Genomic DNA, 57,671 nt, shown 5'->3' with positions numbered 1-57,671 from the left:
CTGGAACGGCGACAAGACCACGGTCAACGACCCGAAGAACGTGGCCGCCCTGGAGAAGTACGCCGCCCTGTACAAGAAGGCCACTCCCGCGGCCGACGTGAACAACGACTTCACCAAGATGGTCGCCCAGTGGGACACCGGCAAGATCGGCATGCTCAACCACAACCTGGGCTCCTACCAGGACCATGTGAAGGCGCTCGGCACCGGCAAGTTCCGCGGTATCCCGCAGCCGACCGGCCCCGGCGGCAAGCGGGTGCAGGTCTCCAACCCGGTCGACGGGCTCGGCGTGTTCAAGAGCTCCAAGAACAAGGAGGCCGCCTGGAAGTTCATCGAGTTCGCCCTCTCGCACGCGGAGAACTCGAAGTTCAACGAGTCGGCCGGGCAGGTGCCCGCCAACACGGAGGCGGCGCGGGACCCGTGGATCCAGAAGGCGGAGCCGACCAAGCTGGCCGCGGCGGCGCTGTCGGACGGGTCGACGACCATCGTCCAGCTGCCCTACTACCTGCCCGACTGGAACACCCTCTCCAAGGCCGACAACGAGCCGAACTTCCAGAAGGTGCTGCTCGGGAAGATGAGCGCGAAGGACTTCCTGGACCGGCTGGCCGACCAGCTGAACGAGGCGCAGGCCGACTGGAAGGCCAACCACTGAGCCGGGTGGCCCGGACCGTGGGGGACTGCCGGCCCGCTGAGGCCGGTCGCGCGGTCCCCCGCGCCCCTTCCCCACCTCGCCCCCTGCCGAAAGGTGCCCCGCGTGTCCCTCAGCCGTAGACAGGTCACCGTCGCCGCCCTCGCCGCCGTCCCCCTCACCCTGGGCGCCGCGCCCGCCCCGAAGGCAGGCCGCACGCTCTACATCGCCGGTGACTCCACCGCCGCCCAGAAGTACGCCGACGCCGCGCCCGAGACCGGGTGGGGCATGGCGCTGCCGTTCTTCCTGCACAAGGACCTCACGGTCGCCAACCACGCCATGAACGGGCGGAGTTCGAAGAGCTTCGTCGACGAGGGGCGCCTCGCGGCGATCCTCTCCGTCATCCGGCCGGGCGACCTCCTGCTCATCCAGTTCGCGCACAACGACGAGAAGGCCACCGACCCGGCCCGCTACACCGAGCCCTGGACGACGTACCAGGACCACCTGCGCCTGTACGTCGAAGGCGCCCGGGCGCGTGGGGCGCGGCCGGTGCTGGCGACGTCCGTGGAGCGGCGCCGGTTCGACGCCGCGGGCAACGCCCTGCCGACGCACGGCGACTACCCGGCGGCCATGCGCGCGCTCGCCCGCGAGGAGGGCGTCGCGCTGCTCGACATCCAGGCGCTGTCCCTGGCGCTGTGGCAGCGGCTGGGCGTCGAGGAGACGAAGACGTACTTCAACTGGACGGCGATCGAGCAGGACAACACGCACTTCAACCCGCCCGGCGCGATCGCCGTGGCCCGTCTCGTCGCCGGGGAGCTGCTGCGCACCCGCGTGCTGGCCCCGCGGGACGTGCGCCGGCTGGACGACGAGATCCCCACGTCGTGGATCACGTGGCCGGAGGCCACCGCGTAACACCCCTGACCGCAACAAGGAGAGAGCCGCATCATGAACACACAGGTATGGCATGGGCATGCCACAAGGAGAGCGGCCGTGCTGGCCGGCTGCACCGCGCTGGTGCTGTCCCTGACCGGTACGACCGCCCAGGCCGCCCCGTCCCACGGCCGCGACCTGGCCCGCCAGACGCTCGCCGCGAACGACGGCTGGGCCGCCTACGGCACCGGCACCACGGGCGGTGCCGCCGCCGACGCCGACCACGTCTACACGGTCACGACCTGGGCCGGCTTCAAGGCCGCCCTCGCCGCGGGCGGCAGCGCCCCGAAGATCATCAAGGTCAGGGGCACGATCGACGCCGACGGGCCGGACTGCGCCACCTTCGCCGCGCCGGGCTACGACTTCGACACCTACCTGAAGACCTACGACCCGGCGGTGTGGGGCCGTACCAGGACCCTCGACGCCGAGCCCGACTCCAGCCCCGAGGGGTTGCGCCGCGCCTCCGCCGCGCGGCAGGACGCATACATCAAGGCGGACATCCCTGCCAACACCACGATCATCGGCCTCGGCCGCGACGCCGGGTTCAAGGGCGCCAGCCTCCAGATCAAGGGCGTGGACAACGTCATCGTCCGCAACCTGGCCTTCGAGAGCCCCCTCGACTGCTTCCCGCAGTGGGACCCGACCGACACCGCCGACGGCAACTGGAACTCCGAGTACGACAGCGCGGTGGTCTACGGCTCCACGCACGTGTGGATGGACCACAACACCTTCACCGACGGCGAGCACCCCGACAGCACCCTGCCGACGTACTACGGCCGGATCTACCAGCAGCACGACGGCGAGCTGGACATCGTCAAGGGCGCCGACTACGTCACCGCGTCCTGGAACGTCTTCGCCGATCACGACAAGACGATCCTCATCGGCAACAGCGACAGCGCCGCGACGGCCGCCGTCGACCGGGGCCACCTGAAGGTGACGTTCCATCACAATCTGTTCAGGAACCTGATCGAACGCGCACCCCGTGTTCGTTTCGGCCAGGTCGACTCGTACAACAACCACTTCGTCGCGGGCGAGGACTACTCCTACAGCTACGGCATCGGCATGGAGTCGCAGCTCGTCGCCGAGCACAACGCCTTCACGCTCCCCGAGGGCGTCTCCGCCGCGAGGATCCTCAAGAAGTGGAAGGAGGCCCCGGTCACCGCCGCCGGCAACTACGTCAACGGCGTGCCGACCGACCTCCTCGCCGTCCACAACGCGGAGATCCCCGGCGAGACCCTCGCCTCCGGCGCGGGCTGGACGCCGACCCTGCGCACCAAGGTCGACCGGGCCGTTGCCGTCCCCGCCCTCGTCGACCACCGCGCGGGCGCCGGCCGCCTGCGCTGACCCGGATCCGCACGCCCGGGGCGCCGCCCGCGCGGCGCCCCGCCCCCTCTCCCCGCACGAGCCGCACCGCGAAGGAACCCCGCATGCCCTCGCCCCACCGCTCCCTGTCCCGCAGAGGCTTCCTGATCGCGACCGCCGGCGCCGCGGCCGCACCGCTCCTCGCCGGCGCACCCGCCCACGCCACCGACCGCCCGTCCGCCCCGTTCGGCCGCTTCGGCTCCCCGGCCGCCCGCCTGACCCCGCAGACCCTCTACGTCGACCCGCAGGGCCGCGGCGACCACACCACCGTCCGGGCCGCCGTCACCGCCGCCACCGGCACCGGCCGGACCCTCGTCCTCGCCCCCGGCACCTACCGGGAGACCGTCGCCGTCGACGCCACCCGCACCGGCATGACCTGGATCGGCGCCTCCGAGAACCCCCGCGACGTCGTCATCGTGTACGACAACGCGGCCGGCACCCCCAAGCCCGGCGGCGGCACCTACGGCACCACCGGCTCGGCCACCACCACCGTGCAGGCCGACGGCTTCACCGCCCGCTGGATCACCTTCGCCAACGACTGGCTGCGCGCCGACCACCCCGGCGTCACCGGCACCCAGGCCGTCGCCCTCAAGGCACAGGGCGACCGCGGCGCCTTCTTCCACTGCCGCTTCCTCGGCCACCAGGACACCCTGTACGCCGACTCCATGGCGCTCGGCACCTTCGCCCGCCAGTACTACGCCCACTGCTACGCCGAGGGCGACGTCGACTTCGTCTTCGGCCGGGCCACCGCCGTCTTCGAGCACTGCGACTTCCGCACCCTGGACCGTACCGACCTGGCCGCCGCCCCCTACGGCTTCGTCTTCGCGCCGTCCACGGCGGGCGCCAACCCGCACGGCTACCTGGTCCTGCACGGCCGCGTGTCCAGTGAGGCTCCGGACGCGGCCTACAAGCTGGCCCGCCCCTGGGTGCCCAGCTCCGACCCGACCGCCCGCCCGATGCTCACCGTCCGCGAGACATGGCTCGGCCCCGGCATCGACGCGGTCGCGCCCTACACGAACATGTCGGCGTCCTACCCCTGGCAGCACCAGAGGTTCGCGGAATACCGGAACACCGGCCCCGGATCCGCCGTGACCGTCCCGGAGAACCGCCCCCAACTCACCGCCGGGGAGGCGGAGTCGGCGACCCGCGCCGCGTACCTCGGTGACTGGCGGCCGTGGAAGGAGACCTGCTGACATGCGCCGGCGCACCCTGCTCGCCGCCGCGGTCGCCGGGGGACTGGCCGCCGCCGGAAGGACACCGTCGTACGCCGCCGGCCGCCGCGTCCTGCACGTCCGCCCCGGAGACAGCGTCCAGGCGGCGGTGGACGCGGTGTCCGGCCCCGGCTGGACGATCGTCGTGCACCCCGGGACGTACCGCGAGGTGGTGAACGTCCCGGCGGACAAGACCGGCCTGACGCTGCGCGGCGCCACCCGCGACCCCCGGGCCGCCGTCCTGGTGTACGACAACGCCAACGGCACCCCGAAGCCGGACGGCTCCGGCACCTACGGCACCGCGGGCTCGGCCACCTTCACCTCCGCGGCGCCCGGCCTCACCGTCCGCGACCTCACCCTGGCCAACGACTGGCTGCGCGCCGAGCACCCGGACATCACGGGCACGCAGGCGGTGGCGGCGTACCTCACGGGCGACCGCTCCCACTTCGAGAACGTCCGCCTCCTCGCCCACCAGGACACCCTGTTCGTGGACACGAGCGCCCTGGACGCCTTCGACCGGATGTACTTCCGCCACTGCCACATCGAGGGCGACGTCGACTTCGTCTTCGGCCGCGCCACGGCCGTCTTCGAGTCCTGCCACTTCCGCACCCTGCGCCGGGATGTGAGCTTCACCCCCAAGGGCATGGTGTTCGCGCCCTCCACCGCCCGCGCCAACCCGCACGGCATCCTCGCGGTGCGCTGCCGCATCACCTCGGCGGCGGAGGACGGCGCGTACAAACTGGCCCGCCCCTGGGTCCCGTCGTACGAGCCGACCGCCTGGCCCTCCCTGGTCGTCCGGGACACCTGGATCGGCCCCGGCATCGACGCGGCGGCGCCCTACACGAACATGCGGGACGCCTACCCCTGGCAGACGATGCGCTTCCACGAGTACGGCAACACGGGCCCGGGCGCGAAGGTGACGACCCCGGAGAACCGCCCCCAACTCACCGCGACCGAGGCGCCGGCGCACACGCGGGAGACATACCTGGGGGAGTGGAGACCGTACGCGCAGACGGGCCGGCGACGGCCGGCGTGAGGTGGACCGAGTCGGCTCAGCGCAGATGCCAGAGGGCGTACGTGGCGAGCAGCAGCACCGCGCCCGCGCCCGCCATCGCCACACCCAGTAGCCGCAGGTACCCCACCGACCCGGACAGCGTGGGCGCCCCGCCCCCGAGGCGCCCCATGGCCGCCCACGCCTCCTCCCGCCTGCGCCGGATCCGCTCGGACCTGCGCGTGGTGATGCCGCGCACGTCGAAGGCCCAGCTGAGGCCGCACCACAGGGCGGCCAGGCCGGCCACGCCGAAGACGACGAGGATCACCGGGGAGGGGCCGTGGGCTCCGGCGGCGAGGGACTGCATCGGGTACCGACTCCTTCTGTCTGCGGATCATGACCTTAGGGGAGCCGGGTCAACGGAAGGTCATGGCAGGCCCATTGGAGTGCAATGCCCCGAACGGGTGGTTCGTGTATCGATCGGGTAACGGGGCTCGCGCGGCGGGAGTGATGCGCGTAGACAAGGCGTGACCTGGTGGAACGACGTAGTACCACCTGTACAGAACCGGAGATTCCATGCGGAAGTCCCTCAAGGCGGCTGCCCTCGCCGCCGCGTGTGCCGTGGCCGGCGGAGCGCTCTACGGGGCCGGCGCGGCCACCGCCGGTCAGTCGACCGCCAACTCCACGCACGAGCCGTACAACATCGGCGTGCTCGTCAAGGACATCGACGCCTACTACGGCATCACCGCCGACAAGGACGGCGTCTACCAGGCGTCCCCCGACAGCCCGTACGCGCAGGACCTCGCGCGCATCGACGCCGACGCGAAGAAGTACATCGACAAGGCCGCGCGCAAGGCGCTCAAGCGCGGCGAGAAGCCCGCCGTCGTCTTCGACATCGACGACACGCTGCTGCTCAGCCTCGACTACGAGAAGCGCACCAACTACACCTACAACGACGCCACCTGGAAGGCCTACGTCAACAAGGCCGACCGCCCGGCCGTCTTCGGCAGCCCGGAGCTGGTGCGGTACGCCGAGTCCAAGGGCGTCGAGGTGTTCTACAACTCAGGTCTCGGCGAGGCGCAGCGCGCCGCGGCCGTCGAGAACCTGAAGAAGGTCGGCGCCGATGTGAACCTCGACGCCGGCCACATGTTCCTCAAGGACAAGGCGAACCCGCCGGCCTACCTGAGCGAGTGCGCCACGGCCGCCGCCTGGAACTGCACCACCGTGCAGTACAAGTCCGGCACGCGGCAGCACATCGAGGAGGACCTCGGGTACGAGATCATCGCCAACTTCGGCGACCAGTACTCGGACCTGGAGGGCGGCTTCGCCGACCGGACGTACAAGCTGCCGAACCCGACGTACTTCGTCAGCTGACGCGTACCGGTCTCACCGACTCCAGCGTCGGGACCACCGGTTCGATCGTGCCCTCCGGCGCGAACCGCAGCCGGTCGACCGTCGTCTCGCGGTGCGTGCCGTCGCCGCCCGGGCGGCCGGGGCCGTTCAGGGCGAACCGGTGGTAGACGATGTACCAGTCGTCGGTGCCGGGCACGCCGACCACCGAGTGGTGGCCCGTGCCGAGGATGCCGCACTCCGGGCGCTTGGAGAGGATCGTGCCCCGCTTGGTCCACGGACCGAGCGGGGTCGGTCCGGTCGCGTAGGCCACGTGGTAGTCCTCGCTGCGCGTGTCGTCCTCGGACCACATGAAGTAGTACGTGCCCCGGCGCTTCACCACGAACGATCCCTCGCGGAAGTCCGGCGGGGTGATGTCCCGCACCGCGGCCGGGTCGAACGACGTCATGTCCGGGTTCAGCGGGGCCACATAGCCGTGGCCGTTGCCCCAGTACAGGTACGCCCGGCCGTCGTCGTCCGTGAACACCGCCGGGTCGATCATCTGGCCCGGGTACGCCCCCTTCGCGACCAGCGGCCGTCCGAGCGCGTCCTTGAACGGGCCCGCCGGGGAGTCCGCCACCGCCACGCCGATGCTCTGCTCGGCGCAGAAGTAGAGGTAGTAGCGGCCGTCGCGCTCGGCGACCGCCGGGGCCCACGCGTAGGTGTCCGCCCAGGTCACGTCCGGGCCGAGGTCCAGGACCACGCCGTGGTCCCGCCAGTGGACGAGGTCCTTGGAGGAGTACGCCGTGAACCGCGTGGCGCTCCAGCCGCGGTGGCCGTCCGTCGTCGGGTAGAGCCAGTACTCGCCGTTCAGGTAGCGCACGTCCGGATCCGCGTTCAGGCCGGGCAGGATCGGGCTGCGGGTGCGGACCGCCTCCACCGTCCAGGTGCGGCGCGTGCCGTCGGCGGCCGTCACGGTGTACGTCCGCGGGGTGCGGAAGTCGCGTGGCGTGCCCGGGCGTGGGGTGACCGTCGCGCCCTCGCCCAGCCACAGCCGGGGCGCCAGGCGGCGCAGATCGGCGTCCGGTCGCATCGGCAGGACCACCTTCGACGACGCCTCCGTGACGACGGCGTACCCCTTCTGGCCCGGCGCCGTCACGTCCACCACCGAGGCGGGCGTCGCCGGGTAGGCGGCCAGCAGGCGGTCGTACTCCTCCTGCGTCACCGGCAGCACGGTGCCGTGCCGCGGGCTCGCCGGGAGCTGGTAGTTCACCGACGGCGTCCACTTGCCCGAGTCGAGGTCGGTCGTCTCGAAGGGGACGTAGCCCCTGCCGCCGTACTCGTCGATGAACAGGTACCACTTCTCCTCGGTGTTCGACCTGAACACCGTCGGGCCCTCGCCCCGGTCCAGCGCCCCGCTGCCGATGCAGTCCGCGACGAAGTCGTACGACGTCGACGTCAGCGACGTGGACTTCTCCGCGGTGATGAACTTCGAGCAGGGGCCGGCCGAGCCCGGGTCCCGCTCGTCCTTGGTGTAGCGGTAGTAGGTGCCGTCGTGGGCGACGACCGTGGAGTCGATGACCGAGTAGCCGGGGTCGTCCCACACCTTCGGCTCGCTGAACGTCCGGAAGTCCTTCGTCGTCGCGTACAGCATCCTGTTGTACGTCGAGCCGGTGTGCTCCGGGTCGTCGGCGGCGTACAGCTTCGACGCCCAGAAGACGACGTACGCGCCGAGGCCGGCGTCCCAGTAGGCCTCCGGCGCCCAGGCGTTGCCCGCGTTGTCCGGGGCCACCTGCACCAGGCGCTGGTCGGTCCAGTGGACCAGGTCGGTGGACTCCCACACCATGACCGACCTGCTGCCGTGCCGCTGCACATGGTCCCAGCTGCCGCTGGAGTCGCGGTACATGCGCAGGTCGGTGGCGATCAGGTAGAACCTGTCGCCCTCGGGGGAGCGGATCACGAACGGGTCGCGCAGGCCCTTCTCGCCGGTCGTGGAGGTCAGCACCGGCCTGCCGCCGTTCAGCTCCCGCCAGTGCAGCGGGTCGTTGCCGCGGCTGAGGGCGTAGCGGATCTGCTCGCCGTCGGCGGTGCCCTCGCCGGTGAAGTAGGCGAAGAGGTAGCCGGCGTACCGGGGGTGCTGCACGGGGGGTGCTCCTGACTGCGCGGTGCCGAGGGGTGTGGCGGCGAGGAGGCCGAGGACGGTCAGACAGGCGACGAGCAGAGCTCTCAGACGCATGGGCGGTCCTGTCGGAGTGTGGGGGATCCTGTGGGAAGTTGCGCGCCTTCGGAGTGTCATCAGGGGGGCAGAGCGCGTCAACCGGTGCGTGAGAGAGGAAAGTTTCGGTCCCCCGGCAGCCCTGCCCCCCCACGCGCCGACGCCCCGCCGGTCGTCACCGGCGGGGCGTCGGCTGTCACCGGCCGGGGGGCGGCCGGAGTCAGGGGCGGCTCACTCGTAGCCGATGTCGGCCGCCGTGAACAGGCAGGACGTGCCGTCGGGGCCCGAGCCCAGCTCCTTCGGCTCCTTGCCCGTGTTGTTGCCCTGGAAGCGGGTGCACGTCTTGATCTTCTTACCGCTGTCGCCGTGGACGCGGACGTTGCGCAGGGCGGCCGTGTCGCCGTAGTTGGAGTTGATGCCGACGATCGACTTGCCGGGCGCGGTGACGTCCACGTCGTTGATGATGATCGTGCGCTTGTACTGCGTGGAGCAGTTGCCGCAGGACCGCACCAGCTTGCCGAAGTTCTCCACCTGGAACTTGGTCACGACGAGCTTGCCCGCGCCGTTGAACTGGAGGACCTTGTCGTCGGCGTTCTTCGCGCCGCCGCCGTAGACCGTGTACACCGCCGAGGCGGACTTGCCCTTGAAGGTGGCGGCGTCCTCGCCGACGTCCAGCCACCACACGTTCTGCAGCGTGCAGGAGCCCTTGCAGTGGACGCCGTCCGCGGCCGGCGAGCCGATGATCACGTTCTTCAGCACCGCGCCGTCGGCCAGCTCGAAGATCGGGTCCTGGCCCTCCTCCTGACCGCTGCCGCCCAGGCCGCCGGAGCCGTAGAACTTCTTCAGCTTGCCGTCGTAGGTGCCGGTCACCTTGATCGGGGACGACACGGCCTGGCTGCCCTTGGCCGTCGGCCAGGACGAGGCGGCGCCCGCGGTGGACAGCATCGTCGTGGTGACGATGGCCGCCCCGGTGAGGCCGAGCGCCGAGGCGCCGGCGATCAGGGCCCGCCGCTTGGTGGCCCGGCGGCGGTGGCGGACGCGCTGTTCAGCTCGTGCTGTCATAACCGTTCCTTGCGTGGGGAGGATCCTTGCGTCTCCTGGTTGCCGCACGTGCGGAAAGGGTTGCCGGGGGTGCTAGGAATTCTCGTCGCCGTCCGTGTGGGGCGCGAACCCGCCGCCCACGGCGTACCGTTCGCCGCCGGCCGTGGCCGTGACCGTGAACCGGTCGGCGCCCGCGTCGCGTCCGCCGCGCTCGTGGTCGTACTGCCCGGCGAAGACCCACTCGCCCGCCGGGACGGTACGGCCCGGCCTGAGCGTCCAGGTGTAGACGAGGAAGCCGTCCCGTTCGCCGACGGCGAGGGTGAAGTCGCCCTCCGGGAGCGAGCGCCAGGCGCCGGCGGAGGACACCCCGCCGGTCTGCGCCACCCACAACTCCACGGTGAGTGCGGTGAGTTGTTCGGAGGTCTTGAAGGTGACGTTGCTCTGCGCCCAGAACTCGTTGCTGTGCGGGTCGACCGAGCCGTCCGACCACAGCGGACCGTCCTGTTCCTTCGTCGCCTCCGGCGCCCGGGCGGAGGCGGCGGGGCTGCCCGTCGGGGCCGAAGCGCTCGGAGTGCCGCCGACCGTCGGCGGGGCGCTCGGCGTGGGGTCCGCGGGCGGCGCCGGCGGGCGGCTCGTCGCGTCCGGCGACGGCGACGGCGAAGGCGTCGGCGTGGGGGAGACGGCGACCGTCTGCTGCGGGGGAGTGTCGTCCTTCACCGCGGAGGCGACGGCGTAACCGCCGGCCGCGAGCAGGCCCGAGACCGCGGCCGTGGCGCCGGCGATGCGCAGCCAGCCCCACGCCGGCGGGCGGACCGCCCGGTGGCCGGGCCGCTCCGGCGCGGACATGCCCCGCTCGACACGGGCCAGCATGCGCGCCCGGTCGGGTTCGTGTGCCGCGGCTGCCTCGTGCAGCCGGGCGCGCAGCTCGTCGTGCACGTCCCGCTGCATGGTCATCGGTCCTTTCCTCCGGCCTCACCGGTCCGCGCCGCCAGCGCCGCGCGCATCCGCTGCGGAGCCTCGCGCGTGCCGAGCAGCCGCTGCAGCTCGGCCATCCCCTTCGAGGTCTGGCTCTTCACCGTACCCACCGACACGCCGAGGGCGAGCGCGGTGTCCTTCTCGGACAGGTCGAACGCGTGCCGCAGCACCACACAGGCCCGTTTGCGGAACGGCAGCCGGCGCAGCGCGTCCCGGACGTCGACCACGCCGGCGACGTCCGGGTTCTCCGTGCCCTCCTCGCGCTGCGACCAGAACAGGGCGATCCGCCGGCGTTCGCGCACCGCGCTGCGGATCCGGGTGCGGGCCAGATTGGCGACCACCCCGCGCGCGTACGCCACCGGATGGTCGGCCGCGCGCACCCGGTCCCAGCGGTGCCACAGTGCCAGCAGCGCGTCCGCCGCCAGATCGTCGGCGGCGTCCGCCTCGCCGGTCAACAGGTGGGCCAGACGTGCGAGTTCGGCATGGTGACGCTCGAAGAAGGCATGGAACTCCACGGAGGCGGCGTCGTCGACGACTGTGCCCACGGGCGGTCTCTCCTCGCAGCGGTGCCCGGCGTCGAAGACATCGAACAAAGGTGCGCCGGGATGAGATCCGGAACTGTAGCAGCCGTACGTGCGGACACCCGAACACCGTGTGAGGGACCGGACGTTCAGGTGCCCGATCCGTAACACGGGGAACACCTGAAACGGGTTCGGTGGGGGAACAATCCAGCCAGCATCCCCACCCGATCAAGCCGGAACGCGCCGGGCGCCGAGGAGTTGTCCACCATGTTCGACAGGTACTTCAGGATCTCCGAACGGGGATCCACCCTGGGCCGGGAGATACGCGGCGGCCTCGCCACGTTCTTCACCATGGCCTACATCCTGGTCCTGAACCCCATCATCCTGGGCAGCGCCGAGGACAAGTTCGGCCACCGGCTCGACACCGTCCAACTCACCACCGCCACCGCCCTGGTGGCCGCCGTGATGACGGTCGTGATGGGCATCGGCGGCAACCTGCCGCTCGCCCTCGCCGCGGGCCTCGGCCTGAACGCCGTCGTCGCCTTCCAGATCGCCCCGCTGATGAGCTGGGACGACGCGATGGGCCTGATCGTCGTCGAGGGCCTGCTGATCTGCGTCCTCGTGGTGACCGGGCTGCGCGAGGCCGTCATGCGCGCCATCCCGCAGCCCCTGAAGCAGGCGATCAGCGTCGGCATCGGCCTGTTCATCGCCTTCATCGGCTTCGTCGACGCCGGGTTCGTCAGCCGCATCCCCGACGCGGCGAACACCACCGTCCCCGTCCAGCTGGGCGGTTCGGGCACGCTCACCGGCTGGCCCATCCTCGTCTTCTGCCTCGGCGTGCTGCTGACGGTCGGGCTGCTCGCCCGCAGGGTCAAGGGCGCCATCCTGATCAGCATCGTCACCATGACCCTCGTCGCGATCGTCATCAACTCGGTCGCCGACATCAAGAGCTGGGGCCTGACCGCCCCCGAGTGGCCCGACAAGGTCGTCGACACGCCCGACTTCGGACTCCTCGGCCACTTCAGCCTGTTCGGCGCGTTCGGGCAGACCGGCGCGATCACCGTCGTCCTGCTGGTGTTCACGCTGATCCTGTCCGACTTCTTCGACACCATGGGCACCGTCGTCGGCATCACCGCCGAGGCCGGACTCCTCGACGAGGAGGGCAGGGTGCCCCACCTGGGCCGGGTGCTGCTCATCGACGGTGCGGCGGCCGTCGCCGGCGGCGCCGCCTCCGCCTCCTCCGCGACCTCCTACATCGAGTCCGCGGCCGGCGTCGGCGAGGGCGCCCGCACCGGCTTCGCCAACCTGGTCACCGGCGGCCTGTTCGGCCTCGCCCTGTTCCTCACCCCGCTGCTGACCATCGTCCCGCTGCAGGCCGCCGCGCCCGCCCTGGTCGCCGTCGGCTTCCTGATGATGACCCAGGTCAAGCACATCGACTGGGACCGCTACGACATCGCCGTCCCGGCCTTCCTCACCATCGCCGTGATGCCCTTCACCTACTCCATCACCAACGGCATCGGCGCCGGCTTCCTCGCCTACGTCGTCATCAAGACGGTCCTCGGCCGGGCGCGGGAGGTGCACTGGCTGCTGTGGGCGGCCTCCGCGCTGTTCCTCGTCTACTTCGCCATCGACCCGATCGAGCAGGTCCTCGGCGTGAAGTAGCGCCCGGCCGGGAACGTCACTTGTCCAGCGCCGCCTTCATCATGGCCTTGGCCACGGGGGCGGCCAGGCCGTTGCCGCTGACCTCGGAGCGGGCCGCGTCGGACTGCTCCACCATCACGGCGACGGCGACCTCCTTGCCGTCCGCCTTGGCGTAGGAGGTGAACCAGGCGTACGGCGTCTTGCTGTTGTTCTCGCCGTGCTGGGCGGTGCCGGTCTTGCCGCCGACGGTCGCGCCGTCGATCCGCGCGTTCGTACCGGTGCCGTCCTCCACGACCGTCCGCATCGCCGACTGGAGCTGCTCGGCGGTGGAGGAGCTGATGATCTCCTCGCTGCCGGCGTTGTCGTCGTAGTTCTGCAGGACGTCGCCGCCGCCGTCGGTGACCGTGGACACCATGTGCGGGGAGACCAGCGTGCCGCCGTTGGCGATCGCCGCCGACACCATCGCCATCTGCAGCGGGGTGGCGGTGACGTCGAACTGGCCGATACCGCTCAGCGCGGTCTGCGGCTTGTCCATGTCCTTCGGGTAGACGCTGGTGTACGCCCGCACGGGCACGTCCTGCTCGTCGTCGTTGAAGCCGAACTTCTCGGCCATGGCGCGGACCTTGTCCTGGCCGAGGTCGACGGCCAGCTTGCCGAAGACGTTGTTGCAGGAGTACTGCAGGGCGACCCGGATCGAGGCGTTCCCGCAGGGCGCGGACGGGTTCTCGTTGGTCAGCGGGCGGGTCGTGCCGGGCGCCGTGTACGGGTTGGGGCTGTCGGTCCTCGCGTCCACCGAGGACACCAGCCCGTCCTCCAGCGCGGCGGCCGCGACGACCAGCTTGAACGTCGAGCCCGGCGGCAGCGGCTGCCGCAGCGCGCGGTTGGTCAGCGGCTTGTCCGGGTCGGCGTTCAGCTCCTTCCACGCCTTGCCGGCCGTGTTCGCGTCGGTGAGGGACGACGGATCGTACGACGGTGTCGACACGGCCGCGAGGATCCGGCCCGTCTTCGGGTCGATGGCGACGGCGCCGCCCTTCTTGTCGCCGAGCGCCTCGTACGCCGCCTTCTGCACGTCCGGGTCGATCGTCGTCAGCACGTTGCCCGGGTCGGCCCGCTTGCCGGTGACCGTGTCCATCACCGTCTTCAGACGGCTGTCGGTGCCGTTGAGCAGGTCGGCGTAGATGCCCTCCAGCTGCGTCGGCGCGTATGCCTGCGAGGCGTACCCCGTCACCGCCGCGTACAGCCTGCCGTCGGTGTAGGTGCGCTTGTACGCCAGGTCACCGCCCGAGGTGCGCGCCGAGCCGGTGACCGCGCGTCCGGCCACGATGATGTTGCCGAGCGGCTCCGCGTACGTCTGGATCGCGTTGCGCCGGTTGTCCTTGTCGTCCGCGAGGGCCTGGCCGTCGTAGTACTGCACCCATGTCGCCCTGACGAGCAGAGCGAACACGAGCAGCAGAGCGAAGACGGATGCTCGCCTGATCGTCTTGTTCATCCCGATCACTAGACGAGCGGGATGCGGCGGATCGTTCCCTTCCGTTCGGTTTTCTCATCGGGCGTTCATGAATCCGGCCCCGTCCGCCCGTTCATGAACCCGGCCTCGTACGCCGCGATCACCGCCTGGGTGCGGTCGCGGGCGCCGGTCTTCGCCAGCACGGCGGCGACGTGCGTCTTCACCGTGGCGGGGCCGACCTCCATGCGCCGGGCGATCTCCGCGTTGGTCAGCCCCTCGGCCATCAGGCGCAGCACCTCGCTCTCCCGGCCGGTCAGCCGCGCCACCCAGGGCGCGGGCGCCGGGTGCACGCGCGCGTGCTCGGCCGCGAGCCGCCGTACCGCCGCCGGGAACAGCAGGGTGTCGCTGCGCGCGACCAGCCGTACGGCCTGGACGAGCGCGTCGGCGTCGGCCCGCTTCAGCAGGAACCCGGAGGCTCCGGCGCGCAGGGCGTCGTACACATAGGAGTCGTTCTCGAAGGTGGTGACGACCACGACGCGGGGCGGGCCGGGGAGCGTGGCGAGGATCTGCTCGGTGGCGCGGATGCCGTCGGTCCCGGGCATCCGCACGTCCATGAGGACGATGTCGGGCGCGGTCTCCCGCACCACGGCGACGGCCTCCGCGCCGTCGGCCGCCTCGCCGACCACGGCGAGGTCCGGCTCGGCGGACAGGATGGCCCGCAGCGCGGTACGCACCATGCGCTCGTCGTCGGCGAGGACGACACGGATCGGCGGGCGGGGGGTGTCGGGCGTGGTCATCGGGTGTCCTTCAGCTGTCTTTCATCGGCAGTCGTACGTGCAGGCGCCAGACGCCCTCCCGCGGGCCCGCCTCGGCGGTGCCGCCCAGCAGGCGGGCCCGGTCGGCCATGCCGCGCAGGCCGTGGCCGCCGCCGGGGCGGCACGGCCCGGCCCCGCCCAGCGGGTTCTCGACGGTGATCTCCAGGCGGCCGTCGGCGGCCTCGACGCGCAGCCTGACCTCCACCCGCTGACCGGCGTGCCGCAGGGCGTTGCTCAGCCCCTCCTGCACGATCCGGTACGCCTCCCGGGACAGCACCGGCGGCAGCGCGGCCGGGTCCACGGTGACGTCGGCCGTGACCCGTACGCCTCCCGCGCGCGTGCGGCGCAGCAGCCCGTCCAGGTCGGCGGCGAGGGTGGGCGCGGGAGCCGTGCCGGGCGCGTCGCCGTCGCGCAGCACGCCGAGCACCGCGTCGAGGTCGCCCACCGTGCGCCGGGTGGTGTCCTCGATCGCGGCGAGCGCCTCGCGGGCGAACTCCGGGTCGCTGTCCAGGACCCGGCGGGCGGCGCTCGCCTGGAGCATGACGGCGCTCAGGGCGTGCCCGACGGAGTCGTGCAGTTCGCGCGCCAGCCGGTTGCGCACCGCGAGGTCGGCGGCGCGCGCCTCGGCCGCCGCGAGCCGGTCCTCCGGCGTCGGCCCGAGCAGCGCCGGCGCCCAGCGGGCCAGCAGCGCGCCCGCACCGGCGGCACAGCCCGCGAGCGCGAGGAGCAGGACGGCTCCGGTCACCGGCGCCAGTACCAGTGCCTCGGCACCGCCGAAGGAGCGCGGCATGCCGAGCCGGCTGCCGAACGGCGCCGCCAGGGGCAGCGCCAGCAGCACGGCCGCGAGCGGTGGCACCGCCAGCGACATCCCGGCGACGATCCCGCCGAACCCCAGGTGCAGCGTGAACCAGGCCGCCGTCCGGCCCCGCGCCGGCCGGCCCCGGGCGGGGCCGTACGCCAGCCGGTCAGGGGCGATGCCGCACAGGGCGCGCGCGGCGCCCGCCTCCAGCGGCCGGGTCATCGGGAACACCGCCGCGGTGAGCGCGGCGAGCGGCAACCCCAGCACGAACGACAGCAGTTGGAGGGGCAGATCACCGAAGACGTACCGGGCGTCCAGCGTGGGGCCGACGATCAGCTCGCCGACGAAGACGTACGGCATGGCGAGCGCGCCGCCGAGGATCAGATGGATCCAACGGAGGCGCGCCCGCCGGCCCAACAGCGGCCGCAGGACGTCTCTCACGCCGCGCGCCCCGTCGTCGAGCGCTCCGCGAGGAAGTGGGCGGCGACCGCGGCGACGAGGAACCCGGTGATCATCTGGCCAGCGTAGGTCAGCAGCATCAGCGGCGTGGCCCGGTCGGCGGGGTCGTCCACCGCGGTCAGCGCGGCCACCGACAGCCACGCGCCCCAGCAGGCGGCGGCGCCGGAGCCGACCCAGGCGAGGGCGAGCGGCACCGTCACGGGCAGGGGCCGGCCGCGCCGGAAGGCCAGCAGGCCGGCGCCCGTGACGGCGGCCAGCAGGAACAGGACGTACACCGCCTCCAGGGCGTAGAAGGCGCCGGTGCGCTCCGGGACGCGGCCCTCGCTCAGTCCGGTGGTGGCGCCGCACGCCCACAGCAGGTGCACGGTGAGCGGGAACAGGGCGAGCACGCCCGCGGCGACGGCCGTGCACCGCTGGGCCGCACCGACCACGCTGACCGGCAGCTCCCACACCGGCCCGCGCCACAGCTGCCCCCACCGGTCCCGGGCGTACAGCGCGAACAGCGTGCCCAGCGCGACGCCCTGCACGATGAACCCGGTGTACACCACCCCGAAGACCCACTCGTCGAGGAACGGCTCGCGCGCCGTCCGGTGCCCGCCGCCACCGCCGAGGGCCCGTGCCGCGAGCTGGAGCGGGAACCCGGCCATGATCGGCGCCAGCAGCCCGGTCGCCACCCACACCGGCACCGCGAGCAGCCACGCCGGCGCCCGCAGCCCCCACGGCCGGGTCAGCACCAGCGCCAGCACGATCACCGCCGCGTCCATCAGCACGGTCACGCTGTTGGCGACCGCCATGGTCGTGGGGTGCTCCAGCAGCGAGCTGCCCCGCGGGATCCCGATCCGGCTCCCGGCGATCCAGGCGGCCTTCAGCGAGAGGTACGGCAGACAGGAGGCGACGGCGACAGCGCGCAGGATCCGGCGGGAACGGCCGAGCGGGACGCGCCCGGCGACGTCGGGGGAGGAGGGGGAGGAGGGGGAGGAAGCGGCGGGACCTGCGGGAGCAGCGGAGCCGAAGGCGGGGACGGCGGAGCCGGGTGACTGCGTCATGGCCCCACGCTCCCGCGCCCCGCCCGGCCCGCGCGTCCTGCGCACCGACGATCCGTCTCCGCCGCGCGGCGGAGACGCGGGTCCTACCGGGCCGGGGGAGCCGCGGACTCCTGCTCCGGCCCTATGCCGTTCAGAGGCGCCGCGTCGCCAGCGTCAGCCGGTCGCGGGCGTCGAACAGGGCGTCCTTGACCATCTGCTCGTGCGCCGGGGTCAGCCGCGCCACCGGCACCGAGCAGCTGATCGCGTCACGGGCCGGGGTGCGGTACGGGATCGCCACGCCGAAGCAGCGCAGCCCGAGGGTGTTCTCCTCGCGGTCCACGGCGAAGCCCTGCTCGCGCACCTGGTGCAGCTCCTCGATGAGCTTCTCCCGGTCGGTGATGGTGTTCTCGGTGAGCGCGGGCAGCGTCTCCGGGAGCATCTTGCGGACCTGCTCGTCGCTGAACGTGGACAGGATCGCCTTGCCGAGCGAGGTCGAGTGCGCGGGCAGCCGGCGCCCGACCCGGGTGAAGGGGCGCAGGTAGTGCTGGGACTGGCGGGTGGCCAGGTAGACCACGTTGGTGCCGTCGAGGCGCGCCAGGTGGATGGTCTCCGTCGTGTCGTCCGACAGCCGGTCCAGGGTCGGCCGGGCCGCCGCCACCACCTCGTCGCCGTCGATGTACGACGTGCCGACCAGCAGCGCCCGCACCCCGATGCCGTACCGCGTGCCGGTGGCGTCCGTCTCCACCCAGCCCAGTTCGACCAGGGTGCGCAGCAGCATGTAGAGACTGGACTTGGGGTAGCCGACGGCCTCCTGCACGGAGGCGAGGGAGTGCATTCCGGGGCGTGCGGCGAAGTACTCCAGCAGTTCCACCGTCCGTACCGCCGATTTGACCTGCGCCCCGCCGCCCGTCTCGCCTGCAGACATCGCCCTTGACCCCTTCATCCGACGGGAAATAGTCTCCGAACTGCATTCATCATCAGAGACAGCGTTCAGTATATCGAACGCCCCTGGTGGACGGGCGAGTACTGGAAAGGACCCCACGGTGGCAGCAGCACCAGTCTGGAGTGTCGACCCCCGAACCGGGAAGCAGCGGGAACAGGTTGCGGTGGAGGCCACAGCCCAGGAGGTGGACGCCACCGTCACGGCCGCCCACGCCGCGCGCGAGGCGCTCGCCGACCGCACGGTCCGCGCCGCCTTCCTGCGCACCGCCGCCGACCACCTGGAGGCCGCGAAGGGCCAGCTCGTCGAGGTCGCCGACGCGGAGACCGCGCTCGGCCCGGTCCGGCTCAACGGCGAACTCGCCCGCACCTGCTACCAGCTGCGCGCCTTCGCCGGCATCGTCGACGAGGGCGCCTTCCTCGACGTCGTCATCAACCACCCCGACGACACCGCCACCCCGCCCATCCCCGACCTGCGCCGCTACAAGGTGCCGCTCGGCGTGGTCGCCGTCTACTCGGCGTCCAACTTCCCCTTCGCCTTCTCCGTGGCCGGCGGCGACACCGCGAGCGCGCTCGCCGCGGGCTGCCCCGTCGTGGTCAAGGCCCACCCCGACCACCCGGCCCTGTCCGAGGTGGTCGCCAGGGTGCTGCGGAACGCCGCCGCGGAGCACGGCATCCCCGCCGGTGTCGTCGGTCTCGTGCACGGCTTCGAGGCGGGCGTCGAGCTGATCAGGCACCCGCTGGTCGCCGCGGCCGGCTTCACCGGCTCGATCCGCGGCGGGCGCGCGCTGTTCGACGCGGCCGCCGCGCGCCCCGTGCCGATCCCCTTCCACGGTGAGCTGGGCTCCCTGAACCCGGTCGTGGTCACCGAGGCCGCCGCCGCCGAGCGCGCCGAGGCCATCGGCGCCGGGCTCGCCGGGTCCATGACGCTGGGCGTCGGCCAGTTCTGCGTGAAGCCCGGCCTGGTGCTGGTGCCGTCCGGCGCCGCCGGCGACGGCCTGGTCAAGTCCCTCACCGACGCCGTGAGCAACACCGACCCCGGCGTCCTGCTCGACCACCGCATGCGGGACAACTTCGTCGCCGGGGTCGCCGAGCGCGCCCAGCTGCCCGACGTGGACGCGCCGGTGACGCCGGGCGCGGGCGGCGAGCACACGGTCAGCGCCGGCTTCCTCACCGTCCCGGCGAGCCGGCTGGCCGCCGAGGACGAGCACGACCTGCTGCTGGAGGAGTGCTTCGGCCCGGTCACCGTCGTCGCCCGCTACGACGACGAGGACGAGGTCAAGGCCGTCCTGTCCCGGCTGCCCGGCAACCTCACGGCGACGGTCCAGGTGTCGGAGGCCGAGGCCGCCGGCGAGGGCCGGGCCACCGAGATCCTCGCCGAGCTGACCCCGCTCGCCGGACGTGTGCTCGTCAACGGCTGGCCGACGGGCGTCGCCGTGGCCGCTGCCCAGCACCACGGCGGCCCGTACCCGGCGACGACCTCCACCTCCACCTCCGTGGGCGGCACGGCCATCGAGCGCTGGCTGCGCCCGGTCGCCTACCAGAACGCGCCCGAGGCCCTGCTGCCGCCGGAGCTGCGCGACGACAACCCGCTGGGGCTGCCGCGGCGGTTCAACGGACGCCTGGAGCGGTAGAAGCCGCCCATGGACGCAGAGCTTCCCGAACTCCCCTTCCGGCTGCGCACCTACGGCCCCGACGGCAACTGGTCCTACGAGGGCGGGGTGCTCACCGGGTGGGCCGGCGCACGCCAGGACCGTTTCGTGCCGCCCACCGGGGAGGCGGTCGAGCCGGCCGCCGACGCACCGCGGCTGCTGGGCGCGCCCGAGGGTGACTTCCAGCTGATCGCCCGGGTCACCGTGGGGTTCGGCGCGGCGTTCGACGCCGGGGCGCTCTACGTCCACGTCGGCGAACGGGCCTGGGCCAAACTGTGCCTGGAGTACTCCCCGGACGTGCCCACCGTGTGCACGGTGGTCACCCGGGGGCACTCCGACGACGCCAACTCCTTCACCGTGACGGGCAGTTCGGTGTGGCTGCGGGTCAGCCGCACCGGCCGTGCCTTCGCCTTCCACGCCTCCCGCGACGGCGAGCGCTGGACCTTCGTCCGCCTCTTCACGCTCGGCGAGGAGAAGGAGACGGGCGCGGCCCTGGTCGGCTTCATGACCCAGTCGCCACTGGGGGAGGGCTGCGCGGTGACCTTCGACCACCTGGAGTTCCGGCCGGCCTGGCCGGACGACCTCAGAGACGGCAGCTGAGCGGGCGGCCGGGGAACCCCGCCGCCGCGGTACGCGTCCTGACGGGCATGATCAGCCGACGTGTGATCCGCACCGTCCTGCCCGCCGAGGCCGGGGCCGTCGCCGCCCTGCACACCCGGGCCCGGTCGACGTACTACCCGGACGGGCTCCCGGACGACGGCACCGACTGGCTCGCCGCCTGGCGGACCGCCGTCGAGCGCCCGGACGGGCAGGTGCTGGGCGTGGTGGAGGACGGGGTGCTCACCGGCATCGCCTCCTTCCGCGTGCCGGAGGGCGGCCCCGCGCACACCGTCAAGCTGTACCAGTTCCATGTCGAGCCCGGCCGCTGGCGCACCGGCGTCGGTACGGCCCTGCACGCCGCCTGCGTCGAGCAGTGGCGCGCCGACCGGCGGCGCGCCGCCGTCCTCGACGTGCACGTGGACAACGCCCGGGCGCGCGCGTTCTACGCCCGGCAGGGCTGGACAGCGGACCCCGACCGGCCGTACGCCCCCGGCGACCATCACCTCGGCCTGCGGCTGTCACTGGCGGTGCCCCGGCCGGGGGAATGAAACCGGCTGTTTGAACGTTCATACACTCCTGCGGAGGCCGAGGACGTCTCCGTGCCCCCCTGCGACTGGAGTGAGTGAACCGTGACCCTGCGCGTCGAGATCTGGAGCGACATCGCCTGCCCCTGGTGCTACGTGGGCAAGGCCCGCTTCGAGAAGGCGCTCGCGGCCTTCCCGCACCGCGACGACGTCGAGGTGGTGCACCGCTCCTTCGAACTGGACCCGGGGCGCGCCAAGGGCGACGCCGGGCCCGTCATCCCGATGCTCGCGAAGAAGTACGGCATGAGCGAGGCGCAGGCCCAGGCCGCCGAGGACAACGTCGGCGCGCAGGCCGCCGCCGAGGGCCTGGAGTACCGCACCCGGGGCCGCGACCACGGCAACACCTTCGACATGCACCGCCTGCTGCACTTCGCCAAGGAGCAGGGCCGCCAGGACCAGCTCGTCCAGATCTTCTACCGCGCCAACTTCGCCGAGGAGCGCTCCGTCTTCACCGAGGGCGACGAGCGGCTCGTGGAGCTGGCCGTCGAGGCCGGACTGGACGCCGACGCCGCCCGCAAGGTGCTCGCCGACCCGGACGCCTACGCCGCCGAGGTGCGCGCCGACGAACGCGAGGCCGCCCAGCTCGGCGCGAGCGGTGTGCCGTTCTTCGTCCTCGACCGGAAGTACGGCGTCTCCGGCGCCCAGCCCGCCGAGGTCTTCGCGCAGGCCCTCGCGCAGGCCTGGGGCGAGCGCTCCCCGCTGACCCTGATCGACCAGGGCCGGGGCGACGCGGACGCCTGCGGGCCGGACGGGTGCGCGGTGCCGCAGCACTGATCCGGTGGCCCATCCATAAGCAGTCCTTTGCGTGACCACGTAAAAGAATGCAATGGACTTGGGGAAGGTCAGGGCTCACAGTGGTTCCATGGAGACCTTCGAGAGCCTCGTCCGCGCCGAGTTCGCACCGGAGAACACCTACCTGAACACCGCGAGCAACGGCCTGCTGCCGGCCCGCACCGTCGCCGCCGTGCACCGCGCGGTGCGGATGCGGGCCGAGGGCCGGCCGCTCACCCCGCTGTACGGGGACGTGGAGGCCGCCCGCGCCTCCTTCGCCCGGATCGCCGGGGTGCCCGTCGAACGGGTGGCGACCGGCGCTTCGGTCGCGGAGTACGGCGCCCTGATCGCCGCCTCGCTGCCCGCCGGCGCCGAAGTCCTGACGGCCGAGGCCGACTTCGCCTCCCTGGTGAACCCGTTCCACATGCGCGGCGACCTCAAGGTGCGCGCCGTCCCGCTGGACCGGATCGCCGACGCCGTCCGCCCCGACACCGCGCTGGTCGCGGTCAGCACCGCCCAGTCCGCCGACGGCCGCGTCGCCGACCTCGCCGCCGTCCGGGACGCGGCCCGGGCCCACGGAGCGCGGATCTACCTCGACGCCTCCCAGTCGGCCGGCTGGCTGCCGATCGACCCCGGCACCTACGACTTCCTCGCCTCCGTGGGCTTCAAGTGGCTCCTCGGCCCGCACGGCGCCGCCTTCTTCGTCGGCCCCGAGGACCCCGGCTCGCTCGCCCCGCTCCTCGCCGGCTGGGTCGCGGGGGAGAAGCCCTGGGACAGCTGCTATGGCCCGGTCACCGAACTGGCCCGCTCGGCACGCAGGTTCGACATCAGCCCGAGCCTGTTCAGCTGGGCCGGGCTGCGCGCCTCCCTGGAACTGATCGAGGAACTGGGCGTGGAAGCCGTCCACGCCCACGACACCGCGCTGGCCGACCGGTTCCGCACGGGTCTCGCCGCGCTCGGCCACGAACCCGTCGCCGCCCCCGGCTCCGCCATCGTCTCCGTCCCCGGACTCGGCCACCGCCAGCCCGAGCTGAGCGCCGCGGGCATCGAGGTCTCCGACCGCGCGGGCAACCTGCGGGCGTCCTTCCACCTCTACAACACCCCGCAGGACGTGGACCGCCTGCTCGACGTGCTCTCCGGCTGACGATCGGCCTCTGACGGCTGACGGCTGACGGCACAGGACCGGGCCGGGCCCCCCGTCCCACACGAGGGGGCCCGGCCCGGTGTCCTGAGGAAGCGCCTACCGCACCGGCGTGAAGTCCCGCGCGCCGATGAACTCCGGTCGGCGCACCGGTGCCGCGAACGGCTCCACCGCCGTGTTCTCCACGCTGTTGAACACGATGAAGACGTTGCTGCGCGGGTACGGCGTGATGTTGTCGCCGGAGCCGTGCATGCAGTTGCAGTCGAACCAGGTCGCCGAGCCGGCCTTGCCGGTGAACAGCCGGATGCCGTGCTCGCTCGCCAGCTCGGTCAGCGCCTCGTCGGACGGCGTGCCCGCGTCCTGCATCTGGAGGGACTTCTTGTAGTTGTCCTCCGGCGTGGCGCCCGCGCAGCCCAGGAAGGTCCGGTGCGAGCCGGGCATGATCATCAGGCCGCCGTTGGTGGCGAAGTTCTCCGTCAGCGCGATCGAGACGGACACGGTCCGCATGTTCGGCAGGCCGTCCTCGGCGTGCCAGGTCTCGAAGTCGGAGTGCCAGTAGAAGCCGCTCGCGCCGAAGCCCGGCTTGACGTTGATCCGGGACTGGTGGACGTACACGTCCGAGCCGAGGATCTGCCGGGCCCGGCCGACGACCCGCTCGTCGCGCACCAGGTTGGCGAACACCTCGCTGATCCGGTGCACCTCGAAGACCGAGCGGATCTCCTTGGACTTCGGCTCGACGATCGAGCGCTCGTCGGCGCGGATGGCGGGGTCGTTCACCAGCCGGTCCAGCTCCGCCTTGTAGACGGCGACCTCGTCCTCGGTGATCAGCTGGTCGACGGCGAGGAAGCCGTCCCGCTCGTAGGCCTGCAGGTCGGCGGTGGCGATGGGGCCCGGGGTGTCCGGGGAGCCCCAGACGACCGGGTCCTGGCGGGGCACGGTCACCTCACTGGTGCCGCGGGTGGGGTACAGGTCGGTGACAGCGGTCATGGGTGTCACACCTCCTCGGGCTCGGTGAGCAGCGGGTAGACGCCGTTCTCGTCGTGGTCCTCCCGTCCGGTGACGGGCGGGTTGAACACGCAGATGCAGTGGAAGTCCTCCTTGACGCGCAGCGTGTGCCGCTCGTGCCCGTCGAGGAGGTACATGGTGCCGGGGGTGATCGTGTACGTCTTCCCGGCCTCGTGGTCGGTGAGTTCGGCCTCGCCCTTCGTGCAGACGACGGCCTCGATGTGGTTGGCGTACCACATCGACGTCTCGGTCCCGGCGTAGAGGATGGTCTCGTGCAGGGAGAAGCCGACCCGCTCCTTGGCGAGGACGATCCGCTTGCTCTCCCAGGTGCCGGACGCGGCCTTCACATGCCGGTCGGTGCCTTCGATGTCCTTGAACGATCGGACGATCACGGTGGTGCCACTCCTAGTCGATCAGGCGGTCTCACGGACGGCGCGGGCGAGGATCTTCAGGCCCTCGTCCAGCTCGTCCGGGGTGATGGTCAGGGCCGGCAGCAGCTTGACGACCTCGCTCTCCGGGCCGGAGGTCTCCACGAGCAGCCCCAGCTCGAAGGCGCGCCGCGCGATGCGCCCGGCGCGGGCCTTGTCGTGGAACTCCATGCCCCACACCAGGCCGCGGCCCCGGTACTCCTTGACGTCGGGCAGGTTCTCCTCGCAGATCGCGATGAGCCCCTGCTCGACCTGCTCGCCGCGGGTCCGGGTCTGCTTCTCCATGGCGGAGCCGTCGGTCCAGTACGTCTCCAGCGCGGCCGTCGCCGTGACGAACGCCGGGTTGTTGCCGCGGAAGGTGCCGTTGTGCTCGCCCGGCTCCCACACGTCCAGCTCGGGCTTGAACAGGCACAGCGACATCGGCAGGCCGTAGCCGCTGATGGACTTGGACACAGTGACGATGTCCGGGGTGATGCCCGCCTCCTCGAAGGAGAAGAAGGCACCGGTGCGCCCGCAGCCCATCTGGATGTCGTCGACGATCAGCAGCATGTCCTGCCGCTCGCACAGCTCCTTGAGCGCGCGCAGCCACTCGGGCCGGGCCACGTTGATGCCGCCCTCGCCCTGCACGGTCTCCACGATCACCGCGGCGGGCTTGTTCAGGCCGGAGCCCTGGTCCTCCAGCAGCCGCTCGAACCACAGGAAGTCCGGGACCTTGCCGTCGAAGTAGTTGTCGAACGGCATCGGCGTGCCGTGCACCAGCGGGATACCGGCCCCGGCCCGCTTGAAGGCGTTGCCGGTGACGGCGAGGGAGCCCAGCGACATGCCGTGGAAGGCGTTGGTGAACGACACGATCGCCTCGCGTCCCTTCACCTTCCGCGCCAGCTTCAGCGCGGACTCCACGGCGTTGGTGCCGGTCGGACCCGGGAACATGACCTTGTACGGCAGGTCGCGCGGGCGCAGCACCAGGTTCTGGAAGGACTCCAGGAAGGCCCGCTTGGCCGTCGTCGACATGTCGAGCCCGTGGGTGACGCCGTCCCGCATCAGGTAGTCGATCAGCGCCCGTTTCAGGACCGGGTTGTTGTGCCCGTAGTTCAGGGAACCGGCGCCGGCGAAGAAGTCCAGGTACTCGTGCCCGTCCTCGTCGTACATCCGGCTGCCCTGCGCACGGTCGAAAACGGTGGGCCAGCCGCGGCAGTAGCTGCGCACCTCGGACTCCAGGGTCTCGAAGACGCTCAGGTCGGGCTGGGTGATGGTCACGACGAATCGCTCCTCGGTGTGGGGGTGTGGGCGGGGTGCCGGATCAGAGGGAGAGGGGCCCGATGCGGTAGAGGACCTCGGGGTCGTGCGGGCCGTCCGGGAAGAGCCCCGCGTCGAACAGGACCTCCCGCTCGACGGTGGCGCCGTGGCGTGCCGCGAAGGAGGTGAACAGCCGCTCGGAGGCGGTGTTGCCGGGGGTGATGGTGGTCTCGACCTCGGTGATCGCGCGCTCGGCGGCGAGCCGGGCGGTCAGCCCGTCGAGCAGGGCGGCGGCCAGCCCCCGCCCGCGGTACGCCGAGTCGACGGCCACCTGCCAGACGAGCAGGGTGTGCGGCCGCTCCGGCCGTACGTACCCGGTGACGAACCCGATCGGCTGCCCGTCCTCCCGGCGCGCCACGGCGGAGGTGCCGGCGAAGTCACGGCACCACAGCAGATAGCTGTAGGAGGAGTTCAGGTCGAGGGCCTCGGAGTCCCGGGCGATACGCCAGAGCGCGGATCCGTCGGCCACCGACGGACGGTCGATGAGCAGGTCTGCTGGTGCGGCAGTCATGCGGATTGAATTTACCGAGAGCAATTCAAAAATGCATAGCCGGATGGGCTTTGCTGCGGCCGACCGTTGTGTTATCGCGCGGGCGCGGACAGGTGCGCGAGCTTGGTGAACGTTGTACCGATTTGCACGGGGAAAACTTCGCAAATCGCCGCGTCATGTGGAACGTGTCACAGCCGTCCGGTCCTCACGGAATCTCCCTGAATTACCTCGCGAAGCGTTCGCGAAATCTTTGCGTTTAGGGTCGCGAGAAGCGGGCAGAAGAGGACGGGAACCTCATCGTTCGGAAATGCGCGAGGAATGCGGAATACACGGGGAATGCGGGAAAGGAATTCCGGGAGGGCGCCCTTCGAGGGCGCCCGGCAGCTGCCGCCCGGCCGCCCGCCGCTACCGCCCGGCCGCGTCCGCCGCACCGAGCGCGGCGGCCACGTCGACGCTCAGGCCCCGCTCCGCGAGCGCCTGGCCCAGCGCGACGAGGGCACCGCGGACCGTCGCCGCGGTGGCGTCGGGCCCGTAGTGGTTGACCCGGATCATCTCCTTGGCCAGCGCGCCGCCGCCCGCGCTCACCGGCAGCGCCGGGTCGCTCTCCAGCGCCCGCGCCACCAGCTCCACCGCGTCGGTCCCGGCCGGCGCCCGCAGCGTCGTGGCGACCGGCGCGGCGTCCGCCGCGTCATGGACGTACGGCTCCAGGCCGCCGCCCAGCGCGAGCGCGCCCGCCCGGGTCGCGGCCGCCGCGCGCGCGTGCCGGGCCATCACCGCGTCCAGGCCCTGCGCCTCGATCCGCTCCAGGCACGCCTCCAGCGCGAGCATCTCCAGCTGGGCCGGAGCGTGCGGCAGCGCCGTACGGCCGGCGTCGATCCAGCGCTCCTTCCAGTCCAGCAGGGACAGGTAGGAGCGGCGCGGCGCCCGCGGGTTCGCCGCCATCCGGGCCCAGGCCCGCTCGCTGACCGACACCGCCGACACACCCGCCGGTCCGCCCATCGCCTTCTGCGCGCCGATCACGCACAGGTCCACGCCCCACGCGTCCACCAGCACCGGCTCCGCGCCGACCGACGCCACCGCGTCCAGGTAGAACAGTGCACCGTGCTCGCGCACCACCGGCCCGATCTCCGCGACCGGGTTGGTGTTGCCGGTGGCCGCCTCCGCGTGCACCAGGGACACGAAGTCGATCTCCGGGCGCTCGGCGAGGGCCGCCCGGATCTGCTCCGCGGTGACCGCCGTGTGGAACGGCACCGCCAGGTCGATCACCTCGGCCCCGCAGTCGCGCAGCCAGTTCCCGAACGTCTGCCCGTACGGCCCGGTGATCACGTTCAGCGCGGTCGTGCCCGGACCGGCCGCCGCGCGGATCGCCCCCTCCAGCGGCAGCAGCGCCTCGCCCTGCATGATCAGCACGTCCTGCCCGGTGTGCAGGAGCCGCGCCACACGGTCCTCGATCGACGCGAAGCGCGCCGCGCTGAGCGGGGCCAGGTCCAGGAACGGGTGCGTCACGGCGGTGCTTCCTTCACTCAAGGGGCCGAACTCAGGGGGGCGGACCCCGCGGGGCCCGGCAAGATCGAGGGTAACCGGCACCGTCCGGCCGCCCGTTCGCCGCTCGTCCACAGGACCCTGGCCGCCGACTTCTTAGGTCGTACGGCCCGATAGCCATGGGTTTGATTTGAGGGACCCAAACTTCTCCTTATAATCGGAACTCCCTGTTCCCTTACCGAGAGGCTCCCCGTGAACACGCACCCCGGGCGCCGGACCCGCCGCCTCCTGGCCGCCGGCACCGCCGCGGCCGCGCTGGCGCTCGTGGCCGCCTGCACCTCCACCGACGACGGCGGCAGCGGCTCGAAGACCGCCGCCGGCGGTGTCGAGCTGGTCAAGGCGGGTCAGCTGACCACGTGCACCCACCTGCCGTACCCGCCGTTCCAGTCGGAGATCGACGGCAAGGTGCAGGGCTTCGACGTCGCCCTCATCGACCTCGTCGCCAAGAACCTCGGCGTGAAGCAGAAGATCGTGGACACGCCGTTCGAGAACTTCAAGACCGGCGCGTTCCTCAACTCCGGCCAGTGCGACCTCGCCGCCGCCGGCATGACGATCACCGAGGAGCGCAAGAAGAACGTCGACTTCTCCGACCCGTACTTCGACGCCACCCAGGCCGTCCTCGTCGACAAGAAGAGCGGTGTCTCCTCGCTCGCCGACGTGAAGTCCAAGGGCGTGAAGCTGGGCGCCCAGGCGCAGACCACCGGCGAGGACTACGCCAAGAAGCAGGGCTTCGACCCGGTCTCCTTCGAGTCCTCCGACGCCGTGCTCAACGGCCTGCGCACCGGCCAGGTCAAGGCCGTCATCATCGACTACCCGGTCGTCCAGGGCTGGCTGAAGGACAAGGCCAACGCCGACGCCTTCAAGGTCGTCGACAACCTCAACACCGGCGAGCAGTACGGCTTCACGGTGAAGAAGGGCAACACCAAGCTGCGCGAGGCCATCAACAAGGCGATCGCCGACGCCAAGGCCGACGGCACGTACAAGAAGCTGTACGAGAAGTGGATCGGCCCGTACGACGCGTCCGCCGCCTCGCCGTCCGCCTCCGCGTCCTGAACTCCATGACCGACACAGACACAGACCTGCGGGTGCCGCCCCGCAAGAAGGGGCTGACCCGGCGCCAGAAGCGCGGCCTGTCACGCGGTGTGCAGTACGCCGTCTTCGCCGCCGCCGTGGTCGCCCTCGCGGTCACGGCCGACTGGGACCGGCTGCAGAACCAGTTCGCGCAGAAGGACATCGCGCGGCAGATGTTCCCCGACGTCATCACCATGGCGCTGAAGAACACCGTGCTCTACACGGTGTCCGGCTTCGCCGTCGGGCTGGCGCTCGGCATGGTCATCGCGCTGATGCGGCTGTCGTCCGTCCGGCCCTACCGGTGGGTCGCCGGTCTCTACATCGAGATCTTCCGCGGCCTGCCCGCCCTGCTGATCTTCGTCTTCATCGGGGTGGCGGTGCCGCTCGCCTTCCCCGGCACGGAGATCGCCGGCGGCACCTACGGCAAGGTGGCGCTCGCGCTCGGCCTGGTGGCCGCCGCGTACATGGCGGAGACGATCCGCGCGGGCATCCAGGCCGTGCCCAAGGGGCAGATGGAGGCGGCCCGTTCGCTGGGCTTCTCCCCGGCCCGCGCGATGGTCTCCATCATCATCCCGCAGGCGTTCCGCATCATCCTGCCGCCGCTCACCAACGAACTCGTCCTGCTGTTCAAGGACTCCTCGCTGGTGCTGTTCCTCGGTGTCACCCTGGAGGAGCGGGAACTGACCAAGTTCGGCCGCGACCTGGCCAGCACGACCGCCAACTCCACGCCGATCCTCGTCGCCGGCCTGTGCTACCTGCTGATCACCGTGCCGCTCGGCTTCGTCGTCCGCCGCATGGAGGCCAAGGCCCAGGAGGCCGTCAAGTGAGCCGCACCGAGAACCGGGCCCGCACCGAGAACGGCGCCCGGCCCGAGATAGCGATCAGGGGCCTGCACAAGTCCTTCGGCGCCAACGACGTGCTGCGCGGCATCGACCTGGAGATCGGCCAGGGCGAGGTCGTCTGCGTCATCGGCCCGTCCGGCTCCGGCAAGTCCACGCTGCTGCGCTGCGTCAACCTGCTGGAGGAGCCGACCAAGGGGCAGGTCTTCGTCGGCGGCATCGAGGTCACCGACCCGGACGTCGACATCGACGCCGTGCGCCGCCGGATCGGCATGGTCTTCCAGCAGTTCAACCTGTTCCCGCATCTGACGGTGACCGAGAACCTCACCCTGCCGCAGCGCCGGGTGCTGAGGCGGGGCAAGGCGGAGGCGGCGCGGGTGGCCGCCGAGAACCTGGAGCGGGTCGGACTCGCCGAGAAGGCGGACGCCTACCCGTCCTCCCTCTCCGGCGGCCAGCAGCAGCGGGTGGCCATCGCCCGCGCCCTGGCGATGGGCCCCGAGGTGATGCTGTTCGACGAGCCGACCTCGGCGCTCGACCCGGAGCTGGTGGGCGACGTCCTCGCCGTCATGCGGATGCTGGCGCGGGAGGGCATGACGATGATGGTCGTCACCCACGAGATGACGTTCGCCCGCGAGGTCGCCGACCGGGTCGTCTTCATGGACGGCGGGGTCGTCGTCGAGGACGGCACGCCCGCCCAGGTCATCGGCGACCCGCAGCACGAGCGCACCCGGCACTTCCTGTCCCGCCTCCTCGACCCGGCGATGGCCGAGGTCGAGGAGGAGACGTCCGACCAGGTGGGCAAGGACCGGGAGTAGCCCGGGTCAGCCGCGGCGGCGGGCCACGACGACCGCGCCGCCGCCGGCCACCAGCAGGGCCACGGCACCGCCCGCGACATACGGCGTCACGGACCCGCCACCGGTCTCGGCGAGCCCCGCCTCCGCCACCTCGGCCGGGGCGGCGGCCTGCTGCGGCTCCACCTCCGCGGCCGGCTTCTCGGGAGCCGCGGCCGCCGGTGCGGCGGGGCTCTCGCAGGTGGCCTCCGCCAGCGTCAGCGTGCCCTCCACCTCGGCCACGTTGAGCTTCAGCGGGTTGACGGAGACCCGCAGCCGAAGCGCGGTGGCCGCGGCCGTACGGGAGGTGGTCTGCCGCTGCGACAGCTCCAGCCGCACCTCGCCGACGCCGGGCACCTTCACCTCGGTCGGGCCGCCGGCGCTCAGCGTCACCCGCTTGCCCAGGACGGTCACCGCGCCCACCACGTTCGCCGTGGCGACCGGCGCGCTGCCCGCCTCGCAGACCGCACTGGAGGTGACCGAGTCGACCTCGACGAGCGACAGCAGCGGCAGCCCGGGGACGTGCAGCCGCGCGTGGGCCAGCTCGGTACGCGCCTCGGCCCTGTGCGCGCTCACCGTGGCCCGCGCAGACGCCACGTCCGCCCGCAGCACGCTGAACGGCTGCCCGCCGTCGACGCCGTCCAGCCGTGCGGTCAGCGTGGTCTTCCCGGCGCTCTGCGGCGCGTGCACCTCGTTGAGGGAGACCGCGAGCGGGACGTCCACGGTCTTGTCGAGCAGGGACACGTCGAGCCCGGTGCGCAGGACGGTGGCGCTCGCGCGGCCCTGGTCGCCGGTGGCGTGCGCGGAGCCCGCGCCGGCCACGGCCAGGGGACCGGCGGTCAGGGCCGTGGCCGCGGCGACGGCGGCGAGACGGCGGCGTGCGGGCATACGGATGGTCGTGCCGTTCACGGTGGGACCCCCAGAGGAGTGGTGCTCCGGACCAGAGTTGTGGTGCTCGGGACCAGAGTGGTGATGCTTGGGACCCCGTAAGAATTACGTACGAAGAGTGAACGGGCGCGTATGCTCCGTGACTTCACCCCAAAGAGGGGTTTCCGGCCGGGTTTTCGATTAGCTCACGACCCGTCCGTTGAGGACCACCCGGCGCGGCGCCGCCAGCACCCGCACATCCGCCCGCGGATCCGCCTCGTACACCACCAGGTCCGCCGGAGCCCCCTCCTCCAGGCCCGGCCGCCCCAGCCAGGCACGCGCCCCCCATGTCGTCGCCGACAGCGCGGCCACCGGCGGGATGCCGGCGGTGACCAGCTCCGCGACCTCCCCGGCGACCAGGCCGTGCGCCAGCGAGCCGCCCGCGTCCGTCCCGACGAACACCGGCACACCGGCGTCCCAGGCGGCGCGCACGGTGTCGTAGCGGCGGGCGTGCAGACGCCGCATGTGGTCCGCCCACACCGGGTAGCGCCGCTCGCCGCCGGCCGCGAGGTGCGGGAAGGTGGCGATGTTCACGAGCGTCGGCACGATGGCGACCCCGCGCTCCGCGAACAGCGGGATGGTGTCCTCGGTCAGTCCGGTCGCGTGCTCGACGCAGTCGATGCCGGCCTCGACCAGGTCGCGCAGGGAGTCCTCGGCGAAGCAGTGCGCGGTGACACGGGCGCCCAGCCGGTGCGCCTCGGCGATCGCCGCCTCGACGGCCTCCCGGGGCCAGCACGCGGCGAGGTCCCCGAGGTCGCGGTCGATCCAGTCGCCGACGAGCTTGACCCACCCGTCACCGCGCCGCGCCTCCTGGGCGACGTAGGCGACGAGCTGGTTGGGTTCGACCTCGTGGGCGTAGTTGCGGATGTAGCGCCGGGTGCGGGCGATGTGCCGCCCCGCCCGGATGATCTTCGGCAGGTCGTCGCGCGCGTCGATCCAGCGGGTGTCCGACGGCGAGCCCGCGTCCCGGATCAGCAGCGTCCCGGCCTCCCGGTCGGTCAGCGCCTGCTTCTCGGCCCTGTCCTCGGGCACCGGCCCGTCCGGGCCGAGCCCCACATGGCAGTGGGCGTCGACGAGCCCGGGCAGCGCCCACCCCTCCACGGTCCGCACGTCACGGGCGCCGGCGGGACGGTCGTACGACACCCGCCCCCCGACCACCCACAGCTCGTCCCGCACGTCCTCGGGCCCGGCCAGCACCCGCCCCTTCACATGCAGCACCACGTGATCGTCGCTCATGTACCGCACCCTAGTGCGGTGTCCGCGGGGAGCGGCAGGGGGTGCCCGGACGCGGTGGTCAGCGCGGCGTGACCGAGCCGTCGTACACGTTCCCCGGCGTCGCGACCTGCGTGATCGCCCGCGCCAGCAGCGTGGACGGCTCCTGCCCGCCGACCGTGATGTCCGTGTTGATCATGACGACGAGGGTGGCCTGCCGCGGGGGCAGGTACACGGTCACCGTCTCGTAGCCCGGGATGGAGCCGTTGTGGCCGATCCAGCCGCCGGTCTCGAAGATCCCGAGGCCGTAGCGGAGTCCGGGGACGCCCGTCGGCAGCAGCCGCAGCCGCTGCGCCTGCGTCTGCGGGCTCAGCAGGGTGCCCGTGGCGACGGTCCTGGCCCAGCTGTGCAGATCGTGCAGGTCGGAGATCATCGCCCCGGCCGCCCACGCCCAGCTGGGGTCCCAGTCCGTGGCGTCGGCGACCGCGCCGCTCAGGGTCTGGTCGGTGTAGCCGTGCGGGTGTGGCTGGGGGAACTCGGCGCCCTCGGGGAAGAGCGTGTGGTGCAGCCGGGCCGGGCGCAGCACCCGCCGGTGGATGACGTCGGCGAGGCGCTGCCCGGTGACCTTCTCGATGACCAGGCCGAGCACGATGAGGTTGCTGTTGGAGTACTGCCACTGCTGCCCCGGCGGGAAGGTGTTCGGGTGCCGGAAGCCGTACGCCAGCAGCTCCCACGGCGTGAACTTGCGCTGCGGGTCGCTCAGCACATCGCGCACGAAGTCGGGGTCGGAGGTGTACGGGAACAGCCCGCTGCGCATCCCGGCGAGCTGCCGCAGCGTGATGCGGTCCCCGTCGGGCACGCCGCGGAGGTAGCGGGAGACCGGATCGTCCAGCCCGACGCGGCCCTGGTCGACGAGCTGGAGCAGGGCGGTGACCGTGAAGGTCTTGGTCTCGCTGCCGATCCGGACGTAGGAGTCGGCACGCATGGGCGCGCCGGTGGCGGTGTCGGCCACCCCGGAGGCGCGGACGTAGCGGCCCTGTCCGGGCAGCCACAGCCCGACGACGGCACCGGGGATGCCGGCCTGCCGGCGTACGTCCGAGATGGTCCTGTCCAGCCGGGCGGTCAGCTCGGGGTCGAGCCCGTCCCTCGGGCAGCCTTCCCGGTCCGGGTCCCAGGCCCAGTCGCCCTTCCGCTCCTGGTCGCAGCGGGGGTGTCCGGTGGTGGGAACGGCCGCGGCGGGGCTCGCGGCCAGGGACGCCGGCGCGGCCGCGGCGAGCAGCGCCGCGGTGAACACACGGCGGGAGGGGACGGATCGCATGCGGGGCCTCTTCCGGGAGGGGACGGGAGGGGGACGGACGGCAGAACCTCACCACCCGGCCCCCGGCCCGCGGCCGCCTTGCGCCGGGGGACCCGGCCGAGTCCACTCGTTCGGAGCCGCCCGGTCCCCAGAGGGTGTCTCGTCCCCTAGCCCAGCACCGCCCCCAGCGCCGCGAGGAACCCGTCCGCCGTCGCCCGGTCCCGCACCGCGAGCCGCAGCCAGTCCTCGCCCAGCCCCGGGAAGGTGTCCCCGCGCCGCACCGCCCAGCCGCGCTCCCGCAGCCGCCGCCGTACCTCCGCCGCGCCCGGCACGCGCACCAGCACGAAGGGTCCCTCGGCCGGTGTCACCACCCGCAGCCCGGCCCCTTCGAACGACGACAGCCCCGCCACCAGGTACGCCCGGTCCGCGGCGATGCGGTGCGCGGCGTGCCCCGCCTCCCCCAGCGCGGCCGGCTCCACGCAGGCCTGCGCGGCGGCCAGCGCCGGCGTGGACACCGGCCACAGCGGCTGGGCGCGCTCCAGCTCGGCGATCAGCTCGGGGGCGGCGAGGACGTACCCGATGCGCAGCCCGGCCAGTCCCCACGTCTTGGTCAGGCTGCGCAGCACGACCAGGCCCGGTACGTCGGTCCGCCCGGCCAGCGCCTCCCGCTCCCCGGGGACCGCGTCCATGAACGCCTCGTCGACGACGAGCGTCCGCCCCGGCCGGGCCAGCGCGGCGATCGCCTCGGCGGGGTGCAGCACCGACGTCGGGTTGGTCGGGTTGCCGATCACCACCAGGTCCGCGTCCTCGGGCACCGCGGCCGCGTCCAGCCGGAAGCCGTCCGCCTCCCGCAGCAGCACCCGCCCGACGGAGTGGCCGGCGTCCCGCAGTGCCGCCTCCGGCTCGGTGAACTGCGGGTGCACCACCACCGGCCGCCGCACCTTCAGCGCCCGCGCCAGCAGGACGAACGCCTCCGCCGCGCCCGCCGTCAGCAGTACCCGCCCGGGCTCCAGCCCGTGCCGGGCGGCGACGGCGGCGCGGGCCGCCCGCCCGTCGGGGTAGGCGGCCAGCCCCCCCAGCGAGCCGGCGATCCGCTCCCGCAGCCACGCGGGCGGGGTGTCGGCCCGCACGTTCACGGCGAGGTCGACCAGCTTCGCCCCGTCGTCGCGGACCTCCGCGTCCCCGTGGTGCCGCAGATCGTGCTCAGTGCGCATGGGCGTGACCGTGCCCGTGGTGGTGATGCCCGTGGTGGTGGTCGCCGTCGTCGTCCGGGTGGAAGTGCGGCTGCTGCGGCAGGCCCACCTTGTCCTCGAACCCGGGGAGCGCGATGCGGTACACGCACGAGTCGCAGTTCATCCGCAGGTCGCCCTTGACCGCCTCCTCGTACCGCTCCATCACCAGGTCCAGCAGCTCCGGCTCCGGCCCGATGACGTCCGCCGACCGCACGTCCAGCTCCGGGTGCGCGGCGGCCCACTCCTCGGTCTGCTTCCGCACCCGGTCCGGGAGGATGCCGGTGAACAGGAAGTACGGCAGCACGACGATCCGCCGCGCGCCCAGCCGCGCGCACCGCTCCAGACCGCTCGGCACGTCCGGCGCCGCCAGCGACACGAACGCCGTCTCCACGGCGGCGTACCCGCGGCCCTCCCACAGCAGCCGCGCCGCCTTGAACACCTCGGCGTTGGCGTCCGGGTCGGTCGAACCGCGCCCCACCAGCAGGACGGTGACCTCCGAGCGGTCCACGCCGTCCAGCACCTCCTCAAGGCGCCGCTCCAGCACACCGAGCAGCGACGGGTGCGGGCCCAGCGGGCGGCCGTAGGTGTACGAGATGCCCGGGTGCCGCTCCTTCTCGCGGGCCAGCGCCGCCGGGATGTCGCCCTTGGCGTGCCCGGCGGACACCAGCATCAGCGGCACGGCCGCGAACCGCCGCACGCCCCGTTCGACCAGCTCGGCGACGGCCTCGCCCAGCGGCGGCGGGGACAGCTCGATGAAGCCGCCCGCGACGGGCAGTTCGGGGTGGCGGCGGCCCAGCTCCCGTACGAAGTCGCGGAACGCCTCCGCTCCGGCGTCGTCCCGGGTGCCGTGGCCGGCGATCAGCAGGGCGGGCGGCGGGGTGGTCACAGGGTCTCCTTCGACTGCGGAACGGGGTGGTACAGCAGGGCGTTCAGCGCGGCGGACGCGACCGCCGAGCCGCCCTTCTCGGACACGTTGCTCACGGCGGGCAGCCCGCTCTCGCGCAACGCGGCCTTGGACTCGACCGCGCCGACGAACCCGACGGGCAGGCCGATGACGAGCGCCGGGTCGGCGTCCAGGGTGAGCAGCTCCTCCAGCGCGGTCGGCGCGTTGCCGATCACCCAGAGGGCGCCGGGGCCGACCTGCTCGTAGGCGAGCCGGATGCCGTGCGCGGAGCGGGTCAGCCCCGGACCGGCCACGGCGTCCTTCAGCCGGCAGACGGTCTCCCGGCGGGTGATGCCCGCGCCGACCATCTCGACGTCGACGACGACGGGCGCCCCGGCGTGCAGCGCGGCGTGCGCCCGCTCCAGGTCGCCCTCGTCCATGACGAGGTCGTCCGCGTACTCCAGGTCGGCGGCGGAGTGGATGACCCGCTCCACCACCGCCCGGGTCAGCGGCGGGAAGTGCGAGGTGTCCAGGCGGGCGCGCAGCCGCCGGTAGGACTCCTCCTCGATCGGGTGCACGACGCGGTTCACCGGGCCTCCTCCGCGGTGGTCTGCCAGCGGTAGCCGCGCGGGGTCACCATGCGCCCGGCGATGGTCCGGGTCGCGGTGTTGCCCACCGTCACGACCGTCATCATGTCGACCCACGCCGGGTCGAGTTCGCCGAGCGTGGTCACCCGGCTGGACTCGTCCGGCCGTGAGGCCTGGCGGACGACACCGACCGGCGTGGTGGGCGCGCGGTGCTCGGCGAGGATGCCCAGGGCCTTCGGCAGCTGCCAGTCCCGGCCGCGGGAGCGGGGGTTGTAGAAGGTCACGACGATGTCCGCCTCGGCCGCCGCGCGCACCCGCCGCTCGATGACCTCCCACGGCGTGTGCAGGTCGGACAGGCTGATCGAGACGTGGTCGTGGCCGAGCGGCGCCCCGAGGACCGCCGCCGCGGCGAGCGCCGCGGTGACCCCGGGCACGCCGATCACGTCGATGTCGTCGGAGGCCTCCGCGAGCGCCGGGGACGCCATGGCGTACACGCCCGCGTCACCGCTGCCGATCAGCGCGACCGCCTGCCCCTTGCGGGCCTCGGCGACCGCGGTGCGCGCCCGCTCCTCCTCCGCGCCGAGCCCGGACTCCAGGATCCGGGTGCCGGGCCGCAGCAGGTCGCGGATCTGGTCGACGTACTGGTCGAGACCCACCAGCACCGAGGCGCGCCGCAGTTCGGCCCTGGCCCGCGGAGTGAGCAGGTCGCGGGCGCCCGGCCCGAGCCCGACCACCGCCAGCCGGCCGCGCGCGGGACGCCGTACGACGGCACACGTGGCCATCGCGGGCTGCCCGTCGGCGCGCTCCGACTTCCGCTTCGGCACGACGAGTTCACCGCCGCGGGCCAGCGCGGCGGCCTCCGCGACGGACGGTGTGCCGACCGCGGCGAGCGGCGCGTCGGACGGGTTCGGCACCTCGATGGCCGCCAGCTCCTCGGCGGTGTACGTCACCAGGGGCACCCCCAGCCGCTCGGCGGCGCCCACCAGGCCCGGCTCGCCGACCTTGGCGTCCACCGTGGCCAGCTCCGCCACCGACCGCACCGACAGCCCCGCGTCCCGCAGCGCGTCCTCGACCAGGCCCAGCACCTCCTCGACCGGGGCGCCGCGCGAGGCGCCCACGCCCACCACGAGGGACGGCGGGCGCAGCAGCACCTCCCGCTCACCGGCCGCCACGGCCCGGTCCGTCAGCCGCACCGTGTGCGCGCCCTCCGCCGCGAACGGCACCGGCGGCAGCGGCCAGGGCACCTCGGCGGCCAGCGCCACCGGCTCCCCGTCCAGCAGGGCGCGGGTGACGCCCGCGACATCGCCCTCGACCGGCAGGCCGAGCGTGTCCAGGCCCGGGATGCCCACCGCGTCGGTCGCCGTCGTCACCACGGGCTCCGCGCCCAGCACCTCGCCGGCCGCGCGGGCCAGGTCGTTGGCGCCGCCGCCGTGGCCGCCGAGCAGCGCCACCGCGTACCGCCCGGCCTCGTCGACGCACACCACACCCGGGTCGGTCGTCTTGCCGGCGAGCAGCGGGGCCACGAGCCGGACGACCGCGCCGGTCGCCAGGAAGCAGACGAGCTGCTCGCACTCGGCGAACGCCCGCCGTACGGCGTCGGCGACGGGACCGTCGTACACGCGCGTGCGGTCCGGCCACGCCGCGGCCAGCCGGTCCCGCGCCGCCGCCCCCGCCGCGGTGGCGGAAATGAGGCCGATCACTGGGGAACTCCTTCTTCAGCAGAGGCTTCTTCGACAGAGGCTTCTTCGACAGAGGCTTCTTCGGCGGAGGCTTCGTCAGCGGAAGCCCGGTCCGCGCAGGCCGGGGGCCGTACGCCCCACAGCAGGAAAACGGGATTGGCGGCCGCGAGCCGGGTCACGTCCCCCGGCAGCGGCGCCAGCCGTGACGACTGCAGCAGTACGCCGTCCACGGCGAACCCGGCGTCCGCGAGGGCGGCCCGCGCCGCCGGCACCCGGTCCAGCGCGGCCATGGCGACGACCACGGTCCGCCGGGCCCGCCGCGCGCACGCCGTCACCACGGCGGGCAGCTCCCGGCCGCCGCCGCCGACGAACACCGCGTCGGGATCGTCGAGGTCGGACAGCACCATCGGCGCCGCCCCGTGCACCACGTGCACGTCGACCCCGTGCGCGGCGGCGTTGGCCCGCACCCGCGCCACCCCGTCCGCGGTCTTCTCCACCGCGGTCACGGCGGCGCCGAGCCGCGCGCACTCCACGGCCACCGAGCCGGACCCCGCGCCGACGTCCCACACCAGGTCCCCCGGGCGCGGCCCGAGCCGGGCCAGGGCCAGCGCCCGCACCTCGAACTTGGTGATCATCGAGTCGCGGTGCGCGAAGTCGTCCTCGGGCAGCGCCCAGCCGGCCGGCCGCACGGGCCCGCCCGCGACCGTGCGCACCCCGCCCACGGTCCGCTCCGGGTCCAGGCACAGCACCACGTTCACCGCAGGGCCCCAGTCGCGGGCGGCGGCCTCGGCCGGCGTCACCCGCTCCACGCGCTCCTGGTCCGAGCCGAGCGCCGAGGCGACCACCAGCGTCCGGTCGTACGCCCGCAGCGCCGCGCCCAGTTCGGCCGGCCCCGCGCCCGGACCGGTCAGCACCGCCACCTTCGGATACGCCCGGCACAGGTTCACCGCGGTGCGCGGCTCCCGCCCGTGCGCGCTCACCACCACCGCGTCGTCCCACGTCAGCCCGAGCCGCGCGAACGCCGTGGCGACCGACGACACACCCGGCCGCACGTCCAGCCGCCCGGGCCCGAACCGCTCGGCCAGCGCCCGCACGATCCCGAAGAACCCGGGGTCCCCGGACGCCAGCACGACCACCCGCTCGCCCTTGTCCAGCCGCCGCTCCACGGCGTCCAGCGCGGGCGCCAGCGGCCCGAGCACGATCCGCTCGGCCCCGTCCGGCAGCCGTACGGCGTCCAGATGCCGCCGCCCGCCCACGACCAGCGCGGTGCCGGGCGGCAGCTCGGCGGGAACCGGCGCCCCGGTCCCCGTACCGACGACCGTGATCACGTGCTCGCACCCCGTTCGCGCAGCGCCCGGCGCGCCTCGGGGTCGGCCTTGCGGTAGCCGTGGAAGTGACCCGGGTGGTACAGGTGCGAGCGCGTGCCCTGCGCGTCCAGCGCCGGACCGACCAGGAAGAGGGTGTGCTTCCAGAGCTTGTGCTCCTTCACCGTCTCCTCCAGCGTGCCGATCGTGCACCGCACGATCAGCTCCTCCGGCCAGGTCGCCTGGTAGGCGACGACGACCGGGGTGCTCGTCGGGTAGCCGCCCTCCAGCAGCTCCCGCACCAGCTGCCCGCTGCGCGCCGCCGACAGGAACACCGCCATGGTGGTGCCGTGCTTGGCGAACTCCCGCACCTCCTCCCCGGGCGGCATCGGCGTCTTGCCGCCGCCCAGCCGGGTGAGGACCACGGACTGCGCCACCTCGGGGATGGTCAGCTCGCGCTGCGCCAGCGCCGCGACGGCGGAGAACGACGACACGCCCGGCACGATCTCGGTCGCGATGCCGATCTCGTGGCACCGGTCGAGCTGCTCCTGGGTGCCGCCCCACAGGGCGGGGTCGCCGGAGTGGATGCGCGCCACCTTCAGGCCCTCGGCGTGCGCCTTCTCGTACACGGCGACCACGTCCTCCAGCGACATGGTCGCCGAGTCCAGGATCGTGGCGCCCTCACGCGCGTGCTCCAGGACTTCCGCCTGCACCAGGCTGGCGGCCCAGATCACCACGTCGGCCTCGGCGATGGCGCGGGCGGCGCGGAAGGTCAGCAGATCGGCGGCGCCGGGGCCGGCACCGACGAAGGTCACCTTGCCGGTGGGGGTGTCGGCCATGGGTCGGTTCCTCTCGTACGGAAAGACGGAAGGTCACTGGGAGTGGGGTCGGACGTGCGCGCGGGCGGCTTCATCCGATAGCAAGGGCGTATGGCGGTCTTCGTCGCGCTGGGCGCGTTCCTGATGACGCTGGCCGGCGGCTGGACGGCACAGCGTGTGACCGACCGCCGCCATCTGGTGCTGGGCCTGGCCGGCGGGCTGATGCTCGGCGTGGTCGGCCTGGACCTGCTGCCGGAGGCCCTGCGGGCGGCGGACCGCGAGATCCACGGCGTCCCGGCCGCGCTCCTGCTGTTCGTGGCGGGCTTCCTGCTGGCCCATCTGGTGGAACGCCTGCTGGCCGCCCGCCGCGCCGCGCACGGCGGCGACGAACACGACCACCGGGCGCCCGAGGTGGGCCTGACGGCCGCCGCGGCGATGGTCGGGCACAGCGCGATGGACGGCGTGGCGATCGGCGCGTCCTTCCAGGTGGGCGGAGGCATGGGCACGGCCGTGGCGCTCGCCGTCATCGCCCACGACTTCGCGGACGGCTTCAACACGTTCACCCTGACCAGCCTGTACGGCAACGCCCGCCGCAAGGCGTACGCGATGCTGTTCGCCGACGCGGTCGCCCCGGTCGCCGGAGCCGCCGCGTCCGCGTTCGTGCACATCCCGGAGGGCGTCCTCGGCGGCTATCTCGGCCTGTTCGGCGGCGTCCTGCTGTACCTGGCCGCCGCCGAGATCCTGCCCGAGGCCCACCACGAACACCCCGCCCGCTCGACCCTGCTGTGCACGGTCGCGGGCGTGGCGTTCATCTGGCTGGTGGTCGGCGCCACGGGGTGAGCCGTGCGCCGGGGGCGCCGGGTGTGCCGGGGGCGCCAGGTGTGCCGGGGGCGGTGTCACAGCTTCCCGCCCCGCCCGCCGTCCCGCCGCGCGGGCGCGATCAGCGTCGACAGATACGGCAGCGCGGCCCCGTCCAGCTCGGCGGCCGGCCGGATCGACTCCTCCGGCAGCCCCAGCGCCGACCCCCACACGGCGTCCCCGATCCGCCCGGTCTCCCGCAGCGCCTCGGCCACCTCGGCGGCCTGCCGCCCGAACTTGTACGCCACCACCGTGCCCGGCCCGTCCAGCGCCTCCTTCAGCACGGCCGACCCGGCCGTCACCGGCACCAGCGTCAGCGGCTCGGTGCCCTCGGTCAGCACGGCACCCGAACGGGCCGCCAGGTCCTGCATGGCGGTGATCCCCGGCACGGTCTCCACGACCACGCCCGGCACCAGCTCGGCGATGGTCTGCGCGAGATACGTGAAGGTCGAGTACACGTTCGGGTCGCCGATGGTCGCGAACGCCACCGAGCCGCGCTCCTTCAGCAGCTCGGCGACCCGCTCCCCGGCGGCGTCCCAGGCGGCCTCCCGACGCGCCCGGTCGCTCCGCTCGTTCAGCGCGAACACCACCCGGACGACCTTCTCCGGCTCCACGTAGTGCAGCACCGTCGCCTCGGCCCGCCCCCGCTCACCGGTGTCCATCACGGGCACGACGACGACCTCGGCGGCGCGCAGCGCGTTGACGCCCTTGACGGTGACCAGCTCCGGATCACCGGGCCCCACGCCGACCCCGACCAACCTGATGCTGCTCATGACGTCCGGCACCTCTCCACGAACCGACGGGCGACACCGGGCTCGGACGCCCAGTGCGTGTGCAGATAACTCGCGTGCACGCCCTGCTGTACGAAACCTTCGACCCGCCGCGCGGGAGCGGTGACGCCCCAGGCGGGAGCCGCCCCGGCGCCCGGCTCGACGACCGTGCGGTGGAACTCGTGCCCGCGCATCCGCGTCCCGGCCGGCGCGAGCACACTGTCCCCGACCGCCACGGCGTCCCGGTAGCCGAGGGTCAGCCGTTCCGTCATCCGCGCGGTGGCGTCCAGCACCCCGCACATCGGCTGCCCGTCCAGCTCCCGGCACAGGTACAGCAGCCCGGCGCACTCGGCGGCCACGGGCGCGCCGGAGCGGGCCAGCTCCCCGATCGCCTTCCGCAACGGCTCGTTGGCCGACAGCTCACCGGCGTACACCTCGGGGAACCCGCCCCCGACGACGAGCCCGGCGGTGCCGTCGGGCAACTGCTCGTCCCGCAGCGGATCGAAGGTGACGACCTGGGCCCCGGCGGCGGCGAGCAGCTCGGTGTGCTCGGCGTAGGAGAAGGTGAAGGCGGGCCCACCGGCGAGGGCGACGACGGGGGCGGGCGCACCGGCGGACGTGTCAGTCGGCCGAGCCCCGGACGGCGCAGCACTGGGGAACTCTCCAGCTGGCCGAGCGCCGGATGCCCCGGAGGGGGACTTCTCAGTTGGCCGAGACGGGTGGGTGGGTGGGAAACCGGGGGTCCAGGGGGCGGAGCCCCCTGGTACGGCACCCGCGCTCCGCGCAAGCGCCTCCAACGCGGCCAGATCACACCCGTCGGCGACCAGCGCAGCCATCGCCGCCACGGCCTCCACCGCATCCCCCTGCCGTTCGGCAACGGGAACCAGCCCCAGATGCCGGGACGGCGTAGCCACGGGCGCGGCCCGCCGCAGCACCCCCAGCACCGGCACCCCGGCCGACTCCAGCGCCTCCCGCAGCAGCGCCTCGTGCCGGTCGGACCCGACCTTGTTGAGGATCACGCCCCCGACCCGCACCTCCGGGTCCCACGACGCGAACCCGTGCACCAGCGCCGCCACCGACCGCGACTGCGACGACGCGTCGACGACGAGCACGACCGGCGCCCCCAGCAGCTTGGCGACATGCGCGGTGGACGCCAGTTCACCCTGCCCCGCGGCACCGTCGTACAGCCCCATCACGCCCTCCACCACGGCCAGGTCGCAGCCCCGCGCCCCGTGCAGGAACAGCGGAGCGACCAGCTCCGGCCCGCACAGGTACGCGTCGAGGTTGCGCCCCACGCGCCCGGTGGCCAGCGCGTGGTACCCGGGGTCGATGTAGTCCGGGCCCACCTTGTGCGGGGACACGGCGAGCCCCCGCGCGGCGAACGCGGCCATCAGCCCCGTGGCGACGGTGGTCTTGCCGCTGCCCGACGAGGGCGCGGCGACGACCAGCCGGGGAACGGACATCACCACTCGATGCCCCTCTGGCCCTTCTGCCCGGCGTCCATCGGATGCTTGACCTTGGACATGTCGGTGACCAGGTCGGCGAAGTCCACCAGCTTCTCCGGCGCGTTCCGCCCGGTGATGACGACGTGCTGGGTGCCCGGCCGGTCCCGCAGCACGGAGATCACCTCGTCGGTGTCGACCCACCCCCAGTGCATGGGGTAGGCGAACTCGTCCAGCACGTACAGCTTGTACGTCTCGGCGGCCAGGTCGCGCTTGACCTGCTCCCAGCCCTCGCGGGCCTTCTCCTCGTTGTCCATCTGGGCGTCGCGCTGGACCCACGACCAGCCCTCGCCCATCTTGTGCCAGGCGACGGTCCCGCCCTCACCCGAGGCGCCGAGGACCCGCAGCGCGTTCTCCTCGCCGACCTTCCACTTCGCCGACTTGACGAACTGGAACACCCCGATCGGCCAGCCCTGGTTCCAGGCGCGCAGCGCGAGCCCGAAGGCCGCCGTCGACTTGCCCTTGCCGATCCCGGTGTGCACGACGACGAGCGGCCGGTTGCGCCGCTGACGGGTCGTCAGTCCGTCGTCGGGGATGACACTCGGCTGTCCCTGAGGCATTACGCGGCCCTCCTGCTCGCACCCTGAACGTCCTTGACCAGCCCGGCGATCGAGTCGGCCCGCAGCTCGTCGAGCGTGACCGCCGTACCGCCGAGATCGGCGGCGAGCTGCCCCGCGAGCCCCAGCCGCACGGGCCCCGACTCGCAGTCCACGACCACGGAGGCGATGCCCTCGGCGGCGAACAGCCGGGCCGCACGGGAGGCGAGCGCCACCGGCTCGGGGCCGCCCGTCGCCCGCCCGTCGGTCACCACGACCACCAGCGCCCGCCGCGCCGGGTCCCGCAGCCGCTCCACGCGCAGCACCTCGTGCGCCTTGAGCAGCCCGGCCGCCAGCGGCGTACGGCCCCCGGTCGGCAGCGACTCCAGCCGGGCCGCCGCCGCGTCCACGGACGAGGTCGGCGGCAGCGCCACGTCGGCGGCGGAGCCCCGGAAGGTCACCAGCCCCACCTTGTCCCGCCGCTGGTAGGCGTCGAGCAGCAGCGACAGCACGGCACCCTTCACCGCGCTCATCCGCTGCCGCGCCGCCATCGACCCGGAGGCGTCCACCACGAACAGCACGAGGTTGCCCTCACGCCCCTCGCGTGCCGCCTGCCGCAGGTCGTCCCGGCGGATCACCAGACCCGGCCCGGACCGGCCCCGCGCCCGCTGGTGCGGAGCCGCGGCGTGCACGGTCGCCGCCAGGTGCAGCTTGGTCAGCGCGCCCTGGGGCCGGCGGGCCCCCGTGGTGCGCCCGTGCTCGGTGCGCGCCCGCGAGCGCCGCCCGGCCGCGCCCTCGCCGATGCCGGGCACGCTCAGCGCCTTGGTGCGAAAGGGCTCCGAGGCACGTGCGGCCGGCTGCTCCTGAGCGCCGGACGGCTGGGGCTGCCCGCCCTCGCCCTCCTCGGGCCGCGCCCCGGTGTCCCCGCCCTGCGGACCGGCGTCCGGCGCGGGCTGACCGCCTCCGCCGCCACCGCCGCCGTCGGGGCCGGGATCGTCGTCGGGGGACTCGCCGGAGAACTCCTCCAGCGTCTGGTCCAGCTTGTCCTCGTCCAGACCGGGCGCGTCGAACGGATTGCGGCGCCGCCGGTGCGGCAGCGCCAGCAGCGCCGCCTGCCGCACGTCCTCCGCGAGCACGTCCGTCCGCCCCGCCCACGCCGCGAGCGCGGTCGCCGTACGCGCCATCACGATGTCCGCGCGCATGCCGTCCACCTCGAAGGCCGCGCAGGTCGCCGCGATCTGCCGCAGCGCGCCGTCGCCGAGCCGCACCTGCGGCAGCAGCGCCCGCGCCGCCGCGATGCGCTGCCGTACCGCGGCCTCCTCCTCGGCCCAGCGGGCGGCGAAGGCGGCGGGGTCGGCGTCGTACGCCAGCCGCCGCTTGACGACCTCCACCCGCTGGTCGGGCTCGCGCGAGGCGGCCACCTCGACGGTCAGCCCGAACCGGTCGAGCAGCTGCGGCCGCAGCTCGCCCTCCTCGGGGTTCATGGTCCCGACGAGCAGGAACCGCGCCGCGTGCCGTACGGAGACACCCTCGCGCTCCACGTACGACGCACCCATCGCCGCCGCGTCCAGCAGCAGGTCGACCAGGTGGTCGTGGAGGAGGTTGACCTCGTCGACGTAGAGGATCCCGCGGTGCGCCTCGGCCAGCAGGCCCGGCTCGAACGCCTTCACGCCCTCGGCGAGTGCCCGCTCGATGTCGAGCGCGCCGACCAGCCGGTCCTCGGACGCGCCGACGGGCAGCTCGACCATCCGGGCGGGACGGTCCACGCCGTTGCCCGCTTCGTGCGGCCCGTCCGGGCAGCCCGGGTCGGGCGCGGCCGGGTCGCAGGAGAAGCGGCAGCCGGGCACCACGGCCACCTCCGGCAGCAGCGCCGACAGCGCCCGCACGGCGGTGGACTTGGCGGTGCCCTTCTCACCGCGCACGAGCACGCCGCCGACGGCCGGGGAGACGGCGTTCAGCAGCAGCGCGAGCCGCAGGTCGTCCTGGCCGACCACGGCCGTGAAGGGAAAGGGGGTGGTCACTGGTCGCCCTCCAGGTCGCCTTCGAGCTCCAGGTAGGTGGCGCGCAGCCGCTCCAGCGTCTCCGTGTCCGGCTCCGCCCACAGGCCGCGGTCGGCGGCCTCCAGCAGCCGCTCGGTGATGCCGCGCAGCGCCCACGGGTTGGACTTCTTCATGAAGTCCCGGTTCTCCGGGTCGAACACGTACTCCGCGCTCAGCTTCTCGTACATCCAGTCGTCGACCACGCCCGCCGTGGCGTCGTAGCCGAACAGGTAGTCCACGGTCGCCGCCATCTCGAAGGCGCCCTTGTAGCCGTGCCGGCGCATGGCCGCCATCCAGCGCGGGTTGACCACGCGGGCCCGGAACACGCGGTGCGTCTCCTCGCCCAGCGTCCGCGTCTTCACCTGGTCCGGCGTCGCCGAGTCGCCTACGTACGCTTCGGGGTTGGCGCCGGTCAGGTGCCGCACCATGGCGACCATGCCGCCGTGGTACTGGAAGTAGTCGTCGGCGTCGACGAGGTCGTGCTCGCGCGTGTCCACGTTCTTCGCGGCGACGGCGATCCGCTTGAACGCCGTCTCCATGTCCCCGCGCGCCGCCCGCCCGTCGAGCCCGCGCCCGTAGGCGTAGCCGCCCCACACGGCGTACACCTCGGCGAGGTCCGCGTCGGAGCGCCAGTTGCGGGCGTCGATCAGCGGCAGCAGACCGGCGCCGTACGCCCCCGGCTTGGAGCCGAAGATACGGGCGGTCGCGCGCCGCCGGTCGCCGTGCTCGGCGCTGTCCTCGTCGACGTGCGCCCGGACATAGTTCCGGTCGGCCGGCTCGTCCAGCTCGGCCACCGCCCGCACCGCGTCGTCGATCAGCCCGACGACGTGCGGGAACGCGTCCCGGAAGAAGCCGGAGATACGGACCGTGACGTCGATGCGCGGCCGGCCCAGCTCCTCCAGCGGCACCACCTCGAAGCCCGTCACCCGGCGCGAGGCCTCGTCCCAGACGGGGCGGCAGCCCAGCAGCGCCAGGATCTCGGCGATGTCGTCGCCCTGGGTGCGCATCGCGGACGTGCCCCAGACGGTCAGGCCCACCGACTTCGGGTAGTCGCCGGTGTCGGCCAGGTACCGCTGCACCAGCGAGTCGGCCAGCGACTGCCCGACCTCCCAGCTGAGCCGCGAGGGGATCGCCTTGGGGTCGACGGAGTAGAAGTTCCGGCCGGTCGGCAGCACGTTGACCAGGCCGCGGGTCGGGGAGCCGGAGGGGCCGGCCGGGACGTAACCGCCGTCCAGGGCACGCAGGATGTGCCCGATCTCGTCCGTGGTGCGGGCGAGGCGCGGTACGACCTCCTGGCAGGCGAACTCCAGCACCGCGACGGCGTCCGGGAGTTCGGTCCCGAGGACCTCCCGCACCAGCGCGGGCACCGCGTCCGCCGCCCACTCCCGGGCCTCCATGCCCTCCGCGACCCGCCGGCACAGCTGCTCCAGCAGGTCGATCGCGTCGGCGGCGGTCCGCGCCGGGCCCTCCACCAGGTCCGTCAGCTCCACCGGCACCTTCACCGGGGTGCCCGGCTCGGCGAGCAGCTCCTTCTCCACCAGGCCGAAGTGCGCGGCCAGGCACGCCCGCAGACCCGGCAGCGCGTTCGCCTGACCACCCCACACCTGCGCGGCGCGCAGCACGGCGAGCACCAGGTTGACGCGCGGCTCACCGACCGGGCCGCCGCCCAGGATGTGCAGGCCGTCGCGGATCTGCACGTCCTTGATCTCGCACAGATAGCCGTCGATGTGCATGACGAACTCGTCGAACTCTTCGTCGTCCGGCTGCTCGTCCACGTGCAGGTCGTGGTGCAGCTCGGCCGCCTTCACCAGCGTCCAGATCTGCGCGCGCACGGCCGGCGCCTTCGCCGGGTCCAGGTCGGAGACGAGCGCGTACTCGTCGAGGAGCTGCTCCAGCTTGGCCAGGTCGCCGTAGGTGTCGGCACGCGCCATCGGCGGCACCAGGTGGTCGACGACCGTGGCGTGCCCGCGCCGCTTGGCCTGGGTGCCCTCGCCGGGGTCGTTGACGATGAACGGGTAGACCAGCGGCAGGTCGCCGAGGACCGCGTCCGGCGCGCAGCCGCCGCTGAGCCCGAGGCCCTTGCCCGGCAGCCACTCCATCGTGCCGTGCTTGCCCATGTGCACGATCGCGTCGGCGCCGAAGCTGTTGTCCAGCCAGCGGTAGGCCGCCATGTAGTGGTGGGACGGCGGCATGTCCGGGTCGTGGTAGATCGCGATCGGGTTCTCGCCGAAGCCGCGCGGCGGCTGGATCATCACCACGACGTTCCCGAACTGCAGGGACGCCAGCACGATGTCGTCGCCGTCGACGTACAGGGAGCCCGGCGGCTCGCCCCACGCCTCGGTCATCGCCTCGCGCAGCTCCGGGTCCAGCTTCTCGAACCACGCCCGGTAGTCCGCGAGCGGCACCCGCGCGGGCGCCGCCGCCAGCTGCTCCTCGGTCAGCCACTCGACGTCGTGGCCGCCGGCCTCGATCAGCCGGTGGATCAGCTCGTCGCCGTTGTCGGGGTACCCCTCGACGCCGTACCCGGCATCCCGCAGCGCGTCGAGCACGCGGACCGCCGAGGCGGGCGTGTCCAGGCCGACCGCGTTGCCGACGCGGGAGTGCTTGGTCGGGTACGCGGTGAAGACCAGCGCGATCTTCTTCTCGGCGTTCGGCTTGTGCTTCAGCCGGGCGTGCCGCACCGCGATGCCGGCCACGCGCGCGGCCCGCTCCGGGTCGGCGACGTACACCGGCACGTCGTCCGGGCCCTGCTCCTTGAAGGAGAACGGCACGGTGATCAGACGGCCGTCGAACTCCGGGATGGCGACCTGCATCGCCGCGTCCATCGGGGACAGCGCGGCGTCCGAGTCCTGCCAGGCGCTCTTGGAGGAGGTCAGGCAGAGGCCCTGGAGCACGGGAAGGTTCAGGTCGGCGAGCGCGCCGATGTCCCAGGACTCCTCGTCGCCGCCGGCCGAGGCCTGCGAGGCGTGCGTGCCGCCCGCCGCGAGGACGGTGGCGACGAGCGCGTCGGCCCCGCCGAGGATCTCGTACAGCCCCGCGTCCGCACCGCGCAGCGAACCGCAGTACACCGGCAGCGCGTTGGCGCCCTGCGCCTCGATCGCCTCGCACAGCGTGTCCACGAAGGCGGTGTTGCCGCTCAGTTCGTGGGCGCGGTAGAAGAGCACGCCGACGGTCGGACGGCCGTCCCGGATCTCGTACGAACCGTGGACGCCGAACTCCGGCATCTTCCGCGGCTCCTCGAAGCCCTCGCCGGTCAGCAGCACGGTGTCCGACAGGAACCGGGACAGCTCCAGCAGGTTGGCGGGGCCGCCCTCCACCAGGTACTTCAGCGCCTCCGCGACCACGCCCGCGGGCACGCTCGACTCGGCCATCAGCTCCGCGTCCGGCACGGCCTCGCCGCCCAGCAGCACGGTCGGCACGCCGGACGCCTTCAGCGCGGCGAGCCCGTCCTCCCAGGCGCGCTTGCCGCCCAGCAGCCGCACGACGGCGACGTCGGCGCCGTCCAGCAGCCGCGGCAGCTCCTCGCCGACGTCCACCCGGGTGGGGTTGCCGATGCGGTAGTCGGCGCCGGAGGCGCGGGCCGCCAGCAGGTCCGTGTCGGCGGTCGACAACAACAACACTGTGCTCATGCGGGCGCTCCCGGTGGAATGAAAGGCAGTCCTTGCGGCGCGCCCGACTCGATGAGCCGCCACAGCGCGTCCGTGTCCGCGTGCTGTTCGATCAGGTCGCCGAGCCGGTCGAGCTGCTCCTCGCGCAGCGCGGCGAACGAGGTGCCGGGCGCCGGGACGAAGCGGCGGCCCGCGGCGGCGGCCACCTCGCGCAGGAAGGCACGCCGGAAGCCGTCCGACTCCAGTGAGCCGTGCCAGTGCGTGCCCCAGGTCTGCCCGACGCGGCAGCCGTCCAGGAAGGGCTCACCGCCCATGACGTCGGCGACGCCGTGGTGGATCTCGTAGCCCTCGACGTGCTCGCCGAGCGCCTCGCCCCGCGGCCGTGTGAGGGTCTTCTCGCGGGCGAACCGCACCCGCACCGGCAGCACGCCGAGCCCGTCGACGTGCCCGCGCCGGCTCTCCACCTCGTCCTCGATGTGCTCGCCGAGGATCTGGAAGCCGCCGCAGATGCCGAGGACCGGGCGGCCCTCGGCGGCCCTGCGCACCAGCGCGTCCGCCAGGCCGCGTTCGCGCAGCCACTCCAGCGCGCGGACCGTGCCGCGCGTCCCCGGGATCACCACCAGGTCCGCGTCGACCAGTTCCTCCGGCCGGTCCACGAACCGCACGACCACGCCGGGTTCGGCGGCGAGCGCGTCGACGTCGGTGAAGTTGGACATCAGCGGGATCGCGCAGACGGCGACCCGCAGCACGTCCTCACCGACGGGCGGGGAGACGTTCGACTCGCGGACCGTGCCGCGCAGGGACACCCGCAGTCCGTCCTCCTCGTCGATGCCGAGCCCGTGCCGGAAGGGCAGCACGCCGTACGTGGGCCGCCCGGTGAGGTCCTTCAGCATGTCCAGGCCCGGCTCCAGCAGGGACACGTCGCCGCGGAACTTGTTGACGAGGAACCCGGCGACCAACTCCTGGTCCTCGGGCGAGAGCAGGGCGACCGTGCCGAAGAAGGAGGCGAAGACGCCGCCGCGGTCGATGTCGCCGACGACGAGCACCGGCAGCCGCGCGCCCCGCGCGATCCCCATGTTCACGATGTCGGTCCGCCGCAGGTTGATCTCCGCCGGACTGCCCGCCCCCTCACAGATCACCGCGTCATACGTGCCCCGCAACTCGGCCAGGCACTCCAGCACCGTGCCCAGCAGCTTCTGCTGCCGTCCGCCGTGGTAGCCGCGGGCGCTCAGCTCACCGACCGGCTTGCCGAGCAGCACGACCTGGCTGCTCTGCTCGCCACCGGGCTTGAGCAGCACGGGGTTCATCTGCGCGGTCGGCTCGATGCGGCACGCCTGCGCCTGCATGGCCTGCGCCCGCCCGATCTCGGCGCCCTCGCGCGTCACGAACGAGTTCAGGGACATGTTCTGCGCCTTGAAGGGCGCCACCTTCACGCCCTGCCGCACCAGCCACCGGCAGATCCCGGCGGTGACGACGCTCTTGCCGGCGTCGGAGGTGGTGCCGGCGACGAGAAGCCCGCCGTTCATGCCTTACGCCCCTTCCTGAACAGGCGTGCGCCCGCGCACACGCCGAGCGCCAGCCAGCTCACGCGCCGGGACAGCCGTACCGCCCGGCCGATGTCGTGCGGGGCGACCGCGCGCCCCTGAAGGTTCAGCACGGGCCGGTGCTCCACGCGCCCCCCGTACGACAGCGTCCCGCCGAGCCGCACCCCGAGCGCCCCCGCGAAAGAGGCCTCCACCGGGCCCGCGTTGGGACTGGGATGCCGGTGGGCGTCGGCCCGCCACGCCCGCACGGCACCGCGCGGATCCGGCCCGGCGAGCGTGGCCAGTACGGCGGTCAGCCGGGCCCCCGGCCACCCGGCGAGGTCGTCGAGCCGGGCGGAGGCCCAGCCGAACCGCCGGTAGCGGCGCGACCTGTGACCGACCATGGCGTCCAGCGTGTTGACGGCCCGGAAGCCCAGCAGCCCCGGCACCCCGCCGAGCGCCCCCCACACCAGCGCGCCGACGACGGCGTCGGAGGTGTTCTCGGCGACGGACTCCACCACCGCGCGGGCGATGCCGTCGGCGTCCAGCGCCTGCGGATCCCGCCCGCACAGATGCGGCAGCCGGGCCCGCGCGGCCTCCACGTCGCCGTCCTCCAGCGCCCGGCCGATGGTCCCCGCCTCGCGGGCGAGCGATGTGCCGCCCACGACGGACCAGGTGGCGGCCGCGGTCAGCGCGACGGAGGCGGCGGGGGAGCGGCGTACGGCACGCGCCGCGAGCGCGCCCAGCGCGACGGCGCCACCGGCGCACACGGCGGTGTGCAGCGCGCCTCGGCCGCGGTGGTCGCGGTACAGGACGCGTTCGACGGCGGCCGCGGCCCGGCCGAACGCGGCGACCGGGTGCCCGCGGCGCGGGTCGCCGAGGAGCAGGTCGCCGAGGAGGCCGGTGGCGGCGCCGTACGCGAAGACACGTTCGGCACGCATGGGCTCAGCCGGCCGCGGGGGCGGTGGCGAGCCTGGTGACGGTCCTCGATCGGCAGCCGAGCATGGCGGTATGTCCTCACTCAGGGTGTCCGCGCCCTGGTTCGACGAGACCGGCGGCGAGAGTTCCTGGCTCCCGGGGTTCGCACCCCGGTGACAGTGGCGGGACCGCGCCGGACTTGCACCGGCTTCCTCTTCTGCCGCCGTACATGGCCCCGGCAGTCCACCACGGTCCCGGAAGGGCCGTCAACTTGCCGTTGACCTGCGAGGGGAGAGTGTGGAGAACCCCACATCCCGTGCGTGCCGGGCGCCTCGGCGGACACACGTCCGCCCTGCCGGTCCCGCGGTGGGGCGGGCCGGGCAGGGCGGGCGGGGAGGTGGGGCCGGTTCAGGCCACGATGAGGTTGATGCCGTACGCCACCGCCGCGGCGCAGGCCGCGAAGCACACGTACGCGCCGGTGACCGCGAGGGCGGCCGAGCCGCCCTGGGCCGTGGCCCGCTCGCGGCGCGAGAGGCCCATGATGCCGAGGGTGAACAGGGCCACGAGGCCCACGGTGACCACGAGGCTGACGCCGAAGACGGAGCCGAGGGCCGCCCAGTCGATCTTCATGCTGCTGCTTCCTTGAGTGGGGGAGTGCCTGGCCGGCCGGTGCTCAGACCGCGGCCGGGGGAGCGGCGGGCTCGGGCGTCGCCGCGACGGGGGCCGGCGCGGGGGCCGCGATGGTGGCCGACAGGCCGTCGGCCGCCGGGACGGACGCGGGGGGCGGGGTCACCACGGCGATCGCGGTGGTCACCACGCCGGGCGGTTCCTCGACCTCGTTGACGTTGCTGTGGTCGACGACCTCGCGGCGCGACACCTTCCAGATCGCGGCGCTGGAGGCGACCAGGAAGACGGCCACGACCGCGGTGCCCCAGTCGCCGAAGCCGGTGACGTACTCGGCGAGCGCGCCCACCAGGGCGGCGGCCGGCAGGGTCAGGCCCCAGGCCACGAACATGCGGGTCGCGGTGGACCAGCGGACCACGCCGCCCTTGCGGCCGAGGCCCGCGCCCATCACGGAGCCGGAGACCGAGTGCGTGGTGGACAGCGAGAAGCCCAGGTGCGAGGAGGCCAGGATGACCGTCGCGGCGCTGGTCTGGGCGGCGAAGCCCTGCTGCGGCTGGAGGTCGGTCAGGCCCTTGCCCATGGTGCGGATGATGCGCCAGCCGCCGAGGTAGGTGCCGAGCGCGATGGCCAGGCCGGCGGAGAGGATCACCCAGGTGGGAGGGTCGGAGTCGGGGGCGACGACGCCGCCGGCGACCAGGGCGAGGGTGATGATGCCCATCGTCTTCTGGGCGTCGTTGGTGCCGTGCGCCAGGGAGACCAGGCCGGCGGAGGCGATCTGGCCGACGCGGTAGCCCTTCTCGGCCGCCTTGCCGTCGGCCTTCCTGCCCAGGGTGTAGGACAGGCGGGTCGCGAACATCGCGGCGACGCCCGCCACGATCGGGGCCGCGACCGCCGGGAGCAGCACCTTGGTGACCAGGACGTCACCGTGCACCGCGCCCGTGCCGGCGGAGGCGATGGTGGCGCCGATCAGACCGCCCATGAGGGCGTGGGAGGAGCTGGAGGGCAGGCCCACCAGCCAGGTCAGCAGGTTCCAGAGGATCGCGCCGACCAGGGCGGCGAAGATGACCTCGGGACGGATGCCGGTCTCGTCGACCAGACCCTTGGAGATGGTGTTGGCCACCTCGACGGAGAGGAAGGCGCCGACAAGGTTCAGCACGGCGGACATGGCCACCGCGACCTTGGGCTTGAGTGCACCGGTGGAGATGGTCGTCGCCATCGCGTTCGCGGTGTCGTGGAAACCGTTCGTGAAATCGAACGCGAGTGCGGTTACCACCACAATCGCGAGGATCAGCGAGAAGCTTTCCATTTACCCAGGCAATCGTTCGAAGTCATTGGCGGGTCGAACGTAAGTAACCAGGGTGAACGGAAGGTGAACTGGGACGGGCGCCGGAGTGTCGGAAAGCGAGGACCGCCGCTCCGCTCGATCCGGGGCGGAGGCGGCGGCCCGGACACCGCACGGCCGGCGGACGCGGGCGGCCCTTCGCGGGCGGACCGGGAGGCCGGAAAAGAGATTCCGGTCACTCTCCTCCGACCGGTCGTGACCAGGCCTTTTCCACGGCGTGATCCGGCCCTCCGCACCGGGACCGCCCCCGGCGACCGGCCCCGGCTGGCAGGATCACGGCATGACCGACGAACAGCGGGATGCGGGGGCCGGGCGGGGCGCCCGGGAGGGCGCACAGGAGGCACGGGGGCGTGCGGGGGAGGTGCCGGGGAGCGCGGGGAGCGCGGAGGGCGCGGAAGGCCCGGAGGGCGTTCGGGAAGCGGAGGCGCGGGCCTGGGAGGCGCTCGTCGCCACCGCGCGCCGCACCGTCGCCGACGGCCTCGTCGTCGGCACCTCCGGCAACGTCTCCGTCCGCGTGGGCGACACCGTGCTGGTCACGCCCTCGGGCGTGCCCTACGACCGGCTCTCCCCGGACGACCTCACCGCCGTCGACCTCGACGGACGGCAGGTGCGCGGCACCCTCGTCCCGACCAGCGAGCTGCCCATGCACCTCACGGTCTACCGGCACACCGACGCCCGCGCCGTCGTGCACACCCACGCCGTGCACGCCACCGCCGTCTCGCTGCTCGTCCCCGAGCTGCCGCTGGTGCACTACATGGCCGCCGCGCTCGGCGGACCCGTCCAGGTCGCCCCCTACGCGACCTACGGCACCGAGGAGTTGGCCGAGAACATGCGGCGCGCCCTCGCCGACCGCACCGGCTGCCTGCTCCAGAACCACGGCACCATCACCTACGGCGCCACCCTCGACCAGGCCTACGACCGCACCGCCCAGCTGGAGTGGATGTGCCGGCTGTGGCTGACCGCCGCGTCCGTGCCCGGCCGCACCCCGCACCTGCTGACCGAGGAACAGCTCACCCGGACGGCGGAGAAGCTGCGGGGGTACGGGCAGCCGGGTTGAGCGGTCGGCGGACTGTGGGTCGGGGGCGCCGCTTTCCGTGCGGCCGCCACACACCGCAGGCCGGGAAGGCCGCTTTCCGCGTCGCCGACGGCGCGCTTGCCGGCCGCCGTCACTCCCCGCCCGCCTCCCACTGGCCGGTGAACCGTTCCGCCGGGACACTGGACGGGTGCGCACTGTCAGAGCGACGGCCGCTGCCGTCACCGCCGTGATGGGTGCCGGGGCCGCCGCCGTGGTCGCCGGCCGGCTCGCCAGCGACGCGGCGCTCAAGGCGCCCGCCGGCCGACCACTGCCCACCGAACCCCGGCTCACCGTGCACGCCACGGCCGCCGGCCGGATCGCCCTCACCCGGGACCTCGCGGCCCTGCGCCCCGGCACCTACGGCCTCGCCGGGGACGGCTCGCACGCGGTCGTCGGGCAGGTCCTCACCGCCGCCGACCACGCCGCCGACACGGTCGTACGGCGCCTCGAACGCGTCACCCACGGGAGCCTCGAACCCGGCGACAAGGTGTGGCTCACCCCCAACCTGTACGTCGGCGACCCGCGCGCGGCCCTCGGCCTGGACCACGCCGACGTCGACGTCCCCGGCGAACTCGGCCCGCTGCCCGCCTGGTTCGTGCCCGCCGCCCGCGACACCTGGGTCATCGCCGTGCACGGCCTGGGCACCACCCGCGAACACGCCATGAACCTCATGCAGTTCCTGCACCGACTGCGCCTCCCCGTGCTCGCCCTCGCCTACCGCGGCGACCTCGGCGCGCCCCGGCCCCCGGACGGCCTCAACCACCTCGGCGACAGCGAGTGGCGCGACCTCGACGCGGCGGTCCGGTACGCCGTGCGCTACGGCGCCCGCCGCATCGTCGTGCTCGGCTGGTCCACCGGCGCCACGATGGCGCTGCGCGCCGTCGCGCACTCGGCCGTCGGGGACCGCATCTCCGGGCTCGTCCTGGACTCGCCGGTGCTCAGCTGGGAGGCGACGCTGCGCGCCCTGGCCACGGCCCGGCGCACCCCGGGCGCGCTGCTGCCGCTCGCGGTCCGCGCCGCACAGGGCCGCGCCGGGCTGCACGCCGACCGCACCGACGACGGCGCCGGCCCCGGCCGGCTCACGGTGCCGACCCTGATCTTCCACGGCCCCGGCGACACGGTCGCGCCCTGGGCCTACTCCCGCCGCCTCGCCGACCGCCACCCCGGCCTCGTCGCCCTGCGCACCGTCGCGCAGGCCCCGCACGCCGCGATGTGGAACGCCGACCCGGCCGCCTACGAGGAGGCCCTGCGCCGCTTCCTGACCCCGCTCATGTGACACCGTCCCCGGGGCGCGGCGACGCGGCCGTACCAAGCCGGTCACCCTCATTCCGCTTATGTCCCCGCGCGGTCCCCTCCCGGCCCTTCCGCCGACGCTCACACCCCTGGCCGGTTCCCGCCTTCCACCACCTTTCCCGGCCGCCTCCGTTGGCCATCCCCGTCGCCCCCCGTGACATTCCGTTTGGGTTTTCGGACCGTCAACCGGAAGACTGCACCCGTGACGTCCCGTATCCCGCGCGACTCCAGGCTTCGACTCGTCCGACCGCGACCCCTGGCCGCCGCCCCCAGAGCTGTGAACCAGCGGCGCCCCCGCCGCCGCGCACCCCGCCCGCCCGAGGGCACGCCGGCCCCCTCGGAGCTGGCCGGAATGGCACGCTCGGGATTGGCGGGCGCGGTCCGCGTCGCCCGCTGGGCCGACTCCGCCCTCGGCCCCGGCCGGGCCGGCGCCACCGCCGACGGCAAGGCCACTCTCTCCGAGGCGACCGCCGAACGGGCCGCCCGGGAGCTCGGCCTGACCGTCGCTCAGGTCCGTGCCGACTGGGACACCGCCCGCCTGGCCGGCCTCGTCGAGGTGCACGGCGACAGCGCCCGCCCCGGCTGGCGGCTGCGCGCCTGGGACCGCGACGACAGTGCCGTGCTGCGCGGCTGGGTGGCCCTCTTCGACGCCTGGTCGCTCGCCCATCCGGAACCGGCCGACCACGAGCCCTCCGCCGTCGCCGAGGTCGTCTCGGCCATGCCCCAGGTGCTCTCCTTCCTCCAGCTGTCCGCCGGCCCCGTCCCCGTCGACCAGCTCCTGGACCTGCTCCGCCAGCGGGTCACGGAACTCCGCACGGAACGCTGCGAGGTCCCGTACGGGCCCCAGCCCGTCCCGACGACGCCCGACGGGCCGACGGGGCAGGCCGGGCCCGTGGACGCGTCCGCCGGGCCGACCGGTGCGGCGCCGACCGCGGACGGCACCGCCGTGCCGACCGTGCCCGCGCAGCGGCCGGGCACCGCGCCCGCCGCGACGGCCGGTGCGACGCCCTCCGCCGGCGCGTCCGCCGGACCGCTCGACGGCACCGCCCTGGCCCCGGCCGCCGGCGCCG

At 73.4% G+C, this 57,671-nt stretch carries 52 protein-coding genes and 1 riboswitch (2 of these 53 cut by a window edge); of the genes, 19 read left to right on the top strand and 33 right to left on the bottom strand.

Features of this window, described 5'->3' with window-relative positions:
- The 5 genes from IE308_RS33915 to IE308_RS33895 all read left to right on the top strand — a co-directional run.
- Positions 1-649: the 3' portion of an ABC transporter substrate-binding protein gene (locus IE308_RS33915; RefSeq protein WP_190220827.1), read on the top strand. It extends 692 nt beyond the left edge of the window; only the last 649 of its 1,341 coding nucleotides appear in the window; its start codon lies beyond the left edge, outside the window; its stop codon occupies positions 647-649.
- 102 nt (positions 650-751) lie between these two features.
- The gene (locus IE308_RS33910; RefSeq protein ID WP_190220826.1) at positions 752-1,537 is read left to right on the top strand and encodes a rhamnogalacturonan acetylesterase; all 786 of its coding nucleotides are present in this window, start codon (positions 752-754) and stop codon (positions 1,535-1,537) included.
- A gap of 33 nt (positions 1,538-1,570) precedes the next feature.
- Positions 1,571-2,899, top strand: a complete 1,329-nt coding sequence (locus IE308_RS33905; RefSeq protein WP_190220825.1) for a pectate lyase family protein — start codon at positions 1,571-1,573, stop codon at positions 2,897-2,899.
- An 83-nt stretch (positions 2,900-2,982) separates the two neighbouring features.
- Positions 2,983-4,110, top strand: coding sequence for a pectinesterase family protein (locus IE308_RS33900; RefSeq protein WP_190220824.1), 1,128 nt, complete (start codon positions 2,983-2,985; stop codon positions 4,108-4,110).
- A 1-nt stretch (position 4,111) separates the two neighbouring features.
- The gene (locus IE308_RS33895; protein WP_190220823.1) at positions 4,112-5,164 is read left to right on the top strand and encodes a pectinesterase family protein; all 1,053 of its coding nucleotides are present in this window, start codon (positions 4,112-4,114) and stop codon (positions 5,162-5,164) included.
- 16 nt (positions 5,165-5,180) lie between these two features.
- Here the strand turns inward: IE308_RS33895 and IE308_RS33890 are convergent, their stop codons facing one another.
- Complete coding sequence (locus tag IE308_RS33890; RefSeq protein WP_229909336.1) at positions 5,181-5,486, bottom strand: hypothetical protein; 306 nt, start codon at positions 5,484-5,486, stop codon at positions 5,181-5,183.
- A 209-nt stretch (positions 5,487-5,695) separates the two neighbouring features.
- Between IE308_RS33890 and IE308_RS33885 the strand changes: the two genes are divergently transcribed.
- On the top strand, positions 5,696-6,493 hold the full coding sequence (locus tag IE308_RS33885) for an HAD family acid phosphatase (protein WP_190220822.1): 798 nt from the start codon (positions 5,696-5,698) through the stop codon (positions 6,491-6,493).
- Here IE308_RS33885 and IE308_RS33880 read toward each other — a convergent pair.
- From IE308_RS33880 to IE308_RS33865, 4 genes are all read right to left on the bottom strand, one after another.
- Entirely contained in the window at positions 6,486-8,684 is a 2,199-nt protein-coding gene (locus tag IE308_RS33880; protein ID WP_190220821.1) for a glycoside hydrolase family 43 protein, read from the bottom strand. The two genes, IE308_RS33885 and IE308_RS33880, sit on opposite strands and share 8 nt — an antisense overlap.
- Before the next feature lie 210 nt (positions 8,685-8,894).
- On the bottom strand, positions 8,895-9,725 hold the full coding sequence (locus IE308_RS33875; protein ID WP_190220820.1) for a pectate lyase: 831 nt from the start codon (positions 9,723-9,725) through the stop codon (positions 8,895-8,897).
- 72 nt (positions 9,726-9,797) lie between these two features.
- On the bottom strand, positions 9,798-10,658 hold the full coding sequence (locus tag IE308_RS33870; RefSeq protein WP_190220819.1) for a hypothetical protein: 861 nt from the start codon (positions 10,656-10,658) through the stop codon (positions 9,798-9,800).
- Positions 10,655-11,224, bottom strand: a complete 570-nt coding sequence (locus IE308_RS33865; protein ID WP_190220818.1) for a SigE family RNA polymerase sigma factor — start codon at positions 11,222-11,224, stop codon at positions 10,655-10,657. The genes IE308_RS33870 and IE308_RS33865 overlap by 4 nt, the downstream gene beginning before the upstream one ends.
- A gap of 243 nt (positions 11,225-11,467) precedes the next feature.
- Between IE308_RS33865 and IE308_RS33860 the strand changes: the two genes are divergently transcribed.
- The gene (locus IE308_RS33860; protein ID WP_190220817.1) at positions 11,468-12,862 is read left to right on the top strand and encodes an NCS2 family permease; all 1,395 of its coding nucleotides are present in this window, start codon (positions 11,468-11,470) and stop codon (positions 12,860-12,862) included.
- Between the two features lie 16 nt (positions 12,863-12,878).
- On the opposite strand, the gene IE308_RS33855 is transcribed toward IE308_RS33860, so the two are convergent.
- From IE308_RS33855 to IE308_RS33835, 5 genes are all read right to left on the bottom strand, one after another.
- Positions 12,879-14,330, bottom strand: a complete 1,452-nt coding sequence (locus IE308_RS33855; RefSeq protein ID WP_190220816.1) for a peptidoglycan D,D-transpeptidase FtsI family protein — start codon at positions 14,328-14,330, stop codon at positions 12,879-12,881.
- Positions 14,331-14,395: 65 nt separating this feature from the next.
- Positions 14,396-15,085, bottom strand: coding sequence for a response regulator transcription factor (locus IE308_RS33850; RefSeq protein ID WP_190220815.1), 690 nt, complete (start codon positions 15,083-15,085; stop codon positions 14,396-14,398).
- 10 nt (positions 15,086-15,095) lie between these two features.
- Entirely contained in the window at positions 15,096-16,343 is a 1,248-nt protein-coding gene (locus IE308_RS33845; protein ID WP_190220814.1) for a sensor histidine kinase, read from the bottom strand.
- On the bottom strand, positions 16,340-17,407 hold the full coding sequence (locus IE308_RS33840; RefSeq protein ID WP_229909334.1) for a hypothetical protein: 1,068 nt from the start codon (positions 17,405-17,407) through the stop codon (positions 16,340-16,342). The genes IE308_RS33845 and IE308_RS33840 overlap by 4 nt, the downstream gene beginning before the upstream one ends.
- Positions 17,408-17,537: 130 nt before the next feature.
- Complete coding sequence (locus tag IE308_RS33835) at positions 17,538-18,311, bottom strand: IclR family transcriptional regulator (protein WP_110627291.1); 774 nt, start codon at positions 18,309-18,311, stop codon at positions 17,538-17,540.
- Positions 18,312-18,429: 118 nt separating this feature from the next.
- Between IE308_RS33835 and IE308_RS33830 the strand changes: the two genes are divergently transcribed.
- From IE308_RS33830 to IE308_RS33810, 5 genes are all read left to right on the top strand, one after another.
- On the top strand, positions 18,430-19,959 hold the full coding sequence (locus IE308_RS33830; protein ID WP_190220813.1) for an aldehyde dehydrogenase (NADP(+)): 1,530 nt from the start codon (positions 18,430-18,432) through the stop codon (positions 19,957-19,959).
- A 9-nt stretch (positions 19,960-19,968) separates the two neighbouring features.
- Positions 19,969-20,577, top strand: coding sequence for a DUF1349 domain-containing protein (locus IE308_RS33825; RefSeq protein WP_110627289.1), 609 nt, complete (start codon positions 19,969-19,971; stop codon positions 20,575-20,577).
- Between the two features lie 47 nt (positions 20,578-20,624).
- Positions 20,625-21,125, top strand: a complete 501-nt coding sequence (locus IE308_RS33820; RefSeq protein ID WP_190220812.1) for a GNAT family N-acetyltransferase — start codon at positions 20,625-20,627, stop codon at positions 21,123-21,125.
- 87 nt (positions 21,126-21,212) lie between these two features.
- Positions 21,213-21,935 (top strand): DsbA family oxidoreductase, encoded by a 723-nt coding sequence (locus IE308_RS33815; RefSeq protein WP_190220982.1) that lies wholly within the window; start codon positions 21,213-21,215, stop codon positions 21,933-21,935.
- 88 nt (positions 21,936-22,023) lie between these two features.
- Positions 22,024-23,076, top strand: coding sequence for an aminotransferase class V-fold PLP-dependent enzyme (locus IE308_RS33810; RefSeq protein WP_190220811.1), 1,053 nt, complete (start codon positions 22,024-22,026; stop codon positions 23,074-23,076).
- Between the two features lie 96 nt (positions 23,077-23,172).
- Here IE308_RS33810 and thpD read toward each other — a convergent pair whose 3' ends face one another.
- From thpD to IE308_RS33785, 5 genes are all read right to left on the bottom strand, one after another.
- Positions 23,173-24,060 (bottom strand): ectoine hydroxylase, encoded by an 888-nt coding sequence (thpD, locus tag IE308_RS33805; protein ID WP_190220810.1) that lies wholly within the window; start codon positions 24,058-24,060, stop codon positions 23,173-23,175.
- A 5-nt stretch (positions 24,061-24,065) separates the two neighbouring features.
- Positions 24,066-24,470: an ectoine synthase gene (locus IE308_RS33800; RefSeq protein ID WP_110627285.1), complete on the bottom strand. Its 405-nt coding sequence runs from the start codon at positions 24,468-24,470 to the stop codon at positions 24,066-24,068.
- A gap of 21 nt (positions 24,471-24,491) precedes the next feature.
- Positions 24,492-25,763: a diaminobutyrate--2-oxoglutarate transaminase gene (gene ectB / locus IE308_RS33795; RefSeq protein ID WP_110627284.1), complete on the bottom strand. Its 1,272-nt coding sequence runs from the start codon at positions 25,761-25,763 to the stop codon at positions 24,492-24,494.
- A gap of 43 nt (positions 25,764-25,806) precedes the next feature.
- Positions 25,807-26,313 (bottom strand): diaminobutyrate acetyltransferase, encoded by a 507-nt coding sequence (gene ectA / locus IE308_RS33790; protein WP_110627283.1) that lies wholly within the window; start codon positions 26,311-26,313, stop codon positions 25,807-25,809.
- Positions 26,314-26,697: 384 nt separating this feature from the next.
- Positions 26,698-27,798, bottom strand: a complete 1,101-nt coding sequence (locus tag IE308_RS33785; RefSeq protein ID WP_190220809.1) for a pyridoxal-phosphate-dependent aminotransferase family protein — start codon at positions 27,796-27,798, stop codon at positions 26,698-26,700.
- 228 nt (positions 27,799-28,026) lie between these two features.
- Between IE308_RS33785 and IE308_RS33780 the strand changes: the two genes are divergently transcribed.
- From IE308_RS33780 to IE308_RS33770, 3 genes are read left to right on the top strand one after another with little or no spacing between them, the layout of a single operon-like run.
- Positions 28,027-28,887, top strand: a complete 861-nt coding sequence (locus IE308_RS33780) for a transporter substrate-binding domain-containing protein (protein WP_110627281.1) — start codon at positions 28,027-28,029, stop codon at positions 28,885-28,887.
- A 5-nt stretch (positions 28,888-28,892) separates the two neighbouring features.
- Positions 28,893-29,732, top strand: coding sequence for an amino acid ABC transporter permease (locus tag IE308_RS33775; RefSeq protein WP_190220808.1), 840 nt, complete (start codon positions 28,893-28,895; stop codon positions 29,730-29,732).
- The gene (locus IE308_RS33770; RefSeq protein WP_110627280.1) at positions 29,729-30,559 is read left to right on the top strand and encodes an amino acid ABC transporter ATP-binding protein; all 831 of its coding nucleotides are present in this window, start codon (positions 29,729-29,731) and stop codon (positions 30,557-30,559) included. The genes IE308_RS33775 and IE308_RS33770 overlap by 4 nt, the downstream gene beginning before the upstream one ends.
- 6 nt (positions 30,560-30,565) lie before the next feature.
- On the opposite strand, the gene IE308_RS33765 is transcribed toward IE308_RS33770, so the two are convergent.
- The 9 genes from IE308_RS33765 to cobM form a co-directional block, all read right to left on the bottom strand.
- Positions 30,566-31,483, bottom strand: coding sequence for an SCO1860 family LAETG-anchored protein (locus IE308_RS33765; protein ID WP_190220807.1), 918 nt, complete (start codon positions 31,481-31,483; stop codon positions 30,566-30,568).
- Between the two features lie 159 nt (positions 31,484-31,642).
- Positions 31,643-32,737 carry an amidohydrolase family protein gene (locus IE308_RS33760; protein ID WP_190220806.1) on the bottom strand — a complete coding sequence of 365 codons (1,095 nt, stop codon included), beginning with the start codon at positions 32,735-32,737 and terminating at the stop codon, positions 31,643-31,645.
- 58 nt (positions 32,738-32,795) lie between these two features.
- Positions 32,796-34,031 (bottom strand): serine hydrolase domain-containing protein, encoded by a 1,236-nt coding sequence (locus IE308_RS33755; protein WP_190220805.1) that lies wholly within the window; start codon positions 34,029-34,031, stop codon positions 32,796-32,798.
- 146 nt (positions 34,032-34,177) lie between these two features.
- Positions 34,178-35,224: an Rv2231c family histidinol phosphate aminotransferase CobC gene (cobC, locus tag IE308_RS33750; protein WP_190220804.1), complete on the bottom strand. Its 1,047-nt coding sequence runs from the start codon at positions 35,222-35,224 to the stop codon at positions 34,178-34,180.
- A complete protein-coding gene (locus tag IE308_RS33745) occupies positions 35,214-36,128 on the bottom strand; it encodes a sirohydrochlorin chelatase (protein ID WP_110627275.1) in 915 nt (304 codons plus the stop codon). The genes cobC and IE308_RS33745 overlap by 11 nt, the downstream gene beginning before the upstream one ends.
- On the bottom strand, positions 36,125-36,715 hold the full coding sequence (locus IE308_RS33740; RefSeq protein ID WP_110627274.1) for a precorrin-8X methylmutase: 591 nt from the start codon (positions 36,713-36,715) through the stop codon (positions 36,125-36,127). The genes IE308_RS33745 and IE308_RS33740 overlap by 4 nt, the downstream gene beginning before the upstream one ends.
- Positions 36,712-38,412, bottom strand: coding sequence for a precorrin-3B C(17)-methyltransferase (gene cobJ / locus IE308_RS33735; RefSeq protein ID WP_190220803.1), 1,701 nt, complete (start codon positions 38,410-38,412; stop codon positions 36,712-36,714). Before cobJ ends, IE308_RS33740 begins: the two co-directional genes overlap by 4 nt.
- Positions 38,409-39,719 carry a precorrin-6y C5,15-methyltransferase (decarboxylating) subunit CbiE gene (gene cbiE / locus IE308_RS33730; RefSeq protein ID WP_190220802.1) on the bottom strand — a complete coding sequence of 437 codons (1,311 nt, stop codon included), beginning with the start codon at positions 39,717-39,719 and terminating at the stop codon, positions 38,409-38,411. The genes cobJ and cbiE overlap by 4 nt, the downstream gene beginning before the upstream one ends.
- Positions 39,716-40,534 (bottom strand): precorrin-4 C(11)-methyltransferase, encoded by an 819-nt coding sequence (cobM, locus tag IE308_RS33725; protein WP_110627271.1) that lies wholly within the window; start codon positions 40,532-40,534, stop codon positions 39,716-39,718. The genes cbiE and cobM overlap by 4 nt, the downstream gene beginning before the upstream one ends.
- A gap of 90 nt (positions 40,535-40,624) precedes the next feature.
- Between cobM and IE308_RS33720 the strand changes: the two genes are divergently transcribed.
- Positions 40,625-41,353, top strand: a complete 729-nt coding sequence (locus IE308_RS33720) for a ZIP family metal transporter (RefSeq protein ID WP_110627270.1) — start codon at positions 40,625-40,627, stop codon at positions 41,351-41,353.
- Positions 41,354-41,409: 56 nt separating this feature from the next.
- Here the strand turns inward: IE308_RS33720 and cobI are convergent, their stop codons facing one another.
- From cobI to IE308_RS33675, 9 genes are all read right to left on the bottom strand, one after another.
- Positions 41,410-42,156 (bottom strand): precorrin-2 C(20)-methyltransferase, encoded by a 747-nt coding sequence (cobI, locus tag IE308_RS33715; protein ID WP_373314658.1) that lies wholly within the window; start codon positions 42,154-42,156, stop codon positions 41,410-41,412.
- Positions 42,141-43,604, bottom strand: a complete 1,464-nt coding sequence (locus tag IE308_RS33710; protein ID WP_190220800.1) for a cobyrinic acid a,c-diamide synthase CobB — start codon at positions 43,602-43,604, stop codon at positions 42,141-42,143. Before IE308_RS33710 ends, cobI begins: the two co-directional genes overlap by 16 nt.
- Positions 43,604-44,203: a cob(I)yrinic acid a,c-diamide adenosyltransferase gene (gene cobO, locus IE308_RS33705; protein ID WP_110627268.1), complete on the bottom strand. Its 600-nt coding sequence runs from the start codon at positions 44,201-44,203 to the stop codon at positions 43,604-43,606. Before cobO ends, IE308_RS33710 begins: the two co-directional genes overlap by 1 nt.
- Complete coding sequence (locus tag IE308_RS33700; RefSeq protein WP_190220799.1) at positions 44,203-46,200, bottom strand: putative cobaltochelatase; 1,998 nt, start codon at positions 46,198-46,200, stop codon at positions 44,203-44,205. Before IE308_RS33700 ends, cobO begins: the two co-directional genes overlap by 1 nt.
- Positions 46,197-49,847, bottom strand: coding sequence for a cobaltochelatase subunit CobN (cobN, locus tag IE308_RS33695; protein ID WP_190220798.1), 3,651 nt, complete (start codon positions 49,845-49,847; stop codon positions 46,197-46,199). Before cobN ends, IE308_RS33700 begins: the two co-directional genes overlap by 4 nt.
- On the bottom strand, positions 49,844-51,352 hold the full coding sequence (locus IE308_RS33690) for a cobyric acid synthase (RefSeq protein ID WP_190220797.1): 1,509 nt from the start codon (positions 51,350-51,352) through the stop codon (positions 49,844-49,846). Before IE308_RS33690 ends, cobN begins: the two co-directional genes overlap by 4 nt.
- Entirely contained in the window at positions 51,349-52,290 is a 942-nt protein-coding gene (locus tag IE308_RS33685; protein WP_190220796.1) for a cobalamin biosynthesis protein, read from the bottom strand. The genes IE308_RS33690 and IE308_RS33685 overlap by 4 nt, the downstream gene beginning before the upstream one ends.
- A gap of 101 nt (positions 52,291-52,391) precedes the next feature.
- Positions 52,392-52,530, bottom strand: a riboswitch (cobalamin riboswitch).
- Between the two features lie 145 nt (positions 52,531-52,675).
- Positions 52,676-52,897, bottom strand: coding sequence for a hypothetical protein (locus tag IE308_RS33680; protein ID WP_110627263.1), 222 nt, complete (start codon positions 52,895-52,897; stop codon positions 52,676-52,678).
- Positions 52,898-52,940: 43 nt separating this feature from the next.
- On the bottom strand, positions 52,941-54,197 hold the full coding sequence (locus IE308_RS33675) for an inorganic phosphate transporter (RefSeq protein ID WP_110627262.1): 1,257 nt from the start codon (positions 54,195-54,197) through the stop codon (positions 52,941-52,943).
- Positions 54,198-54,513: 316 nt separating this feature from the next.
- Here IE308_RS33675 and IE308_RS33670 point away from each other — a divergent pair, with 316 nt between their 5' ends.
- The 3 genes from IE308_RS33670 to IE308_RS33660 all read left to right on the top strand — a co-directional run.
- Complete coding sequence (locus IE308_RS33670) at positions 54,514-55,290, top strand: class II aldolase/adducin family protein (RefSeq protein WP_190220795.1); 777 nt, start codon at positions 54,514-54,516, stop codon at positions 55,288-55,290.
- Positions 55,291-55,456: 166 nt separating this feature from the next.
- Entirely contained in the window at positions 55,457-56,584 is a 1,128-nt protein-coding gene (locus IE308_RS33665; RefSeq protein WP_190220794.1) for an alpha/beta hydrolase, read from the top strand.
- Positions 56,585-56,803: 219 nt separating this feature from the next.
- On the top strand, positions 56,804-57,671 hold the 5' portion of the coding sequence (locus IE308_RS33660; RefSeq protein ID WP_190220793.1) for a hypothetical protein. It continues 767 nt past the right edge of the window; 868 of the gene's 1,635 nt are visible here — the first part of the coding sequence; its start codon is at positions 56,804-56,806; its stop codon lies off the right edge, out of view.

The organism is Streptomyces griseosporeus (genome assembly GCF_014656055.1).
GTDB lineage: Bacteria > Actinomycetota > Actinomycetes > Streptomycetales > Streptomycetaceae > Streptomyces > Streptomyces griseosporeus.
Note: the sequence above shows the minus strand (reverse complement) of the source record. Positions and strands in the feature narration are given on the sequence as shown.

Coding starts and splice junctions, on each gene's coding strand:
- IE308_RS33905 (WP_190220825.1), top strand. CDS start 1,571: ATGAACACACAGGTATGGCATGGGCATGCCACAAGGAGAGCGGCCGTG.
- IE308_RS33900 (WP_190220824.1), top strand. CDS start 2,983: ATGCCCTCGCCCCACCGCTCCCTGTCCCGCAGAGGCTTCCTGATCGCG.
- IE308_RS33895 (WP_190220823.1), top strand. CDS start 4,112: ATGCGCCGGCGCACCCTGCTCGCCGCCGCGGTCGCCGGGGGACTGGCC.
- IE308_RS33890 (WP_229909336.1), bottom strand. CDS start 5,486: ATGCAGTCCCTCGCCGCCGGAGCCCACGGCCCCTCCCCGGTGATCCTC.
- IE308_RS33885 (WP_190220822.1), top strand. CDS start 5,696: ATGCGGAAGTCCCTCAAGGCGGCTGCCCTCGCCGCCGCGTGTGCCGTG.
- IE308_RS33880 (WP_190220821.1), bottom strand. CDS start 8,684: ATGCGTCTGAGAGCTCTGCTCGTCGCCTGTCTGACCGTCCTCGGCCTC.
- IE308_RS33875 (WP_190220820.1), bottom strand. CDS start 9,725: ATGACAGCACGAGCTGAACAGCGCGTCCGCCACCGCCGCCGGGCCACC.
- IE308_RS33870 (WP_190220819.1), bottom strand. CDS start 10,658: ATGACCATGCAGCGGGACGTGCACGACGAGCTGCGCGCCCGGCTGCAC.
- IE308_RS33860 (WP_190220817.1), top strand. CDS start 11,468: ATGTTCGACAGGTACTTCAGGATCTCCGAACGGGGATCCACCCTGGGC.
- IE308_RS33855 (WP_190220816.1), bottom strand. CDS start 14,330: ATGAACAAGACGATCAGGCGAGCATCCGTCTTCGCTCTGCTGCTCGTG.
- IE308_RS33850 (WP_190220815.1), bottom strand. CDS start 15,085: ATGACCACGCCCGACACCCCCCGCCCGCCGATCCGTGTCGTCCTCGCC.
- IE308_RS33840 (WP_229909334.1), bottom strand. CDS start 17,407: ATGACGCAGTCACCCGGCTCCGCCGTCCCCGCCTTCGGCTCCGCTGCT.
- IE308_RS33835 (WP_110627291.1), bottom strand. CDS start 18,311: ATGTCTGCAGGCGAGACGGGCGGCGGGGCGCAGGTCAAATCGGCGGTA.
- IE308_RS33825 (WP_110627289.1), top strand. CDS start 19,969: ATGGACGCAGAGCTTCCCGAACTCCCCTTCCGGCTGCGCACCTACGGC.
- IE308_RS33820 (WP_190220812.1), top strand. CDS start 20,625: ATGATCAGCCGACGTGTGATCCGCACCGTCCTGCCCGCCGAGGCCGGG.
- IE308_RS33810 (WP_190220811.1), top strand. CDS start 22,024: ATGGAGACCTTCGAGAGCCTCGTCCGCGCCGAGTTCGCACCGGAGAAC.
- thpD (WP_190220810.1), bottom strand. CDS start 24,060: ATGACCGCTGTCACCGACCTGTACCCCACCCGCGGCACCAGTGAGGTG.
- ectA (WP_110627283.1), bottom strand. CDS start 26,313: ATGACTGCCGCACCAGCAGACCTGCTCATCGACCGTCCGTCGGTGGCC.
- IE308_RS33775 (WP_190220808.1), top strand. CDS start 28,893: ATGACCGACACAGACACAGACCTGCGGGTGCCGCCCCGCAAGAAGGGG.
- IE308_RS33760 (WP_190220806.1), bottom strand. CDS start 32,737: ATGAGCGACGATCACGTGGTGCTGCATGTGAAGGGGCGGGTGCTGGCC.
- IE308_RS33755 (WP_190220805.1), bottom strand. CDS start 34,031: ATGCGATCCGTCCCCTCCCGCCGTGTGTTCACCGCGGCGCTGCTCGCC.
- cobC (WP_190220804.1), bottom strand. CDS start 35,224: ATGCGCACTGAGCACGATCTGCGGCACCACGGGGACGCGGAGGTCCGC.
- cobM (WP_110627271.1), bottom strand. CDS start 40,534: ATGGCCGACACCCCCACCGGCAAGGTGACCTTCGTCGGTGCCGGCCCC.
- IE308_RS33720 (WP_110627270.1), top strand. CDS start 40,625: ATGGCGGTCTTCGTCGCGCTGGGCGCGTTCCTGATGACGCTGGCCGGC.
- IE308_RS33710 (WP_190220800.1), bottom strand. CDS start 43,604: ATGTCCGTTCCCCGGCTGGTCGTCGCCGCGCCCTCGTCGGGCAGCGGC.
- cobO (WP_110627268.1), bottom strand. CDS start 44,203: ATGCCTCAGGGACAGCCGAGTGTCATCCCCGACGACGGACTGACGACC.
- cobN (WP_190220798.1), bottom strand. CDS start 49,847: ATGAGCACAGTGTTGTTGTTGTCGACCGCCGACACGGACCTGCTGGCG.
- IE308_RS33690 (WP_190220797.1), bottom strand. CDS start 51,352: ATGAACGGCGGGCTTCTCGTCGCCGGCACCACCTCCGACGCCGGCAAG.
- IE308_RS33685 (WP_190220796.1), bottom strand. CDS start 52,290: ATGCGTGCCGAACGTGTCTTCGCGTACGGCGCCGCCACCGGCCTCCTC.
- IE308_RS33680 (WP_110627263.1), bottom strand. CDS start 52,897: ATGAAGATCGACTGGGCGGCCCTCGGCTCCGTCTTCGGCGTCAGCCTC.
- IE308_RS33675 (WP_110627262.1), bottom strand. CDS start 54,197: ATGGAAAGCTTCTCGCTGATCCTCGCGATTGTGGTGGTAACCGCACTC.
- IE308_RS33670 (WP_190220795.1), top strand. CDS start 54,514: ATGACCGACGAACAGCGGGATGCGGGGGCCGGGCGGGGCGCCCGGGAG.